The following is a 56,953-nucleotide window of genomic DNA, read 5'->3' on the forward strand; positions in this document are numbered from 1 at the left end:
CACCGGGGTTGCCCGTGGGGTCGTCCGTGTGCGCGCCCGGCACCGGGGTTGCCCGTGGGGTCGTCCGTGTGCGCGCCCGGCACCGGGGTTGCCCGTGGGGTCGTCCGTGTGCGCGCCCGGCACCGGGGTTGCCCGGGGTCGTCCGTATGCGCGCCCTGCGCCGGGGTGCCGCTGCGCCCACCCGTGCCGCCCTGCGGCACGACTGCCCGCAGCTCTGCCTGCAGCTATGCGGACGGCTACGCGGACGGCTGGCTGCCCGCAGCTGTGTCGGCAGCTCGGCCCGCAGCTACGCCAACAGTTACGCGGACGGCTGGCTGCCCGCAGCTGTGTCGGCAGCTCTGCCAAGCAGCTACGCCGACAGTTACGCGGACGGCTGACTGTCCGAAGCTACGCGGACGCCGCGTACGTCACCGGATCGCTCCCCGGCACCGCCTCCGCCAGCCCCAGCTTGACCAGCCGCCGTACATGCGCCTCCGCCTCCGACACCGCGATGTTCCGCGAGCGGTAAGGGATCTGGTCCCACGGCCGGTTCCACTCCATCCGTTCCGCGAGCTGCCACGGGGTGAGCGGGGCGGCGGTGAGGAGCTCGCGCAGGCCGCGCAGTCGCTCCTCGTGGTGGTGGAGGAGTGCGTCGACGCGGGTGGCCGCGTCCGTGAAGGCGTACTGGTGGGCGGGGAGCACCTCGGCGGGGCCGAGGCGTCCGATCCGCTCGAGCGAGTCCAGGTAGTCGCCGAGGGGGTCCGTCACGGTCAGGTCGTCCGGGTCCTCGTACAGGCCGATGTGCGGGGTGATGCCGGGCAGTAGATGGTCCCCGGAGAACAACCGCCCGAAGCCCGGCCGACCTCCCGTCACGCCCGCCGCGGCCGCCGGGTGTTCCTCTTCCAGGTGCAGGCAGACATGGCCGGGGGTGTGGCCCGGGGTCCAGATGGCGCGCAGGCGGCGGCCGGGCAGGTCGAGGAGTTCGCCGGGGACGATGCCGCGGTCGGGCAGGGCGGCGGTCAGTCCGGGCGGGGTGCGGGTCCGGCCCGACGCGCGGGCGGCGCGCAGCGGGGCGAGATGGTCCTCGGGGGCCCCGGCCGCGGCGAGCTTGTCGGTGAGGTAGGCGACCCAGCGGCCCGGCTCCTGCGCGCGCGTGCGCCGTACGACATGGGTGTCCGCCGGATGCATCGCGATCCAGGCGCCCGAGGCCTCCCGGACCCGCCCGGACAGGCCGTGGTGGTCGGGGTGGTGGTGGGTGACGACCACGCCGTGCAGGTCGCCGACGTCGGCCCCGCACGCCTCGAGCCCGGCGACGAGGGTGTCCCAGGAGTCCGGGTCGTCCCAGCCGGTGTCGATCAGGACCGGGCCGCGGTCGGTGTCGAGGACGTGGACGAGCGTGTGGCCCAGGGGGTTGTCGGGGATCGGCACCTTGATGCTCCACACACCGCCGCCGTGCTCGGTCACCCGCGTCGCCCGCGTCATCCGCCAACCCCCACTCTCCGGCCACCCGGCCATTGCTCACTATAACTAGAACTGGTATCAGTTCTGAAACAGTGTCAGAAACGGTATGGAGCACCAGAGCTGAGCCCCGCAGGAGGCAGCCGGTCATGACCAACGGACTTGTGGAACACCAACAGCTGTTCATCGGCGGGGAGTGGACCGATCCTTCCCCAAGCTCTCGACTCCGCTCGAGCAGGGGAGGCCCCACCGGCAAAGACGTGATCGAGGTCATCTCGCCGCACAGCGAAGAGGTCATCGGCCGGGTGCCGCACGCCGCGCCCGCCGATGTGGATCGCGCGGTGGCGGCCGCGCGCAAGGCGTTCGACGAGGGCCCGTGGCCGCGGATGTCCCTGGAGGAGCGGATCGAGGTCGTCACGCGGATCAAGGACGCCTTCGCCGCGCGGCACGAGGAGTTCGCCCGCGTCATCAGCTCCCAGAACGGCACCCCGTACACCTCGGGCGTGATGGTGCAGGCGCTCGCCGCGATGATGGTCTGGGACGCGGCCCTGACGACCGCGCGGAACTTCACGTACGAGGAGCGGCGCGACGGAGTCCTCGGCAAGCTGCTCGTGCGGCGCGAGCCGGTCGGGGTGGTGGCGGCCGTGGTGCCGTGGAACGTTCCGCAGTTCACCGCCGCGGCCAAGCTCGCGCCCGCGCTGCTCGCCGGGTGCCCGGCGATCCTGAAGGTGTCGCCGGAGACGCCGCTCGACGGCTATCTGCTCGCCGAGGTCGCGGCGGAGGCGGGCCTGCCGGAGGGGGTCCTCTCCGTCATCCCGGCGGGGCGCGAGGTGAGCGAGTACCTGGTCTCGCACCCGGGCGTGGACAAGGTGTCGTTCACCGGCTCGGTGGCGGCGGGCAAGCGCGTGATGGAGGTCTGCTCGCGCCATCTCACCCGGGTCACCCTGGAGTTGGGCGGCAAGTCGGCCGCGGTGATCCTGCCGGACGCCGACGCGGCCACGGCGGTCGCCGGGATCGCCCCCTTCGCCTGGATGATCAACGGCCAGGCGTGCGTGGCGCAGACCCGCATCCTCGTACCGCGCTCGCGTTACGACGAGTTCGCGGAGGCTTTCGCGGCGGCGGCCGACGGCCTGAAGATCGGCGACCCGCTCGACCCGAGCACGGAGCTGGGCCCGCTGGTCGCCCAGCGCCAGCAGCAGCGCTCGCTCGACTACATCCGGATCGGCCAGGAGGAGGGCGCCAAGATTCTTGCGGGCGGCGGCCGTCCGGCGGGGCAGGACAAGGGCTGGTACGTCGAGCCGACGCTCTTCGGCGAGGTGGACAACGGCATGCGGATCGCCCGCGAAGAGATCTTCGGCCCGGTCATCTGTCTGCTTCCGTACGGTGACGAGGCCGAGGCGGTGCGGATCGCCAACGACTCCGAGTACGGCCTCTCGGGCAGCGTGTGGACGGCGGACGTCGAGCGGGGCATCGAGGTCGCGCGTCAGGTCAGGACCGGGACGTACAGCGTGAACACCTTCAGCCTCGACATGCTCGGGCCGTTCGGCGGCTACAAGAACTCCGGCCTGGGCCGGGAGTTCGGGCCCGAGGGGTACGGCGAGTACTTCGAGCACAAGATGATCCATCTGCCCGCCGGGTACGAGGGGGCGGCCTGATGGGAGACCGCTGGCGGGTCGAGGTCGACCGGGGCGTCTGCATCGGCTCCGGCATGTGCGTGAACACGGCCCCGGAAGGCTTCCGCCTGGACACCGCCCGCCAGTCCCACGCGACGGCCGCGGAACAGGACGCCCACGAGGACGTACTCGCCGCGGCGGAGGGGTGCCCGGTGGAGGCGATCACGATCACGGTCCTTGGCAGCGGGGAGCCGGTGTTCCCTCCGGAGGAGTGACCGTTTCCGGCGCTCAGCCGCCCCCGCCCCCCCCCGCTGCGCGCCCTGTTCGCCCGACTACTTGCCCTGTTCGCCCGACGTCACGTCGATCAACCGGCACACGGTCTCGATGTCGATCTTCACCTGCGCGATGGAAGCCCGTCCCGACAGCCACGTGATGAGCGCCGAGTGCCATGTGTGCTCAATGACCCGCACCGCGGAAAGCTGCTCGGGCGTCGGCTTCTCCAGGCCGGTCGCTTCCAGAATGATCGCCGTCGTGAGCCGCGACACCGTATCCACTTCGGGGCTCACCGAACGGTCCGCGAAGGTCAGCGCCCGCACCATCGCGTCCGCGAGGTGCGGCTCGCGCTGTAGCGCGCGGAAGGCCCGCATCAGGGTCTCCGCGACGCGCTCGGCGGCGGTGTCCCCGGCGGGCGGGCGCTTGCGGAGCGTGCTGTGCATGTGCTGGAGCTGGTCCTGCATGGTCGCGACCAGAAGGTGCACCTTGGACGGGAAGTAGCGGTACAGCGTGCCGAGCGCCACCTGCGACGACTCGGCGACCTCGCGCATCTGCACCGCGTCGAACCCGCCCCGGCTGGCCAGTTGGGCGCTGGCGTGCAGGATGCGGCGCCGACGGGCTTCCTGACGTTCCGTCAGGGGAGGGGATGCCTCAGGGGATACCGCGCCGGATTCCTTCACTTCCGTCACTTCCACTGTCATATGTCCCGTTCCATGGTGCTGGTTGGCTCAGCATGGCAGGGGCGTGGCCGTGGCGCGAATCACCTGATCCGGCCCTTCCGGTTCCGTTACCTGCCGGTAGATTCGAACCCCCTTGAGCGATCTTCGAGTTCGATCAAGCCCGAGCTCTGCGGTCGATCAGGGGCCGATCAAGCCGGAGACTTCTGAAACTTGTTCTAGGTTAGCGTCCCAGCGTAATCTCGCGGGAACCAAGGGAGAAGGGGGCCGTGAGTGACCGCTGAGGCCATCGGAGCGGGCCCCGCGCTCGCCGTACCGGGCGGCGGCGACCGCGCGCTGCGGATCGCGATGCTGACGTACAAGGGGAACCCGTTCTGCGGCGGCCAGGGCGTGTACATACGCCACCTGTCGCGTGAGCTGGCCCGCCTCGGCCACCACGTCGAGGTGATAGGCGCCCAGCCCTACCCCGTACTCGACGAGGGCGTACGCCTCACCGAGCTGCCCAGCCTCGACCTGTACCGCAGCCCCGACCCGTTCCGCACCCCGAAGCGCGACGAATTCCGTGACTGGGTCGACGCCCTCGAGTTCGCCACGATGCGGACCGGCGGCTTCCCCGAACCGCTCACGTTCTCGCTCCGTGCCCGGCGCCATCTGGCCGCGCGGCGCGGCGAGTTCGACGTCGTACACGACAACCAGACCCTCGGCTACGGCCTGCTCGGCGGCCCGGACGCGCTCGGCGCCCCGCTGGTCACCACGATCCACCACCCCATCACCGTCGACCGGCAGTTGGAGCTCGACGCCGCGGCGGACTGGAAGGGGCGGGCCTCGGTGCGCCGCTGGTACGCGTTCACGCGGATGCAGAAGCGGGTGGCGCGCCGCCTGCCGTCCGTACTCACGGTCTCCGGCACCTCGCGCCAGGAGATCGTCGACCACCTGGGCGTGGCCGACGACCGTATCCACGTCGTCCACATCGGCGCCGACACCGACCTGTTCTCGCCGGACCCGGCGGTGCCGGAGGTGCCGGGCCGGATCGTGACGACCTCCAGCGCCGACGTACCGCTCAAGGGCCTGATCCACCTCGTCGAGGCGCTCGCCAAGGTGCGCGCCGAGCAGCCCGACGCGCACCTCGTCGTCGTCGGCAAGCGCGCCGAGGACGGGCCGGTCGCGGCGGCCATCGAGCGGTACGGCCTGGAGGGCGCCGTCGAGTTCGTGAAGGGCATCTCCGACGCGGAGCTGGTCGACCTGGTGCGCAGCGCCCAAGTCTCCTGCGTCCCTTCCCTGTACGAGGGATTCTCGCTGCCCGCCGCGGAAGCGATGGCTACGGCGACGCCCCTGGTCGCCACGACCGGCGGCGCGATCCCGGAGGTCGCGGGCAAGGACGGGGAGACGTGCCTGGCGGTGCCGCCGGGGGACGCGGGCGCGCTGAGCGCTGCGCTGTGCCGGGTCCTGGGCGACAGTGAGCTCCGGCTGCGGCTCGGCGCCGCGGGCCGGGAGAGGGTGCTGTCCCGCTTCACCTGGGCGCGGGCGGCGGAGGGCACGGCGGAGCGGTACCGGGCGGCGATCGAGGCCTCTCGGCGCGTTGGGGCCATGCGATGAAAATTCAGCCCGTCCGGCGTTTGAGGACGAGCGCGTCCAGCGCGACAAACGGGGGTCTGGGGGCGGAGCCTCCAGTTACGGGAAGGGGCGGGGTAGGGGAAAGACCTCCGACGGCCCGCACCAGACGCACCACCCACCGAACCACCCGTCAACACCCCCACCCGAAAAGGCAGGCCCCGTGCTGACCGTCGACTTCACCCGCTTCCCGCTCGCCGCAGGCGACCGCGTCCTGGACCTGGGCTGCGGCGCCGGACGCCACGCCTTCGAGTGCTACCGGCGCGGAGCACAGGTCGTCGCGCTCGATCAGAACGCCGAGGAAATCCGCGAAGTCGCCAAGTGGTTCGCCGCCATGAAGGAGGCGGGCGAGGCCCCGGAGGGCGCCACCGCGACGGCCATGGAGGGCGACGCCCTCAACCTCCCCTTCCCCGACGAGTCGTTCGACGTCGTCATCATCTCCGAGGTGATGGAGCACATCCCGGACGACAAGGGCGTACTCGCCGAGATGGTCCGGGTCCTGAAGCCCGGCGGCCGCATCGCGGTGACGGTGCCGCGCTACGGCCCGGAGAAGGTCTGCTGGGCGTTGTCGGACGCGTACCACGAGGTCGAGGGTGGCCACATCCGTATCTACAAGGCCGACGAACTCCTCGGCAGGATGCGGGAAGCAGGGCTCAAGCCGTACGGCACGCACCACGCGCACGCGCTGCACTCCCCGTACTGGTGGCTCAAGTGCGCCTTCGGTGTGGACCGCGACGGCGAGAACGCTCCGCTCCCCGTCCGCGCGTACCACAAGCTCCTGGTCTGGGACATCATGAAGAAGCCGCTGGCCACGCGGGTCGCGGAGCAGGCACTCAACCCGCTGATCGGCAAGAGCTTCGTGGCGTACGCGACCAAGCCGCACCTGCCCGGCCGCCTTGTCGACGACGCGGCGGACGCTTCGTGACGACGCCCCGTACGGAGCACCTGGTCCTGCCCGGTGTACTGACCGCCGCCCAGGCCGCGCAGACGGTCCGCGCCCTGCTCGGCGCGCAGCGCGCGGACGGCGCCATACCGTGGTTCCGCGGGCACCACCTCGACCCGTGGGACCACACCGAGGCGGCCATGGCCCTCGACGCGGCCGGGGAACACGCGGCCGCCGCCCGCGCCTACGACTGGCTCGCCGAGCACCAGAACCCCGACGGCTCCTGGTACGCGGCCTACGCCGACGGTGACCCGGACCGGCCCACCGACCGGGGCGCCGAGTCCAACTTCTGCGCCTATCTCGCGGTCGGCGTCTGGCACCACTACCTCACCACCGGCGACGACGCGTTCCTCGACCGCATGTGGCCCGCCGTGTACGCCGCGGTCGAGTGGGTGCTCGCCCTCCAGCAGCCCGGCGGCGAGATCGGCTGGAAGCGCGAGCCGGACGGCACCCCGGTCACCGACGCCCTGCTCACCGGCTCCTGCTCGATCCACCAGGCGCTGCGCTGCGCCCTCGCGATCGCCGCGGAACGTGAAGAGCCGCAGCCGGACTGGGAGTTGGCGACCGGCGCCCTCGGCCACGCGATCCGCCACCACCCCGAGCGCTTCCTCGACAAGAGCCGCTACTCGATGGACTGGTACTACCCGATCCTGGGCGGCGCGCTCACCGGCCCGGAGGCCAAGTCCCGCATAGAGGAGAGCTGGGACCGCTTCGTGGTCCCCGACCTGGGCGTACGCTGCGTGGTCCCCAACCCGTGGGTGACGGGCGGCGAGTCCGCCGAACTGGCCCTGGCCCTCTGGGTGATGGGCGAATCCGACCGCGCGCTCGACATCCTCCAGTCCATCGGCCACCTCCGCGACCCGGAGACCGGCCTGTACTGGACGGGCTACGTCTTCGAGGACGAGGTCATCTGGCCCGTGGAACAGACCACGTGGACAGCGGGCGCGGTACTCCTCGCGGTGGCGGCCCTGGGCGGCGACGAGGCGACGTGCGGGGTGTTCGACCCGGAGCGGCTGCCGCGGGGGCTCGCGCCGGAGTGCTGCTGAGCGTCCGGGCGGGCCTGTCGGCGTACGGCCCTGTCTACCGCCCCGCGTTGAGCTCCGCGAGCACCCGCAACGTAGCCTCATCCGGCGCGAGCACGAGCAGATCGGTCACCGGCCCCTTACGCCACAACTCAAGCCGCTCCGCGATCCGTTCCCGCGGCCCGACCAGCGAGATCTCATCGGCGAACGCATCGGGCACGGCGAGCACGGCCTCCTCGCGCCGCCCCTCCGCGAACAGCTCCTGAATCCGCCGGGCCTCCGCCTCGAACCCCATCCGGGCCATGAGGTCGGCGTGGAAGTTCCGGGCGGCGTGCCCCATGCCGCCGATGTAGAAGCCGAGCATGGCCTTTACGGGCAGCAGCCCTTCGGAGACGTCGTCGCACACTGTGGCTCGGGCCATGGGAGCGATACGGAACCCCTCCCGGAGCCCATCGAGGGAGGCTTCATACACATCGCTCCGAAGGGGCGACCAGTAGAGCGGCAGCCAGCCGTCCGCGATCCGTGTGGTCTGCGCGATGTTCTTGGGTCCTTCGGCACCGAGGAAGACGGGCAGGTCGGCGCGGAGCGGATGGGTGATGGACTTGAGCGGCTTGCCGAGCCCGGTCCCGTCCTCGCCGTCGTAGGGGTGCGGATGAAACCGCCCGTCGAGCTGTACGGGCGCCTCGCGGGCAAGCACCTGCCGTACGACATCGACGTACTCCCGCGTCGCGGTGAGCGGACTGCGCGGGAACGGCCGCCCGTACCACCCCTCCACGACCTGCGGCCCGGAAAGACCGAGCCCGAGCATCATGCGGCCCCCGGAGAGGTGATCGAGGGTGAGGGCGTGCATGGCGGTGGCGGTCGGGGTCCGGGCGGCCATCTGGGCAACGGCCGTCCCTAGTTTGATGGTTGACGTATGCGCGGCAATCCAGGTCAGAGCGGTGAAGGCGTCGGACCCCCAGGCCTCGGCGGTCCATACGGAGTCATAGCCGAGCCGCTCGGCCTCCTGGGCCAGGCGTACGTGGTCGGGGTTGGGGCCGCGCCCCCAGTAGCCGAGTGCGAGCCCGAGCCGCATGACAGCCCTCCGGTTTTCTGACGCTGCGTCAGTTAGTCGTGGTGGGCCGACTGTACGATCCGGGGCCGGACATGGCAACGGCCCCCGTTCCGGAGTACGGAAGCGGGGGCCGCGAAGCCTGGAGGACTTGAGGGTCAGCCGCGCTGAATCCCGGTCGTGTCCTGCAGCACGCCACGACGGCCGTCCTGCGTCTGGGCGACGAGACCCGGGCCGCGCTGCTCGACCGCGAGGTACCAAGTACCCGGCGCCAGCTCGGCGATCGGCGTCGGCGAACCGTCCTCGCCGTACAGCGGACGCTGCACCGGCACGGCGAACCAGAACGGGGAGAAGTCCCCCGCCGGGGCGCCACCCTGGGTCTGCTGCGGCTGCTGGCTCTGCTGCTGCCCGGGCACCGGCTGACCGCCCTGGGTCTGCTGCGCACCGTACGGCTGCTGCTGTCCCTGCTGGGCGCCGTAGGGCTGCTGGCCCTGCTGGGCACCCGGGTAGCCGTAGCCGCCCTGCGGCTGCTGGCCGCCGTACATCTGCTGCTGGGGGCGGGGGGCGCCCATGAGGGGGGCCTGGAGGGCGGGGACCAGCGGGGAGGCCACGGCACCGGCGGCGAGGACCAGGGCGGCGATGAAGCCGACGATGAGGCCGGCCCCGTTGCTCGTGCTGTCGTCGATCATCCACCACAGGAGCGTCCAGAAGGTGACGACCGAAATCGCGACACCGGCCTGGCCGAGGTCGAGACCGGCGACCTTGCGGGGCTGCGGCAGAGCGCGGTTGACCACGATCAGGGCGCCGCCGACAACGCCGGAGATGTACGTGCCGAGGCCGAGGCCGAGCAGGTCCCAGGCGTTCGTGCTGTAGGCCGAGTCGCCGCCGTTCAGGCTGAGGAAGGAGGCGATGAACAGCAACACCGCTGCTCCGATCACCACTGCGTCGCCTCGAGTGAGAGAGCGGAAGTTCACTTCAGGTCCTTCGTAGTCGTCAGGGATCTGGCGTCACTGTCGCCGGTGTGTGCGGTGTTCAGCGCGGGGGTGGCCCCCAATGGTACGGGCGACGATATCGCCCAACGGGCCGGGGTGTCTGGTCGGTATAAAGACCGTGACCTCTGTCCACGAGCCCTCCCCCAGGAGTCCCGGTGTCCCACACGCCCAAGCCCGAGATACTCACCGCTTTCGAGGCGGCGAAGGGCTTCATGCCCGTTGACGAGGGCCTCGCCCTGTACGCGGCCGCGGCGGAGGCGGCCGAGGCGCTCGGACTGCCGCTCCTGGAGGTCGGAACGTACTGCGGCCGCTCCACGATCCTGCTCGCGGACGCGGCCCGCGCGGCCGGGGTGACGGCGGTCACGGTCGATCACCACCGGGGCAGCGAGGAGCAGCAGCCCGGCTGGGACTACCACGATCCGGAGGTGGTGGACCCGGAGGGCGGTCAGATGGACACCCTCCCCACCTTCCGGCGGACGCTGCACAAGGCGGGTCTGGAGGAGCACGTGATCGCCGTGGTCGGGCGGTCGCCGCAGGTGGCGAAGGTGTGGGGCGGGAAGGTCGGCCTCGTCTTCATCGACGGCGGTCATACGGACGAGCACGCCACCGCCGACTACGAGGGCTGGGCGCCGCACCTCGCGGAGGGCGGCCTGCTCGTCATCCACGACGTTTTCCCGGATCCGGTCGACGAGTGGACGGGCCAGGCTCCGTACCGCATCTATCTGCGGGCGCTGGCCTCCGGCGCCTTCGAGGAGACCTCGGCGACGGGCTCGCTGCGGGTGTTGCGGCGTACGGCCGAAGGCGTCTGAGCGGTGTCAGTACCTCTGGCCTAGGCTCGGCTGCGTGTCGTACGAGGATCCGCACCACCGCCCCACGTCGCCGGAACCCGCCCCCGGCCGCCCGCGCCGCCGAGGCGGGGCCTTGGTGGCGGCTGCCGCGCTTGTGCCCGTGGGCCTGGTGGGCTGGCTGCTGTGGCAGGGCACGGCGGGGCAAGGGGAGCCGGTCAAGCGGGACACGGACGCGAAGCCGACGGTGACGGCCCCGGACGAACCAGCGGATGAACCGTCGGACGGACAGTTGAACGGACAGCCGGACGGACACCCCGACAGACAACCTGACGGCCCGACCGACCGGCCCCTCGCGGGCAAAACCGTCGTCATCGACCCCGGCCACAACCCCACCAACCGCGACCACACCACCGAGATCGCCCGCCAGGTCGACATCGGCACCGGCCGCAAGGAGTGCGACACGACCGGCACAGCCACGAACTCCGGCTACACCGAAGCCGAGTTCACCCTGGACCTGGCCCACCGTCTCCGTACGTACCTGGAAGAAGCGGGCGCAAAGGTCAAACTCACCCAGGATGGCGACCGTCCGTACGGCCCCTGTATTGACGAGCGGGCCGAGATCGGTAACAAGGCCAAGGCCGACGCCGTCGTCTCCCTCCACGCCGACGGCTCGGGCGAGGGCCACCGCGGCTTCCACGTGATCCTGCCCGGCAAGGTGAAGGCAGGCGCCGCGGACACGGCCCCGATCCTGGCCCCCTCCCGCACCCTCGGCGAACGCATCGCCGCCAGCTTCACCCGCGCCACCGGCAGCCCCCCGTCCAACTACATCGGCGACGGCAAGGGCCTGGACACCCGCAAGGACCTCGGCGGCCTCAACCTCTCCAAGGTCCCGAAGGTCTTCCTCGAATGCGGCAACATGCGCGACAAGAAGGACGAGGCCCGGCTGACGAGCAAGGACTGGCGCCAGAAGGCGGCTCGGGGGATCGCGGAGGGGATGACCGGGTTCCTGAAGAGCTGAACGGGCCGCCGCCGCAGCCGCCTACTTCGGGATGCGATAACGCAGGTGTGTCACGGACCCCGCGATGGGTTCTCCCTCCGGGATCAGCTCCGCCCGCTCCCCGGCGAACAGTGGCGTGCCCTCTCCCAGCAGCAGGGGGACGAGGTGGATGTGCAGTTCATCGAGCAGGCCCACGCTGAGCAGCTGCCGGGCCACGTGTGCACCGAGCACCAGGACGTTCTTGTCGCCCGCGGCATCCTTGGCACGCCGCACCGCGGGCTCCAGTCCATCGAAGGCGAACGTGCCGCCGTTGTCGCCGAGGAGGTCTTCCCTGGTCCGGTGGGTGACCACGAAGCTCGGGACGCCGGGCCATGGCGTACCGCCCCAGGGGCCGAGGCCAAGGTCGAAGGTACGTCGTCCGATAACGGTGGCCCCCACCGACTCGTCCACCTCCCGGCGGACGCCGATGTCGACCCCACCGTACGGACCCTCCCCGGCCATCCACTCGTGCAGCCGCTCGCCGCCGTCCCCCATGGGCTCCTCGTCCCTGACGTTCGGTCCGGCCGTGAACCCGTCCAGGGACACCGACACATCCAGAACCACCTTGCTCATCTCCGAGCCTCCTCAGCTCCATCTCGCGCCGGTCTCGCGCCGTTCCGCGCCGGTCTCGCGTCCGCCTCGCGCCGCCATCCGGCGTGCACGCTCGTCATGTTCGGCATGTTCGTCGTAGAACGTTCTAGCCCTCGGCCCCCGAGCTTGTCCGGAGGCATGGGCGGGGATTGGGAGGAACTGCAGGCCGACGGCCTCGGAGGACAATGACTTCGCCGAAGGCGTGGGCCTTGCGACGGGGACGTACCACGAGGAGCACCATCTGGACCGGGTGTGCCGGAAGGATGGAGGTTCGAATTGGCCCCAGCTTTCCATCACGGATCGACGCGGCTCCGCCGGCTCCGCCACCGTCGGGGTTGCCCCAGCTCTTGAGGAAGGTGCGGAGGATGTTGCGGATGTGGTGGGCGGAGAGTTCACCCACCGTGAGGTTCAGGCGGTAGCAAGCCGCAATTTCCGTCCCATCGGCGGGAGTTGGGTCGTTCATGCGGTCAGATGAGGTGTCGGCGGTTACGCTCGGCTACTAGTTGGACACAATGTCGTGTCGTGTGAACTTGGGGGTGGACCCTTCGTCATGGTCAACATCCGCGAACTCGATCCCAGTGCTTCCCCACTCGACTACTACGGCGCCGAGTTGCGGCGTTTCCGTGAGGCCGCCCGGCTCAAGCAAGGGGAGCTGGGGGACATCGTCTACTGCGCCGGATCCCTCATCAGGCAGATCGAGACTGCTCGTAAGGTGCCCACCCGGGACCTGTCCGAGCGGCTCGATGCCGCTCTCGGTACTGATGGGCAGTTCTCTCGGCTCGTTGGGCTTGTGCTGCGGAGCCAGTTGCCGAGTTGGTTTCAGGCTTACGCCGAGTTGGAGGCCCGGGCCACCTTCATCTCCACCTATCAGGCCCAGTTGGTCTACGGGCTGCTGCAGACCGAGGCGTACGCGCGGGCCGTGCTGGGCGGCTCGCGGGCCGAAGGGGACCTCGACACCAAGGTGGCCGCCCGGCTCGAACGGCAGCGGATTCTTGAGCGTGAGCAGCCGCCCCTGACCTGGGTTGTGCTCGGTGAGGCCGTGCTCCATCAGGAGATCGGCGGCCCGGGCGTCATGCGGGACCAACTGGCCCGACTGCTGGAGGCGCAGGAGCGCGACTGGGTGAAGATCCAGGTCCTGCCGTACGAGGTGGGGGAGCACCCGGGGCTGATGGGTACCTTCAACCTTCTGCGGTTCGACGGCGATCCCGACCTCGTCTACACAGAGGACTTCGTTCAGGGGCACATGACCGCCAATACGGCCACCGTCCGTGAAGGGACGCTCCGATACGGTCATTTGCGAGCCGCCGCGCTCTCCACCGGGGATTCGGCGGCGCTGATCGCCCGCGTCATGGAGGAGCGTTATGGACCGCAAGCTGGAGCTGGCCGGAGCGACCTGGCGTAAGTCTTCGTACAGCGGTGACACCGGCGGCGACTGCGTAGAGGTCGCCGAGCTCAACCCCTGTGTCGCCGTCCGGGACTCCAAGAACCCCGGCGCCGGGCGCCTCACCGTCCGCACCGCCGCCTTCGCCGCCTTCGTCGCGGCCGCCGGGCGGGGGGCGTTCCGGCAGGGCTGAGGCAGATCGCCGTAACGGCGCACCAACGGCGACGTACGAACGACCAAGTACGAACGGCGACGTACGAACGACCAAGTACGAACGGCGACGTACGAACGCCGGTCTCCGGGGCCAGAGTGTGGTCCCGGAGACCGGCGTCGTCGCGTCAGGGCGTGCCGCGCGGCCTCAGCCGATGTGCAGGCTGCCGCCGGTCGCGCCGGCGTTCAGCGTGAGGTGCGGGGCGGCGGCGAGGGCGGAGTTGGCCACGCCGGTCACCGTCGACACGGCGCCGGTGAGCGCGCTGGCGTCAGCGGCGGGCAGGCCGTCCACGGAGGCGTGGACGCCGATGCCGCCCGCGATGTTGTCGAGGTCGGTGTCGGCGATCTCGCTGGTCTCAATGCGGGGAGCGTTGCTCATGGGGTGAGCGTCCTTCTTCTCTAGCGAGCGGATGGCGGTGTGCAGCGCGGGGCGCACTGCAACGGGAGTCACTTACGTCACTCCCGTGGTGTACGGATCAAAACATGTTGACGGGAGGTCTGGGGGATCCCACACCTCACCCTCACGCTGTGTTCACACCGGACATGAAGTCGTTAAGATCTGACCTTCCGTCAGATTGAAACGTGTTCTAGTGTGCCCTCCCATGGGGATCGGAGTCACGCAGGAACAGCAGCAGTTGGCCGATGCCGTGCGCGGCTGGATCGGGCGCGCCGTACCGCCCGAGGAGGTACGGAAGCTGCTCGACGCCCCGCCCGGCGGCATCGTCGGCGGGCGGCCCGCGTACTGGGACGGGCTCGCCGGGCAAGGGCTGCTCGGGCTGCATCTGCCCGAGGGGTACGGGGGTGGGGGCGGGGGGCTCGTCGATCTCGCCGTGGTTCTTGAGGAGGCCGGGCGGGCCGCGCTTCCCGGGCCGCTGCTCGCCAGTTCCCATGCCTCCGTTGTGCTTGGACGGGACGGCGGGCAGGGTGAGTTGGTGCGTGCGCTCGCCTCCGCAGAGCGTGTCGGGGCCGTGGCCCTCGGGGTCGGGACCGTTACCGCCGTCGCAGACCCGCCCCCGGATGCGGACGGGTACGTGCTCGACGGGGTGTGCCCTCCCGTGCTGTCCGGCGGCGAGGCCGATCTCCTCGTCATCGGGGCCGAGGTCGCGGATACCGCGGGCGGCGAGGTCTGGGTTGCCGTTGATGCCCGCGCCGACTCGCTCTCCGTACGACCGCATGAGAGTGCCGATCCGACGCGGCCCACTGCCGACGTGCGACTGGAGGGTGTTCGCGTACCGCGTGCTCGGGTGCTCGATGGCATCGATGGCGCGTACGTGCGTGATCTCGCTGCCGTCCTGTACGCCGCCGAGGCCTGCGGAGGCGCCGCCTGGGCGCTGCACACGGCGGCCGAATACGCCAAGGTGCGCGAGCAGTTCGGGCGGCCGATCGGGCAGTTCCAGGCCGTCAAGCATCTGTGTGCCGACATGCTCGTGCGGGTCGAGCGGGCGTGTGCGGTGGTGTGGGATGCCGCTCGGGCTGCCGACGGGGCGGAAACGGCCGCTGTTCGTGGGCTCGTTGGCGCCCTCGGCGCCTCCCTCGCGCTCGATGCCGCGTACTCCTGCGCCAAGGACTGCATTCAGATCCTCGGTGGGATCGGATTCACCTGGGAGCACGATGCGCATCTCTACCTACGGCGGGCCGTTGTCGCCCGGCAGTTGCTCGGGGCTGGGGACGCGCACCGGCTGCGGGCCGTACGGCTTGCCGAGGAGGGGGCGCGGCGTGAGCTGCGGATCGAGTTGCCGGACGGCGCCGACACCGACGCGTACCGGAGTGCGGCTCGTGCGGCCCTTGCCTCGGCCCGGGGGCTCGATCCCGTCGCCGCCCGCCGGGCCCTCGCGCCCACCGGGTACGCCGCTCCGCATCTGCCCGAGCCGTACGGACTCGGAGCCGGGGCCGTCCAACAGCTCGTCATCCAGGAGGAGTTGAAGGCGGCCGGTCTCAAGGTCAGTGACCTTGGGATCGCCACCTGGGTCGTGCCCTCGCTCATCGCGTACGGGAGTGAGGCGCAGCGGGAGCGGTATCTGCGGCCCACGCTGCGCGGGGAACTCGCCTGGTGCCAGCTGTTCAGCGAGCCCGGCGCCGGGTCCGACCTCGCGGCCCTGCGCACCCGGGCCGAGCGTATGGCCGACGGGCGCTGGCGGATCAACGGGCAGAAGGTGTGGACGAGTTCGGCCGCTGGCGCGGACTTCGGGATTCTGCTCGCCCGTACCGATCCTGACGCGCCGAAGCACGAGGGGCTGACGTATTTCCTTGTCGACATGAAGAGTCCCGGGATCGACGTACGGCCGCTGAAGGAGATCACCGGGGACTCGCTCTTCAACGAGGTGTACTTCGACGACGTCGTGCTGCCCGGTGACGCCGCCGTCGGGGACGTCGACGACGGGTGGCGGGTCGCACGGCACACGCTCGGCAATGAACGCGTCCATATGGCCGATCAGTTGACCTTTGATACCGGTCTTGAGGCATTGATCGCGCGGGCGCGGGCCGGTGGGCTCGACGGTGCGTATCGGGCGCGGATCGGGGCCTTGGTCGCGGAGGCGCATGCGCTGGCGTGCATGGGGCTGCGTACCACCATGCGCCAGGTCGCCGGGGCCGAGCTGGGCGCCGGGGCGTCGATCCGGAAGCTCGTGCAGACGCCGTATCAGCAGAAGGTCGCCGAGCTCGCCCTTGAGCTGCTCGGGCCCGCCGGGGCCGTGCGGGAAGGGGCCGGGGAGCGGGCGCTGCACGGGTTTCTGATGTCGCGGTGTCTGACCATCGCGGGCGGTACCACCCAGGTTCAGCTCAATGTCGTGGCGGAGCGGCTGCTCGGGCTGCCGAGGGATCCCGAGCCGCGGCCGATCATCTGAGCACTTACGGAGGTCGCTATGAGGACGTACATCGTCGGTGTCGGGATGACGAGGTTCGAGAAGCCCGAGACCCGTGACTGGCAGTACTGGGACATGGCCAGGGAGGCCGGTACCAACGCCCTTGCCGATGCCGGGATTTCGTACGACCAAGTGGAGCAGGTGCCCGTCGGGTACTGCTTCCAGGCGTCGACCGCCGGGCAGCGGGCCGCGTACGAGCTGGGCCTGAGCGGCGTACCGATCTACAACGTCAACAACAACTGCGCCACCGCGGCCACGGCGCTGATGATGGCGCGGCAGTTCGTGGCCGGGGGCCTGAATGACTGTGTGCTCGCGCTCGGGTTCGAGAAGATGGCGCGGGGTGCTCTGGGGGGTGGGGCCGATGGTGGGTCGGCCCGCGGCGAAGCCGCTGATGGATTCGGCAGGACCTCGCCCGTCGCCCGGCATTACGGGATCATGGCCGCCCGGCACGGCTTCGAGATGACCCCGCCGACCGCGCAGATCTTCGGGGACGCGGCGCGTGAGCACATGGAGCGGTACGGGACCACGGAGGCGCAGCTCGCGGCCGTGGGCGCCAAGAATCACCGGCACTCGGCGCACAATCCGTACGCGCAGTTCCAGGACGTCTACTCGGTCGATGAGGTCCTTGCCGCCAAGACCATTCATCGGCCGCTGACCAAGTTGCAGTGCTCGCCGACCTCGGACGGGGCCGCGGCGGCGGTGGTGGTGTCCGAGCGGTTCGTGGAGCGGCACGGGCTCGGTGAGCGGGCCGTGGAGATCGTCGCGCAGGCCATGACGACCGACACCGAGGAGTCCTTCGCCTCCGGGTCGTGCATCGACGTGGTCGGCAAGCCGATGTCGCGGGTGGCAGCGGAACGGGTGTGGGCGGAGTCCGGGCTCGGCATCGAGGACGTGGACGTCATCGAGCTGCACGACTGCTTCTCCATCAACGAACTCCTTACGTACGAGGCGCTCGGGATGTGCCCGGACGGCGAGTCCGGGAAGCTCGTCGAGTCGGGGGCCACGACGTACGGCGGGCGCTGGGTCGTGAATCCGTCGGGCGGGCTGATTTCCAAGGGGCATCCGCTGGGCGCCACCGGGCTTGCGCAGGCCGCCGAGCTGACCTGGCAGTTGCGCGGGGAGGCGGCGGCGGAGCGGCAGGTTCCGGGCGCCGAGGTGGGACTTGCGCACAACATCGGGCTGGGTGGGGCTGCCGTGGTGACACTGCTGCGCCGCTGATAGTGACGAGGACGTCCTCCGGTTACGAGTCCTCCAGTGACGAGTACGTCCTCCAGATGTACGACTTGGGCCTAGGACTCACGGTGTACGGCCGTATCCGGCGAAACCCCGATGACCGCTGTCAGTGCTACCTGCCACTATTGCCGTCATGGCCAAAACCCCCTCCGGTGCTTACCCAGCCGCCTCTGTCCCGTCGAAGAAGAAGGCCGTGCCCGTGTGGGCGGTGCTGCTCACCGCCTGCCTCGGCCAATTCCTGGTCGTGCTCGACGTATCCGTCGTGAACACCGCGCTGCCCTCGATGCGGGCCGACCTCGGCATGAGTGCGGTCGGGTTGCAGTGGGTGGTGAACGCGTACTCGATCGCGTTCGCCGGGTTCATGCTGCTCGGTGGGCGGGCCGGGGATCTCTTCGGCCGGAAGCGGATGTTCCTGGTCGGGCTCGGGCTCTTCACGCTCGCCTCGCTGGCGGGCGGACTCGCCCAGGCGGACTGGCAGTTGGTCTTGGCGCGGGCCGTGCAGGGCCTGGGCGCCGCGGTGCTCGCGCCGTCGACGCTCACGCTGCTGACCTCGGCGGTGCCCGAGGGCGCGGCCCGGGTGCGGGCGATAGGCACCTGGTCGGCCGTGGGCGCGGGCGGCGGCGCGGCCGGCGGCCTGGTCGGCGGCGTCCTGACCGATCTGCTGTCCTGGCGCTGGGTGCTGCTCATCAACGTCCCGATCGGCGCGCTCGTGGTGCTCGCCGGTGTCGCCTGGCTCAGCGAGAGCCGTGGGGCCGAGGGGCGGCGCATCGACCTGCCGGGCGCGGTGCTCGTCACGGCGGGGCTCGCCACGGTGGCGTACGGCATTGTGCAGACGGAGATCGCGGGCTGGGCCGCACCCGCGACGCTGATACCGCTCGCCGCCGGGCTCGGGCTGCTGCTCGCCTTCCTCGCGGTGGAGGCGTACACGAAGGTGCCGCTGATGCCGCTCAAGCTGTTCCGGGTGCGCTCGGTGTCGGCGGCCAACGCCTCGATGTTCATCACCGGCGGCGCCATGTTCGCCATGTGGTTCTTCATGACGCTGTACGCGCAGAACGTGCTGGGTTACACGCCGTTGGAGGCCGGACTCGCGCTGATTCCGTCGTCCCTGACCATCGTCTTCGGCTCCAAGATCGCGCCGCGCCTGATGCCGGTGCTCGGCGCCAAGAACGTCTCGATGATCGGCATAGTCATCGCCGCGGCGGGCTTCGGCTGGCAGTCGACCATGACCGCGGACGGCGCCTACGTCACCTCGATCATGCTGCCCGGCATCGTGATGATGCTCGGCGCGGGCCTGGCCGCCACACCGCTCGCCTCCCTCGCCACGTCGGGGGCGGCGCCGGAGGACGCGGGTCTGGTCTCGGGCCTGATCAACACCTCGCGGGTGATGGGCGGCGCGCTCGGGCTCGCGGTCCTGTCGACGGTGGCGGCGTCCGTGACCGGGGGCGCCCAGGACGCGGAGGCACTGACGGCGGGGTACGCGGCGGCGTTCCGGGCGAGTGGGTTCCTCCTGCTCGCGGCGGTTGTGGTGATGCTGCTCTGGGTGCCGGGTACGGGGAAGGGCGCGCAGGTGCGGGCGCGGGCGCGGGGTGCGGCCGGGCGGGAGACGGAAGGCTCGGGTGAGTCGGGTGAGTCGGGGGACGGGGCGCCCGCTGCGAAGCCGGTGACGGCGGCCAAACCGTAGTCGGCAGCTCGCATCTGACATTGCGTCAGGAGTCTTCACAACCAACAGGGCCTGCGTTATACATGGGGCCACTGGCCTAGAACGCGTTCTAGAACCCGGGCGCGTTCCGGTACGGACGGCCGGTCTCCTACGACCTCGGTGCGGCCGACGGTGCGGACGGCCGCGCCGAGGTCTCCCAGTGAAGATCCCAGCGCACAGTGAAGATCCCAGCGCACAGCGAGGAGCAGCGTCCAGATGCCCATTGATGCCGCGAAGGCCACCGCCGCCGAACCCCGCAGCACCGATATCGCCTGGGACCACAAGGACATCCAGCTCTACCACTTGGGCCTGGGCGCGGGCGTCCCCGCGACCGACCCCGACGAGCTGCGCTACACCCTCGAGTCCAAGCTGCACGTCCTGCCCAGCTTCGCCACCGTCGCGGGCGGCGGCATGGCCGTGGCCGGGGGACTCTCGGCGCCCGGTATCGACGTCAACCTCGCGCATGTCCTGCACGGCGGCCAGAAGGTCACGGTGCACCGGCCGATCCCCGTGCGGGGCAAGGCCGTTCAGACCTCGACGATCCCGGCCGTGTACGACAAGGGCAAGGCGGCCGTGATCGTGATGCGGTCCGACGTGGCGGACGACGACGGGCCGCTGTGGACCTGCGACACCCAGATCTTCGTACGCGGTGAGGGTGGCTTCGGCGGGGAGCGTGGACCGTCGGCCCGTACCGAACTCCCGTCGCGGGAGCCGGGCCGTACGGTCGAGCGCCCCGTCCGCGAGGACCTCGCCCTGCTCTACCGGCTCAGCGGCGACTGGAACCCGCTGCACGCCGACCCCGAGTTCGCCAAGCTCGCCGGGTTCGACCGGCCGATCCTGCACGGCCTGTGCACCTACGGCATCACGCTCAAGGCCGTCGTCGACACGGTCCTTGGCGGCGATGTCTCCCGGATCCGCTCGTACACCACGCGCTTTGCCGGGGTGGTGTTCCCCGGTGAGACGTTGCGTATCCGCATGTGGGAGTCGTCCGCGGACGGCCGGGTTCAGGTTTCGGTGACGGCGGCCGATCGCGAGGACGCGCCGGTGCTCGCGGACACGGTCGTCGAGCACGCCTGACTCCCCTTCTTCGCCGAGCCCTTACGTACGTACGAGAGGAGCCGCACCGTCATGCGCGCAGCCGTACTGCACGAGATAGGCCAGGAAAAGCTCGACGTGCTCGACGACGTCGAACCGGTGGGGTTCGGCCCCGGCAGGGTGCGGATCCGGGTGCGGGCCACCGGCCTGTGCCACTCGGACCTCTCCGCGATGAGCGGGGTCCTGCCGCAGCCGGGGCCGTTCGTGCCCGGGCATGAGGGCGCGGGCGAGGTGGTGGACGTCGGCGACGGGGTCACGAGCGTCAAGCCGGGTGACCGGGTGCTGATGTGCTGGCTGCCCGCGTGTGGCGACTGTCCCGCCTGCAAGCGCGGTCAGACCCATCTCTGCCTGGCCGGGTTCATGAACGCGGGGGTGCCCAACTTCAAGCGGCCCTCCGGTGATCTCTTCGGTTTCGCGGGCACCGGTACGTTCGCCGAGGAGGTTGTGGTCGACGCCCGATGCGCGGTGCCGATCCCGGACGACGTGCCCTTCGAGATCGCCGCGCTGATCGGCTGCGGCGTGACGACCGGGCTCGGTGCGGCGGTCAACACCGCGGATGTGGCGGCCGGTTCGGCGGTCGCCGTGATCGGCTGCGGTGGGGTGGGGATCTCCGCGATCCAGGGGGCGCGGCTCAAGGGCGCGGCGCAGATCGTCGCCGTCGACCCGGTGGCGTCCCGGCGCGAGGCCGCGCTGACCTTCGGCGCCACGGAGGCGGTCGCGCCGGACGCGCTCGACGACGCGAAGCAGCGGATCACCGGGGGCGAGGGCTTCGACTACGTCTTCGAGGTGGTCGGCAAGTCGGCCACCGCGCGCACCGCGTACGAGGCGACCCGGCGCGGCGGCACGCTCTGTGTGGTCGGCGCGGGCGCCCTCGACGACTTCCTGCAGATCAATATGTTCGAGCTGTTCTTCGACGAGAAGCGGATTCTGCCGTCGATGTACGGCGGCGGGGACGTGCTGACGTCGTACGAACGGGCCATCGCCCTGTGGCGGGCGGGCCGGATCGACCTCGCGGGCCTGATCACGCACCGGGTGCGGCTCGGGGAGATCAATGAGGCGCTCGATCAGATGCGGTCGGGGGTCGCGCTGCGTACCTGCATTGAGATCTGAGCCGAGAGCCCACTTTCGCAGAAGGGACATTGATGTCACAGCCACTTGCGGGCCGCTCCGCGATCGTCACCGGCGCGGGGCGGGGCCTCGGCCGGGCCGAGGCCCTGGAGCTGGCCCGGCTCGGCGCGAGCGTCGTCGTCAATGACTTCGGGCAGCCGGGGCGGGACGGCTCGGGTGCTGCCTCGGCGGCGCCGGCCGAGGAGGTCGCGGCCGAGATCCGGGCGGCGGGCGGGCAGGCCGCCGCGCACGTCGGGGATGTCGCCGACCACGAACAGGCCCGTGCGCTGGTGCAGTTGGCGATCGAGACGTACGGAAAGCTCGACATCCTGGTCAACAACGCGGGCATTCTGCGGGACCGGATGGTCTTCTCCATGAGCGAGGAGGAGTGGGACTCGGTGATCCGGGTCCACCTCAAGGGGCACTTCAATACGACGCACTTCGCGTCGGTGCACTGGCGGGCCCGCTCCAAGGAGGCGGGCGGGCCGGTGTACGGCCGGATCGTGAACACCTCGTCGGAGGCGTTCCTGGGTGGCTCGGCGGGCCAGCCCAACTACGCGGCCGCGAAGGGCGGAATCGTCGGCCTGACCACGTCTTCGGCACTCGCCCTCGGCAAGTACGGCGTGACGGCGAACGCGATCTGCCCGCGGGCGCGGACCCGGATGACGGAGGACGTGTTCGCGGGGTTCGCCGAGCCGACGGGCGGGGAGCTCGATCCGCTGGCGCCGGAGCATGTGGCGCCGCTGGTGGGCTACTTGGCCGGGCCCGCCGCGGGGAAGGTCAACGGGCAACTGCTCGTGGTGCACGGCGGGATGGTGGCGGTCATGGAGCGGCCACGGGTGGCGGCGAAGTTCGATACGGCCAAGGAGCTGTTCTCGTACGAGGAGCTCGATGAGGTGCTCTCGCCGTACTACGAGGGGCGGCCCTCGAACGAGACGTTCGCGGCGGCGGAGGTGCTCGGGCTGAAGCGGGGCTGAGGCCGGGGGCCCTTGCCCCCAGGCCCCCGCTCCTTAAACGCCGGAGGGGCTGTTTTCAGGCCGCCTGAGCCCTCGTCGACTCCGAGTCGTCCGCAGGACGCCGGTGCCGACCCCGAGGCGTCGCCGCCTCGTTGTCGCGTGCGGCTGCCGGACCCCGGTGCTTGCCCGAGCCCGTGCCTGAACCGGTGGGCTCCGGCGTGTCCGGCTCGGTCGGTACGTTGCTGTTCTCAGCCATGGGAAACGTCACCCTGTAAGAAGATCGTAAAGGACGGCCGGGTGAGTCTAACTGGCCGTCTTCCGCCCGGTGAGAGGTGCCTGCTGGAGTGGTACGGGGCGCGGTGCCGCCGCCAGGGCAGGGCCCTTCACGGGCTCCGTTTCCGAGGGCTTCACGGGGTCCGGGGCCGGAATCCGCGCCACGCCGCACGGCACCGCCGCGGTGGCGTACGGGAGGTGGAGAACACCGTCCCGGGACCAGCGTCCGGCTCCGGCCAACCAGCCTTCGGGCGCTGCGAGATGGCGTACGCGGCGTTCGGCGGGGCGCCATAGGCCGAGCCAGGTTCCAGCCGCGCCGTCGATCCGGAACGCCACCGCGCAGCCCTCCGGGAGCAGCGGCTGACCCGGCTGTACGGCGAACGGCGTCACGGCGCAGTCCGGGAGCCGCAGGCTCTCCGGGAACCGGACGGGGAGCGTCGAGCCGAGCACGCCCCAGCCGAGCCGGTCGTGTCCCGGTGCGTCGGAGCGGACCAGGATCAGGCCGCTGTCGGGGTCGGCAAGCAGGAGCCGGTCGTTGCTGTCGGGGGTGATCTGGAGGAGTGGGCTGATCTCGCCGCCTCGTTCCAGGTCTACGGCGACCGTCTTGGTGACGGTTCTGGTGACGGCCTTCGTGGTGACGGCTTTTGTGGTGTCAGTCTTTGTGGTGACGGCCTTGGCGGTGACGGGCTTGGTGGTCGGCTCGCTCCGGGCGGACGACGGGACTTCCGACGCAGGCACCAGTTCCTGGTCCAGCGCGAGCATGCGGCCCGTCCGGTCCAGCCAGACGCCGCCGGAGCAGCGGCCGGGGAGCTGGGCGACCAGCTCGGGTCCGAAACTGCCGCCCGCGACCAGCCACAGGGACGTGCTGTCTCGCCCGACCGCGAGGGCGTACGCGCATACGCCGTCCGGTGCCGGGGCGATCAGGTGCATGCGGGCGTCGGACTCCGGGCAGTCCAGGGCGCCGAGTTGGAGTTCGCCGGTGCCGGGTCCGGTGGGGTAGAGCAGCGAGAACATGCGTCGCCCGGCCGCTTCACGGTGGATCAGGACCCGGCCGTCGGCGAGCGGGAGCAGCTCGGTGCCGGGCTCCTCCGGCTGGTCGAGCGGGAGCGGTACGGCGTACGGCTCGGGGCCGTCCAGGGTCCAGCGCTCCGGGCACCACGCCTCGCCGGAGTCGTCGGCGAGGGCGAGGCGGGCGCCGTATCCGCCGTCGGCGCTGAGGGTGAGCGCGGGGCGCAGCGCGGGATCGGCGGCGGAGGCCGAGCCGGAATCCGTATCACCGTCGAATCCGGAGTCCGTGCCACCGCCGAATCCGGAATCCGTACGACGGTCGAATCCCGAGTCCGCGTCACCGGCGCACCCGGGGCCCGTACCCCCGTCGACTTCGGATCCGGAGTCCGCACCCCTGTCGACCTCGGAGTCCGTACCGCCGCTCACGGTGGCATGGTCGCTTTCGCTTTCGCTGCTGGGGGCCATGGGCCCCGGAGCCGTCATTGTCATACCGAAAGTCACCTCCGGCCAACGAAGCTAGTTTTCGCACGAGTTGGCGTGGCACCGGCTGCCGTTCACTTCACACATAAGGGTGGCCAGGCCCCGATTCGCCTGAGATGCGTGGGGTGACTGTGCTGAGCGGGATTGCTGCGGACTGTTGGCGGAGTGGCTGGATCCGCTTATGGTTAGGCTCGCCTAAGTTCGAAGAGGGAGACTCCCATGTCCATACGCCGTCGCGGCACCGCCGCCGTCGCGCTTGCCGTCGCCGCCGCGCTCTCGCTCGCGGCCTGCTCCAGCGGAGAGGCGGGTTCCGGCTCGTCCACCGGCACAACCGGTGGGACCGGTAAGAGCGACAAGGGCGGCAAGTCCGTCGCCCAGGGCGGCGAGGACTTCGCCAAGGCCGCCGAGGACACGGCGAAGATGGGCACGGACGCCAAGTCCGGCGAGTTCCCGCGCACCATCGAGCACGCCATGGGCAAGACGGAACTCAAGGCCGAGCCCAAGAGAGTCGTGGTCCTGGATGTCGGCGAGCTGGACAACGTCGTATCCCTCGGCGTCAAGCCGGTCGGTTACGCCCCCACCGAGGGCGACGACGGCATTCCCGAGTACCTGAAGAAGGACGCGGGCAGCCCCAAGGACGTCGGCACGATCAACGCCCTCAACATGGAGGCGATCGCGGCCCTCAAGCCCGACCTGATCCTCGGCAGCGAGCTGCGCGCCGCCAAGCTGTACCCGCAGCTCTCCAAGATCGCGCCGACCGTGTTCTCCATCCGCCCGGGCTTCACCTGGAAGGAGAACTACCTCCTCAACGCCGCCGCGCTCGACAAGGAGTCCGAGGCCAAGAGCAAGCTCGCCGCGTACGAGAAGAAGGCGAAGCAGCTCGGCGAGGACCTGGCCGAGAAGGACGGCAAGAAGCCCAGCGTCACGATGCTGCGCTACATGCCGGGCATGATCCGGCTGTACGCGAAGGCCTCGTTCATCGGCACGATCCTCGAGGACGTCGGCGTCGAGCGGCCCAAGAACCAGCAGATCAACGACCTGGCCGCGGAGATCAGCCCGGAGAAGATCGACGAGGCCGACGCCGACTGGATCTTCACCGGCGTCTACGGCGACGCGAAGGAGACCGACCGCGCCAAGGCCGAGGGCAACCCGCTGTGGCAGAAGCTCGGCGCGGTCAAGGCAGGCCAGGCCAAGAACGTCCCGGACGAGACCTGGTACCTGGGCCTCGGTGTGACGGCGGCGGACAGCGTCCTGGACGACCTCCGCGGATACCTGGCCGAATAAGCCGAATAATGAGCCTGTCCGGCGATTGAGGACGAGCGCTTCAGCGCGATGCAGCGGGGTCTGGGGGCGCAGCCCCCAGAAGCGGCCACCACGGACGACGACCAGTGAACGGACAACGGAAGGCCAGGTAGCCTGATCCCGTGCCCCGTCTGTCAGAAGTAACCGCCGCCCTTGACGCCCTCTGGCCCCCGGAGCGGGCCGAGGAGTGGGACGCCGTAGGGACGGTCTGCGGAGACCCGGACGCCGAGGTCACCCGCGTCCTCTTCGCCGTCGACCCGGTCCAGGAGATCGTCGACGAGGCGATCCGGCTCGGCGCCGATCTCTTGGTCACGCACCACCCGCTGTTTCTGCGCGGTACGACGACGGTCGCGGCCGGGCACTTCAAGGGCCGGGTCGTGCACGACCTGATCAAGAACGACATCGCGCTGCACGTCGCGCACACCAACGCCGACACCGCCGACCCCGGTGTCTCGGACGCCCTCGCGGGCGCGCTCGACCTGCGCGTCGTACGCCCGCTCGTGCCGGACCCCACGGACGCGGCGGGCCGCCGGGGCCTGGGCCGGATCTGCGAGCTCGACCACCCGCTGACGGTGCGCGAGTTCGCCGCGCACGCCGCCAAGCGGCTGCCCGCCACCGCGCAGGGCATCCGCGCCGCCGGTGACCCGGACGCCCTGGTCCGCACGGTCGCGGTCAGCGGCGGCTCCGGCGACAGCCTCTTCGGCGCCGTACGCGCCGCCGGAGTGGACGCCTTCCTCACCGCCGACCTGCGCCACCACCCGGCGTCCGAGGCGACACAGGCTGCGTCTTTTTCGTCTTCTTCCCATTCGTCTTCTTCCACGGGGCCGCTCGCGCTGCTCGACGCCGCCCACTGGGCCACCGAGTGGCCCTGGTGCGAGCAGGCCGCCGCCCAGCTCGACGAGATCGCCGACCGGCACGGCTGGGGCCTGCGCGTCCATGTCTCGGCCACGGTCACCGACCCCTGGACCGCCCACGCGGCGTCCGAAAGCCCGTCCTCCACTCCCACCGATTCATCTGGAGCCCCCAACTGAACGCCGCGCCCGCCGACCAGATCCGACTTCTCGACGTCCAGGCACTCGACGTACGCCTTCAGCAGCTGGCGCACAAGCGCAAGGCCCTGCCCGAGCACGCCGAGATCGAGTCGCTGACCAAGGACCTCACGCAGCTGCGCGACCTGCTCGTCGCCGCGCAGACCGAGGAGAGCGACTGCGCCCGCGAGCAGACCAAGGCCGAGCAGGACGTGGACCAGGTGCGCCAGCGCGCTGCCCGCGACCAGCAGCGCCTGGACTCCGGCGCGATCACGTCCCCCAAGGACCTGGAGAACCTCCAGCACGAGATCGCCTCGCTCGCCAAGCGCCAGGGCGACCTCGAGGACGTCGTCCTTGAGGTGATGGAGCGCCGCGAGTCCGCGCAGGAGCGGGTCGCCGAGCTGACCGAGCGGGTCTCCTCGGTCGAGGCGAAGGTCAACGACGCGACCGCGCGCCGCGACGCCGCCTTCGAGGAGATCGACGGCGAGCGGGCCGCGGTCACCAAGGAGCGCGAGGTCGTGGCCGGTTCCGTCCCGGCCGACCTCCTGAAGCTCTACGACAAGCTGCGCGAGAAGGAGGGCGGCATCGGCGCCGCCCGCCTCTACCAGCGCCGCTGCGAGGGCTGCCGCCTCGAGCTGAACATCACCGAGCTGAACGACGTGCGGGCCGCCGCCCCGGACGCCGTCGTACGGTGCGAGAACTGCAACCGCATCCTGGTGCGTACGGCGGAGTCCGGCCTGTAATGCCGGAGGCGGGCACGGCACGGCAGTTCATCGTCGAGGCCGACGGCGGCTCCCGGGGCAACCCGGGGCCCGCGGGCTACGGCGCGGTCGTCCTCGACGGCGCGAGCGGCGAAGTGCTCGCCGAGCGGGCCGAGTACATCGGCGTCGCGACCAACAACGTCGCCGAGTACAAGGGCCTGTTGGCCGGACTGAAGGCCGCGCGCGACCTTGACCCGGAGGCCTCGGTCGCCGTCCGGATGGACTCCAAGCTGGTCGTCGAGCAGATGACCGGCCGCTGGAAGATCAAGCACCCGGACATGAAGCCCCTTGCGGCGGAGGCCGGTTCGGTCTTCCCCGCCGCGCGCGTGACGTACGAATGGATCCCGCGCGAGCGCAACAAGCACGCCGACCGGCTCGCCAACGAGGCGATGGACGCGGGGCGGCGCGGGGAGCAGTGGGCGCCGGAGCTGTCGACGGCCGAGCTCGATACGCGGGCGGCGCGGAGCGTTGCGGCGGCGCCCGAACAGCTCGAGCCCTCCGGGCCGCCCGGTGACGCGACGGCCGGTGCGGCCAAGGCGCGGGCGGCGCTTGCGGGTTCGGGCGGTTCGACTGCGGGTGCGGGTGCGGGTGCGGGTGCGGGTGCGGGTGATGGTGCGGCCGCGGGTGCTGGTGCTGGTGCGGCGGTGGGTACGGCTGCGGCTGCGGCCACCGAGCCGCCGCCCGTCGGCTGGTCCATGGCCCCGGACCTCGGCACCCCCGCCACCTTCGTCCTGCTGCGGCACGGCGAGACGGCCCTGACCCCCGAGAAGCGGTTCTCCGGCAGCGGCGGCGGCGATCCCGAACTCTCCGCCGGGGGCCGCGCCCAGGCCGAACGCGTGGCCGCCGCGCTCGCGGCCCGCGGCACCGTCCAGGACATCGTCAGCTCGCCGCTGCGCCGCTGCCGTGAGACCGCCGCGGCCGTCGCCGCCCGGCTCGGCCTCGACGTCCACATCGAACAGGACCTGCGCGAAACGGACTTCGGCGCCTGGGAGGGCCTGACCTTCGCCGAGGTACGCGAGCGCTACCCCGAGGACCTGACGGCCTGGCTGTCCTCGACCAGAGCGGCGCCGACCGGCGGCGGTGAGTCGTTCGCGCACGTGACCCGCCGCGTGTCGGCCGCGCGCGACCGGCTCGCCAAGCAGTACGCGGGCCGCACGGTCCTGCTCGTCACGCACGTCACGCCGATCAAGACGCTGGTACGTCTTGCGCTCGGCGCCCCACCGGAGTCGCTGTTCCGCATGGAACTGTCGGCGGCGTCGCTTTCGGCGATCGCGTATTTCGCGGACGGGAACGCGTCACTGCGCCTGCTCAACGACACGGGGCACTTGCGTTAGGGCCGGGCCTTACGTATCACGGAGGCGCACTGTCGTACGGGGCTCAGTAGATCGCGCTGAACGCGCTCGTCCTCAAACGCCGGACGGGCCAATTCGGCGCAGCCCTGCCGCCTCCTCGGCGAGCGTCGCCACCCGCCGCCAATCTTTCGACGCAACCGCGTCCGCGGGCAACATCCAACTGCCGCCCACGCAGCCGACGTTCTTCAGGGCGAGATACGCGGGCGCCGTCGTGGGCCCGATGCCGCCGGTCGGGCAGAAGCGGGCCTGCGGCAGTGGTCCGGCGAGGGACTTCAGGTAGGCCGTGCCGCCTGCCGCCTCGGCCGGGAAGAACTTCATCTCGGTGACGCCGCGTTCGAGCAGGGCGACCACCTCGGACGTGGTGGAGACGCCCGGAAGGAACGGCACGCCGGACCCTCGCATGGCCTCCAGGAGCCGGTCCGTCCAGCCCGGGCTGACCAGGAAGCGGGATCCGGCGGCCACCGCGTCCGCCACGTTCTGCGGCGAGATCACGGTGCCCGCGCCGACGACCGCGTCCGGCACCTCGGCGGCGATGGCCCGGATCGCGTCCAGGGCGGCCGGGGTACGCAGCGTCACCTCGATCGCGGGCAACCCTCCGGCGACCAGGGCACGGGCGAGCGGCACCGCGTCGGCCGCGTCCTCGACGACCACGACGGGGACGACGGGGGCGAGGTCCAGGACGGAAGAGGAAGTCATGGACTCATCCTGCCCGGCATGCTGCAACATGCGCAAAGCTCGTTGCGCATGTTGCAATGCGATGCAAGGAGAGACCTTGCTGCCGGCTCAGTGGATCTCCGTCACGACCACATCCAGCTGCCACGCCTTCCCCGCCTTGGCCGGAGCCTCCGCCTCCACGACGTACCCGAGATCCCGCACCACCGTCACCAGCGCGGCCGGGTCGGCGGGCGCGGCGCCGGAGACCAGCAGGTCCCGCACGATCCGCCCCTTGGTCGCCTTGTTGAAGTGACTGACGACGGACCGCTTCTCCACCCCGTCGACCATCTGTGAGTGCAGCACCCGCACCGTCGCCGTACGCCCCGCCACCTCGCCCTTCGGCCGCCAGGCGGTCGCGTACGCGGAGGAGCGCAGGTCGAGCACCAGCCCGTCGCCCGCGGCCTGCGGAAGGACGTCCGCCATGGGGCCGCGCCAGTAGGCGTTCAGGGCGCCGAGCCCCGGCAGCTTCACGCCCATCGAGCAGCGGTACGAGGGGATGCGGTCGCCGATCCGTACCGCGCCCCACAGGCCCGAGAAGACCAGGAGCGTCTCTTCGGCCCGTCGCCGGGCGGCCGGTTCGAGGGTGCCGAGGCCGAGCGCGTCGTACAGGACGCCGGTGTAGATCTCCCCGGCGGGCCGCGCGCCCGCGGTGCGCAGCTCGGCGTTCTTGGCCACCTCGCCGCGCAGGCCCTCGCTGAGCCCGAGCACCTCGCGGGCCTTGAGCTCGTCCCCGGCGCAGAGTTCCACCAGCTCGTCCAGGACCGCGGCGCGCGCCTCGGCGAGGCCCGGCAGCGACAGGGACTCCGGCTTCAGCGGAGCACCGCTACCGGAAGCGGCCTTTCCTTCGGACGGCGGCAGCAGCACGAGCACGGCGGTTCTCCTTCTGGGCAGAGCGGGGGAGGGGGTGCGGCCCCGGTGCAGGGTAACCGCTCGGGCCCCACGGCCACGGCCCCCGTGGTCCGTCCAACAGGCCGCCCCACGCCCCACGTCCTACGCTCGATCCATGCCCCGCCGCCACCTGCACACCACCGGCGCAGCCGAGGCGCCGCTGCGCACCGCCCTGCGCGCGCTGCGGGCCGAACTGCGGGTGCCCGAGGACTTCCCGCCGGAGGTGCTCGCCGAGGCGGAGCTGGTCGCGCAGCGCCCGCGGAAGGCGGTGACGGACCGGGCGTACGACGCGACGGACATCCCCTTCTTCACCATCGATCCCCCCACGTCGACCGACCTCGACCAGGCCATGTTCCTGTCCCGCCGCCCCGGTGACAGCGGCTACCAGGTCCAGTACGCCATCGCCGACGTCGCCGCCTTCGTCGAGCCCGGCGGCGCCCTCGACCGCGAGACGCACGCGCGCGTGACGACGCTCTACTTCCCGGACGAGAGGGTTCCGCTGCACCCGCCGGTGCTCTCCGAGGGCGCCGCCAGCCTGCTGCCCGACCGGACCCGCCCGGCCCTGCTCTGGACGCTCGACCTCGACGCGGAGGGCCGTACCGTCGCCACCGACGTACGCCGCGCCTTCATCCGCAGCCGCGCCAAGCTGGACTACGCGAGCGTGCAGAAGGCGATCGACTCCGGCACCGCCGAGGAGCCCCTTGACCTGCTCAAGGAGATCGGCGCGCTGCGCGAGGCCCGGGAGGTCGAGCGCGGCGGCATCTCGCTCAGCGTTCCGGAGCAGGAGATCGTCGAGGTCCCCGAAGCCTCCGAGCAGGGAGCCACCGAGCGCGGCACCTCGTACGCCCTCGAATACCGCGCCCCGCTGCCCGCCGAGGGCTGGAACGCCCAGATCTCGCTGCTCACCGGCATGGCCGCGGCCGACCTGATGCTCACCTACGGCACCGGCATCCTGCGCACCCTGCCCACCGCCCCGGACGGCGCGGTCGGCCGCCTCCGGCGCGCCGCGACGGCCCTGCACGTCGACTGGCCGCACCACGTCCCGTACGCCGAGCTGGTCCGTTCCCTCGACCCGCGCCGCCCGCGGCACGCCGCGTTCCTCGAGGAGTGCACGACCCTGCTGCGCGGCGCGGGCTACAGCGTGTTCCGGGACGGAAAGGTGCCCGAACCGCGGGTGCACGCCGCGGTCGCCGCCCCGTACACGCACTGCACCGCCCCGCTGCGCCGCCTCGCCGACCGCTACGCCGGGGAGCTGTGCCTGGCCGCGGCCGCGGGCGAGGAGCCGCCCGAGTGGGTGCTCCGGGCCCTCGACGAGCTGCCCGCGCGGATGGCGGACGGCAGTCGGCGCGGCAACACCGTCGAGCGCGAGTGCGTCGACATCGTCGAGGCGGCGCTCCTCAAGGACCGGGTCGGCGAGACCTTCGACGCGATCGTCATCGACGTACGGGAGGACGAACCGGCCGTCGGCACCGTGCACGTGGCGGACCCGGCGGTGGTCGCCCGGGTCGAGGGCGGCCCGGGCGAGCTCCCCTTGGGCGAGCGCCTGCGGGTCCGGCTCACGCAGGCCGACCCGGGCGTGGCGAAGGTCCTTTTCGCCCCGGCGTAGCGGCGGGGTCCGGGACGGGCGTCAGGGCGGTCACGAGCGCGCGCGGGTCGTCGGCGTTGAACCGCAGCACGCGCGCGTGCGCCTGCTTTCCCAGCGGTCGTACGAAGGTCACGGGCTCGGTCAGCTCTACACACACGGTCGTCTGACCGCCCACGACGACATCGAGCGCACCGTCACCGTCCAGGGCTTCCGCGTCCACGTACAGGTGCTTGCCGTGCGCCGGATAACGCCGCTCCACGCGCGCCTGCCGGATGAGCTCAGCCGGTATGCGTACGTCCAGCAGCGCACCGTACCGGACCCTCAACGAGCCGTCCGCACCCGCCACATGGGGCCGGGTCACACAGGCCGCTTGGATGCCGAGCAACTGCACGACGGTGTACACATCGAGCACCAGGACCACCAGATGGACGACCGGCCAGGGGATGAGCACGGCGAGTGCCACGGTCTCGACGACGGCCACGAAGAGCAGCCCGAAGAGCATCGCCGTCTGCGGCCCGGTGTACGCGGCCGCCCGGTCACCGTCACGGACCCCGTGCCGACGCCGCAGCGCCCAGAGCCCGAGGCTGTGGAGGGCGAGGAGTTCGTGCCGGGTGAGCCGCCGTAGTTGCACGGGCACGAGCGTGTGCACGGCTGCGCGGAGGGCCGCCCGGCGCCCGAGCCCACGGCGCCGCTCGGCGACGTACAGCCGAAGCAGCACGGCGGCCTGGAGGGCGAACACCACCCCCATGAGCAGCTCGGCGGCGCCCGCGACGAGGGCCGGCACCCGCACGCTCCCGAGGAGAAGAACGAACACGAGAAGCTCACCAGGAACGGCGCCCCACATCACCCACCGAGCAACCCGTACGACGCCGACCGCACGCGTCACGACGAACCCCCGCCCTGGCTATGGCCCTGGCCCTGGCCCTGGCCTCGGTCTCGTACCCGCTCTCCGAGCAGCCCCAGCATCTGCCGCACGGCCTCGGCCTGAGCCGGGGCGAAGTCGGCGAGCAGGGCAGCCCCGAAGCCCTCACTGAGCACGAACGTGCCCGTGCCCGTGCCCGTGCCCGCGCCCGCGTCCCCGCGGTCCGCGCCCGCACGCTCGCCCCCCTGCTCACCGAGCAGCTCGAGAAACCCCTCGGGCAACCAGGTGGCGAGGTCCGCGGCGAGAGGCCCGACCCGGGGATCACCGGGCTCGGCATCGGCGAGCTCGTCGAGCCGCGCGTACAACGCGTTGACGCGGGCCACCGCCTCGGGGTCGTCCGCCAGCGGCCGGAGTGCGGCGAAGAGCCGTTCCCGCTGCCCGGGCCCGGCCAGCGAGTCGAGCAGCGTCAGATGCTCCCGGTCCCGGGCGGCCGAGGGGGAGTGGCCGGGCCCGGCGGCCGAGCCGAAGGCGCCGAGCAGTTCGGCGAGCCCCGGCGAGACGGGCCCCTCGGCGGGCAGTTGCCCGGCCCGCGCCCGTTCGAGCAGCTGGTGCAGCCGCTCCCGCCGCATCCGCAGCTCGTCCTCCTGCCTGGCAAGATCCCCGTCCAACTCCTCAAGGACTTCGACGAGTTCGCGCCCCTGGTCATCGGCGAGCACATCGCGCACCTCGGGCAGGCCGAGCCCCAGCTCGGTCAGCCGCCGGATGCGCGCAAGGATCACGGCGTGGCGCAGCCCGTACTCGCGATATCCGTTGGGGCGTCGTCCGGGTTCGGGCAGCAGCCCGAGCTGGTGGTAGTGCCGCACGGTCCTGGGGGTGACCCCGGCCAGGGCGGCAAGCTCTCCGATCCGCATGGCCCCAGTACAAACGTTGCCGCTGCGGCAAGGTCAAGGCGCGCCGGACCCGCCTTCGCTCCAGGTAGCATGGGGTCCACGGCGGACGAGCCGGCCGGGCGGCCGCGGTGCGGGCTTCACCACCCCACCGAGGAACGTCCGGGCTCCACAGGGCAGGGTGGTGGCTAACGGCCACCCGGGGTGACCCGCGGGACAGTGCCACAGAAAGCAGACCGCCGAGAGCTCCGGCTCTCGGTAAGGGTGAAACGGTGGTGTAAGAGACCACCAGCGTCTGGGGTGACCCAGACGGCTAGGTAAACCCCACCTGGAGCAAGGTCAAGAGGAGCCTTCGGGCTCTGCGCGGATGATCGAGGGCGGCCCGCCCGAGTCCGCGGGTAGACCGCACGAGGCCCGCAGCAATGCGAGCCCTAGATGGATGGCCGCCTCCCCGGCCGCCGCAAGGCGCCCGGGAGACAGAACCCGGCGTACAGGCCGACTCGTCCGCCCCATCACCCCGACCGGCCTTCGCCGGTTTCGTATGCGACGCGACTCACGCGACTGCGGCCATACCGGGACAGAAGCCCCAGCACCGGCCCGCCGATACCGGTGCCTGTGAATTCTCTGTGGAGGTGCCGTAAGAGATGTAACGGAAATGCAGAAATGTCGTTGCTTTGCCTCGAGTTGCAGAAAGCAAATAGGGGCGAGGGCGGTTCCGGCCGGTCCAGGCCGATACCACCCTCACCCCCGGTGCCGCGCGCAGGCAAGCTCAACCGCGGCAGTCGCTGGCTTACTTGCCGAGCTCGGTGTCGAGGTTCTCGAAGGAGTCCGCGGCCTTCTCCAGGTACTGGGCCAGGCCGTCGAGACCCTCGTTGGTCTTCGACATACCCTGCTTGAACTCCTCGAAGTCCTGGCCGAACTTCTTCGAGGCCGACCGGGTGACGAAGCCGTTCTCGAGCAGGCCGTCGATGTAGGACTTCAGGTCCTGGAGCTTCTCCTCGATGCGCTCCTTCTCGCGGTTCATCTTCTTCGCGGCGGCCCGCATGTCCTCATATGTGACATTAAGGTCCTTGTTGGCCATGACGTCCCCTTCCCTCCGTTGATGACCGCGAGGTTCCCCCTCCCGGCCGGGCATACGTGTGGCGCGCACCCGGGTTCGGCACACGCCGCAAGCAGCCTAGTCGCTAACCCTCACAGGTGCACATGAGCGGAGTCCGGCCTGCCATGAACTCCCCTCAAATCGGGACGTTGTTGAGACATAACGTCGGTGCGCGGCCGAGTTGCCGGGACGATATTCTCTCCCTCGTAGAGAGGCATTTCGAGGAGGAGCTAAGTGCGTTTGAAGCTGACCGTAGTTGACCCCTATACAAACGCCAGCAAAGACCTCGTCCTCGATGCCGACCCGGAGACCCGTATCGACGCCGTCGCCCGGGAGTTGGCGGCCCGGGTGCGGGGTGGCGTCGCGCCCGCCGGGCAGCCGGGGCCGGTGCTCTATGTCGACAACTACCAAGTGGACCCCAACCACACCGTCACCACCTCCCCGCTGCGCGACGGCGCGGTGGTGAGCCTGGACGATCCGTCCGGCTCACTGCCCGGCGAGCAGTCCGGTGTCATCGAGGTCCGGGTGGCCAGCGGGCCCGACGCCGGTGCCGTGTACCGGCTCGGCATCGGCCGGTACGACATAGGCTCGGGCCAGGGCTGCCAACTGATCATCAACGACCCGGAGTTGCCCCAGCGCGCGCTGACGCTCTACGTGGTCGCCGCGAACGACCTCCGCCTGTCCGTCGTGCACGGCAGCATGCAGGGCGGCGGACCGGGTGCGGCGCCCGGGGGCAAGCAGTCCGAGCTCGAGGTGCGCGTCGACGGCAAGCCGCTCGAAGGGCAGCAGCTGCGCGTCGGCTCCCAGCTCACCATCGGCAACACCGTGCTCGACGTGGCCCATTACACGCCCCCGGACGCGGCCCTGAAGTGGTCCGACGACGGCTCCGGGCTCGACTACAACCGCCCGCCGCGGCTGCGCCCGCCGGAGCGCACCACCAGGTTCCGGCTGCCGGCGCCCCCGAAGGAGTACGAGGCCCGGCCGCTGCCCTGGCTGATGGCACTGTCCCCGCTCGCCATGGCCGTCACCATGGCGTTGGTGATGGGGCGCATGACGTACCTGCTGATCGCGGTCTTCAGCCCGGTGATCATGCTCGCCAACTACTTCTGGGACAAGAAGCACGGTCGCAAGTCCCACGCCAAGCAGGTCCAGGAGTACGAGGAGCACAAGGCCCGGATCGAGCGCGACGCGCAGGAGGCGCTGGTCCTGGAGCGCGGCGACCGCAACCTCGACCACCCGGACCCCGGCACCATCTGGGCCAACGCCACCGGCCCCCGCACCCGGCTGTGGGAGCGCCGCCGCAGCGACGCCGACCACCTGCTCCTTCGGGTGGGCACCGGCCGACTGCCCTCCGCCGTCGTCCTCGACGACCCCGAGCAGGACGACCACCGCCGCCAGGTCACCTGGGACATCGCCGACACCCCCGTCACCCTGCACCTGGGCCAGCTCGGCGTGATCGGCTTCGCGGGTCCCGACGACACCGCGCGCAGCCTGGCGCGGTGGTCGGTGACGCAGGCGGCCGCCCTGCACAGCCCGCTCGACGTGCAGTTCTACGTACTCACCGAGGCGCACGCGCAGGCCGGTTGGGACTGGGTCCGCTGGCTGCCGCACGCCCGCCCGACGGCGCAGGACGCCAACGTCCTCATCGGGAACGACGCCGAGACCGTGGGCGCCCGTATCGGTGAACTCACCCAGATCCTCGAGGCCAGACAGAAGGCCGCCCAGGAGAACCGCGGCCAGGCGGGCTTCTCCGACCCCGACATCGTCGTCGTCTGGGACGGCTCGCGCCGACTGCGCTCGATGCCCGGCGTCGTACGGCTGCTCCAGGAAGGCCCGGCCGTATCGATGTACGCGATATGCCTGGACGAGGAGGAGCGCTTCCTGCCGGGTGAGTGCAAGGGCATCGTGATCGCGGAGCCGCGCAACTCCCGGCACGCCGCGCACGAGAAGCAGGCCGGCGGCGGCGCGACCGACGCGATGGAGGTGCTGCGCCAGGCCGCCGAGGAAGAGCGGCGGCGGAAGGCGGAGGCCGAGTCCGGCGGGAAGCGCCGCAAGAAGAAGGGGAAGAAGAAGGCCCAGCCCGCCTCGTCGGCGATGACCAACACCGCCGCCGTGATGCTCGCTTTCGACAACCAGGGCGGCGCCCCCGCGCCCGCGGCCCCGGCGGCCGCGGAGCAGATCGACCCCTCCGTGCTGCGCCTTCGCGTGCAGGAGGCGGGCAAGTCCAAGGTCCTGGGCGTACGGCCCGACTTCGTCTCACCGGCCTGGTGCGCCCGGGTGGCCCGGGCACTCGCCCCGCTGCGCGACATCAGCGGCGAGGCGACGGACAGCGCGCTGCCGGACGCCAGCCGGCTCCTCGACGTCATCGGGATGGAGCCGCCGACGGCCGGTGCGGTGGTCGGCCGCTGGCAGACCGGCGGGCAGTCCACGCTCGCGCTGGTCGGTGAGTCGTACGACGGGCCGTTCGGCATCGACATCCGCAAGGACGGGCCGCACGGCCTCATCGCGGGTACGACGGGTTCCGGCAAGTCCGAGCTGCTCCAGACGATCGTCGCCGCGCTCGCGGTGGCGAACACGCCGGAGAACATGACCTTCGTGCTCGTCGACTACAAGGGCGGCAGCGCGTTCAAGGACTGCGTCCACCTGCCGCACACCGTCGGCATGGTCACCGACCTCGACGCCCACCTCGTCGAGCGCGCCCTCGAGTCGCTCGGCGCCGAGCTGCACCGCCGCGAGCACATCCTGGCCCAGGTCGGGGCGAAGGACATCGAGGACTACCAGGACCTGGTGCGCCGTAACCCGGGGATGGCGCCGCTGCCCCGACTGCTGCTCGTCATCGACGAGTTCGCGTCCATGGTCCGCGACATGCCGGACTTCGTCACCGGTCTCGTCAACATCGCCCAGCGCGGTCGTTCCCTCGGCATCCACCTGATGCTGGCCACCCAGCGACCGTCCGGCGTGGTCTCGCCGGAGATCCGGGCCAACACCAACCTCCGTATCGCCCTGCGGGTCACCGACGGCGGCGAGTCGACGGACGTCATCGACTCGCCCGAGGCCGGCAACATCTCCAAGAACAACCCCGGCCGCGCCTACGTGCGCACCGGCGCCGCCTCCCTCATCCCCTTCCAGTCCGGCCGCGTCGGCGGCCGCCGCCCCGGCACCGTGGACCCGGCGACCTTCGCCCCGTGGACCGGGGAGTTGGACTGGGCCGACCTGGGCCGCCAGGCGCTGGCGAAGCCCGCGGCGGCGAAGAGCGAGGAAGAGGAGATCACCGACCTGAAGGTCCTGGTCGACGCCATCCGGGAGGCCAACGCGCACCTGCAGATCCCACAGCAGCACAGCCCGTGGCTGCCGGCCCTCGCGGAGACCGTGCTGCCGGAGGACCTGCCGCCGGTGCAGGGACAGGGCGCGCTGCCCCCGGCGCCGTACGGCATCGAGGACCTGCCGTCGAGCCAGTCCCGCCGCGCGGCGGCGATCGACTTCGCCACCTTCGGTCACCTGCTCGTCGCGGGTGCGCCGCGCAGCGGCCGCTCCCAGGTGCTTCGTACGATCGCGGGCTCCCTGGCCCGCACCCTTTCCTGCGCCGACGTCCACCTGTACGGCATCGACTGCGGCAACGGCGCGCTGAACGCGCTGACCAAGCTGCCGCACTGCGGCGCGGTCGTGGGCCGTAACCAGAGCGAGCGGGCCGTCCGCCTGGTCCGCCGCCTTTCGGCGGAGGCGAGCAGGCGGCAGGAGCGGCTCGCGGAGCACGGCTTCGCGGACATCGGCGAGCAGCGCGCCGGGACGCCCCCGGAGCAGCGGCTGCCGCACATCGTGCTGCTGCTCGACCGCTGGGAGGGCTGGGTCACCTCGCTGGGCGAGCTGGAACACGGCGAGCTGACCGACGAGTTGCTGACCCTGATGCGCGAGGGCGCGAGCGTCGGCATCCACTTGGTGATCACGGGTGACCGGCAGCTCCTCACCGGCCGGATCTCCTCGCTGACGGAGGACAAGCTCGCCCTGCGCCTCGCGGACCGCAGCGACTTCTCGATGATCGGCCTCAACAGCCGCAAGGTGCCGGACGAGATCGCACCGGGCCGCGCCTTCCGCAACGAGGCCGGTACGGAGATCCAGTTCGCGCTGCTGAGCGACGACGCCACCGGCCAGGGCCAGAACGCGGCCCTCGTGGCGATCGGCGAAGGGGCGGCCCACCGCGACGCGGCGGTGCCGCGGGCCATGCGGCCGTTCCGGGTGGACTCGCTGCCCAGCCGCATCACCTTCGACCAGGCGTGGCAGCACATCGACCCGGCGGCGTCCGCCTCGCCGCTGTGGGGCCTGGTCGGCGTCGGCGGCGACGACCTGACGGCCTTCGGACCGGACCTGGCCCAGGGCTTGCCGGGCTTCGTGATCGCGGGCCCGGCCAAGTCCGGCCGCTCGACGGTCCTGATGAACCTGGCGCGTACGTTCGTGGGCCGCGGCGCCCGCCTCGTCGTCTGCGCCCCGCGGACCTCTCCGCTGCGCGAACTGAGCGGTTTTCAGGGTGTCCTTGCGGTCTTCACGGGCAGCGACATCGAGGAGGACGAGCTGAAGGAGGCCGTGGCGACGGCATCCCCGCAGCAGCCGATCGTCATCCTGATCGACGACGGCGAGGCGCTCGAGGACTGCGACGCGGAGGACGAGTTCAAGAGGCTGATGTCGACGGGCGCCGAGCGCGGTATCGGCATCGTCATCGCCGGCGACGAGGACGACGTCTGCTCGGGCTTCAGTGGCTGGCAGGTCGACATCAAGAAGGCCAAGCGCGGCCTGCTCCTCTCCCCGCAGGACACGTCGAGCGGCGACCTGATCGGCATCCGCCTGACCCGCAGCTCGGTGGGCGGCCCGGTCACCCCGGGCAAGGGGCTGCTGCATCTGGGGAATGGGGAGCCGTTCACGGTGACTGTGCCGGCGGGATAAGGACGCTCGATCGAGCTTTACGCCTGCCGGCCCCGGAGTGTGTGGGCCGGCAGGCGTACTTTCCAATGAAACTCCACGGGGGCAATACATGAGCAACCTGATCGTTTCCTACGACGAGCTGTACGCGATCAAGAAGAACTTCGGCACCCTCCAAAGGGAATTCGAGTCCTGTGCGTCCAACCAGGATTCGATGGCGGAAGCGTACGGGAATGGGTCCATCAAATCCGCGATGGAAGAGTTCGCCGACAGCTGGGACGAGTACCGCAAAGATCTCATGAAGCAGATGGGTGACGTGGAGAAGCGGGTAAAAGCAGCTATCAAGGCATTCAAGGAAGCCGACGGCGAAAAGGAATAGGCTCTCGTGGCTAAGCGTCCGACGGATTGGACTCCGCTCGCTCCCAACGACCCGACTCCGGGTGACCCTGACGACATCAGGGCTGAGGCTCGCCGACTCGATGAGGTCGGGAGGACCATCAGGGAGCAGTCGAGGAGACTCCGTGAAGTAGGGAAGGGCGAAAACCTCAAGGGGAAGTACGCCGACAAGCTCAAGGAAGGCGCGGACGACCTCGCGGGAAAGCTCGCCAAGGCCGAGGGTAGATACGACAAGGTAGGCAGCCTGCTCCGGCAATGGGCAAATGAACTGGAGTATGCCCAGACCGAGACGAGCAAGGCTCGCACCCAAGCCATGGCGGACGAGAAGGACGAGGAGGCGCTGAAGGAAGCCCGGACTCGGATGAACGAGGCCGTGGCCCACTTTTCGACCGAAGGCTACAGAATCGCCGGGCAAATCCGGGATGCTCTCGACGACGCGGTCGAGGACAGCGCGTGGGACGACATTTCCGGCTTCGTCGAGGACCACGCCGACATCCTCAAGAAGCTCGGCGACCTGCTGAGCCAGCTGACCACGCTCCTGGGCACGCTGGCGATCCTCACGCTCCCCTTCCCGCCTCTCGCGGCGATCTTCGGCACGGCGGCCCTCATCACGGGCGCGGCCACACTGGCGGCGCACGGCCTCGCCAAGGCCGGTGGCGCGGACGTGAGTTGGGCGACCATTGGGCTGGATGCGGTGGGGCTACTGCCGGGGATTGGGTTGTTCGGCAAGGGGGCCAAGGTGATCGCTTCGTCCCGGAAGGGAGCCGACGCCATGGCCAAAGCCCTCGGCGCGGGCTTCAAGGCGGAGAAGTTGAAGGACGGCTCAACCAAGCTGCTTGCCTTCGGGAAGGCCTCGAAGCAGGTCGAAGGCGGTTTGGGCATGGCTGGTCTGGTGAAGATAGGCGGCAAGTCCGACGACATGTACCAGCTCGTACACAAGGGCGGCCTCATGTCCCGCATGGGCGGCGTCGCCCAAGCCGGATATATGGAGGGTCAGTTCCTCGGTTCCAAGGGGCTCAACATGATCCCGGGGGTCAACATCAACCCCCTGGGCGCGGGAATCGCCATCGACGCCGGAGTAAAGGTCGGTCTCAAGGCCGTGGGAGAGGCCATGTCTCCAGGCGATACGTTCCAGCAGTCGGCCGCGGCTCGCTGAGCGTCCCACCGCACTCAATGAATTCAGGCTTCGAGCCCCATTCAGGAAGGCGCATACGCATATGAGTATCTGGCAGCCCGAACCGGGTGAGACCCTGCTTGCCCGAAAGCCGGTCCAGTTCGCCACGGGCGCCGCGATGACCGTCAGGGGCATGCGTTGGTTCCGTGACACCGAACGCCGTGACATCCAGAGCGAACTGGCGGGCTGGCCCGAAGGCCCGCACTACACCGCCCGCACCCGTGGGAACGCGGCCGGCCGCAGCACCCTCAAAGGCGCGCTCGTAGGGCTGGGCGTGGTCGTGGCCGGGATCTTGACCTCGCAGGGAGGAAGCCCTGGCGGTAGCGGTTATCGAGATCCTGCCGACCCGGATGCCGGCGCGGACAAATCCCAGGACCGACCCGACGAGGTCGAGGATTTCCCCGTGATGTGGGCGGCGCCCGGTGCCGTTGCCCGCACCCTGCCCTGGCAGTTGGATCCCGGCCGTGCGGACCGGAAGCAGTACACCACCCACGCCATCGTCACCGACCGCCGCTTCGTGATCGTGGGACTGCCCGTCCACGACGACACAACGACCATTGAAGACCAGGTGCTCTGGGAGATTCCGCGCTCCGCGATTGCGGCGGTCGAGCGCCGGAACTTCAAGGACGGGTCGGATATCAAGGTCGTCTTCACGGACGGCTCTTGGTGTCGCCTCGAAGTCCGCGCGCGAGCTGAGTTGACCGAATACCTCGTCGGACCTCTCGCCCTGCTCCCGATGGAATCGCTCCCGGCGGCGCATCAGAGCACCGCCCGGGCCTTTTTGGCGGAACAGTCGCCGGACTCCGGACCTCCGGTCATCACGCGGAACCCATGTGGGTGCTACCGAATTGCAGTGGCGGACCCGACACCTACCTCCCGCTCCGGTGCCAGGGGCAATTTCACGATCATGGATGTCGAGGGTACGGAACTCGAGGGCAAGGCGTATCTCGCCCACGCGCGGCACCGCTACTCCACCACGGCCAAGGACGGCTCCGCCTCATGACGGACCTCTCCGCCGTCGGCCTACCCGTGCCGGTTCCGGCCAACGCATCCGAACCCCCGCCCATCTGGTTCGCCACCACCGACGGCTTCTACCAACTGCCGATCGCCAACACCCCCGAGGAACGTGCCGAGCGGGCCCAGCTGTTCGTGCGCGCGCTCTACTCGCGTGGCGACGAAAGCATCTGGGAGCCCGCCGCGGAGTACTACGCCGCGCTGGCCGAGGCCATGGCGAGGGGTGGGGCCTCGTACGCTGCTATGGGTCTCTTCTCCACGGCAGATGCGGACGGTGCGCTGGAGGGCACGGCGGCGGAGGACGGGCACGAACCCTCCCTCGGCGTCGCCCAATGCGCCCTCACTCTGGCCATCGTTCCTACGGAGCGGCATCCGGACGATCCGAGTAAGGCCGCCGGGAAGATTCTCGAAGCCCTCTCCCGCGACGAGCTCAACGACGTCCGTCCGCTCGATCTGCTGTGCGGCCCCGCGGTCTCCTGTATCTCGATGACCGAGTACCGGCTCAATCCGGAGATCACGGCGACCGGCGAGGAGGCCAAGCTCCTCACCGGGCAGATACAGGTCCATATCCCGTTCCCCACGGGCCCGTTCACCGCGGTGTTCACGCTCGACACCGCGTCCTTGGACTATTGGGCCGAGTTCTGCGAAGTCATGATGTCGATCCTCCGGGCGGTGTCCTTCGAGGTGCCGGTGATCGAGTTCGTGGACGGGGACGATTCCCCCGGCGCGGATGCGAAGCCGTCATGACGATCGTCAGCTGGAGCACAGCATGAGCATTGCGTATGCACTCGACTTCGCCGAAGAACCGACGGACGCCTGGATAGCCGTCCCCATCCTGGAGGGGAGAGGCGCCGACCGGCTGCGGCGGAAGTGGGCGAAGAAATACGCCGAGTTGCACTGTGCTCTCGTTGGCGATTGTCCCCGTGACAAGGCGCACAAGGTGCAGGTGAAAGAGCTGGCGCGGATGCTCGAAGGACTCTCCGAACAGTTTCCGCAGAAGATCCCCATGCAGCATCTGTTCGCGTATCTCCCGGATCTGCGCCGGGGCATCGTGCCGTTCTTCTTCTACGCGGCCCGCTGGGAAGGGGAGTTGGAAGAGGCCCTGGACACCCTGGTGCAGCGCGGTGAGCCCGGAGCCGTGCAGGCTCCCCAGATCGTGGACTTCACCACCGACAACCTCGGCAAGGGGCGGCGCTCCGTCCGCCACTTCGTGCACAAGGGCAGCCAAGTGCCCTGCGTGTCGGTCAACTACGGGTGGCGCGTCGACTCTCTTGGCATCGACCTGTCCATGCGCACCGTCAGCGACGACGTCGGCTGGGTGACCGCGAACATCGACGCGTTCGACGCATTCGCTCGCAGTTTGAAGGTGGTGCACCCGGACAATGCACCCCACCGGTGACACCGCCTGGCAGCAACCGGGTACCCGTCGTGCCTTGCGGGCTGGCCTCGCGCTGCATCTCCTTGGTGTCCCTGTCGGGCTTGCGGCAAGCGTCGCCGTGTTCTTCTTCCTCTTGCCCAGCCCGATATGGTTGATCTGGTTTCTGGGCTTGATGCACGTCATCGCCGGAATCTACGGAGTCTGCGTCCTTCAAGTCCCCCGAGTCAGGCGGATGTTCTGGCTGCGCCGGATCCTGCGCACCTATCCGTGGCAGGTCTATGAGAGGGGCCTTCCGCACTCGACCGGCCAGCGCCATTCCGCCCATCGTGGAATGTCCTGGTTCAAGGTTCCGGATCCGGACAACCCGGATTCCTGGGTTTCGGTCTACCTGGACCGAAGTCGGCGCACCCGCTGGTGGCTTGAGCGGATGTCCCCGCAGGCCGGGAGGGAGGCCAAGGCGGAGATCCGGACGCTGTGGTTCGCCGGGGATCCGCGTTTCCGCGCCATCATCGCGGTACCGGGCAAGCGCGGACCGCAGCGCATGCTGGAGGTCCCACGCGCGGCAGCACGGGGCGCCAGCATTGAGCAGCCTGGCCCGGCCTCTGCCGAAGCGCTGAGACGGGCCGTCAAGGCAGGTGCGCCCCTGTCGGAACTCGCCCGCCCGGCCGAGACGTCGGACCGTACCCCGTTGGTGCGAGCTCCCGCACCGCCACCGGGCCCGGCCATGTCCTATCCGGCCACGCGTCGCTCGATGCGGCTGCTGTTGATACGAGGTGCAGCCGTTCTGGTCGTCGCGCCGATTCCCTTCCTCTGGCTCCTCACGCTAGGGCCCTACAGCTTCGCCGGGGGCAAGGGCCTTGGCATGCTGTTGCTCGTCACCGTGATCCCGGCCTTCCAGCGTTTGCGGACCCGCTTCAAGCTGCGTAGGAACGTGCGGGGCGACGGTCAGCCTTGGCGCACGCTCGATGTCGAGATACGGCACCGTGGGCGTGCTCTCGTGCTGGTCACCGGCAGCGAGGCCCTGCGCACGCAGCTCGCTCTGCGCCGACCACCGGCTGGGCGGGCGCAGGTCTGGTTCGCGGGCCATATCCATGGCGACGGCGTGGTGTCGCTGCGTGCCGACGGTGCCGTCGTCCCCGTGCGCTGCGTGGAGAAAGGACGCGCCGACGCGGCACCCGCGAAGCCGAAAGCCGCGGCAAGCGGGGGGCGGCCGCGTACCCGTCGATGGGGGCGCGTCGGCTGACCGCGCGAGGAACAGGGCTGGCGTCAGTTCTCACCGCGGCACCAGCGCAGGGCCATGGCACCGGTGGATGCGGTCGTTGCCTCTGCTGGACGGCGCCCTGCCCACCCCAGCGAGGTGAGCAAGGGCGGGCCCAGCCTGGAAGTTGATGCATCTGGCGCGGCCGTTGATGCACGCGGCTACGGTGTCGAGACATGACTGGAAACCAGGAGTGGGCTCCTGTCCCGGAGAAGGTGCCCCGCGGGTCGATGGGTTTGTGCCATCTGACGGTGTTTCATCCGCCGTTCGGTATCGATGCCCGCACCCTGCCCGCCCATGACCCGGAGCTGGCCCGCGAGTTCGTCGAGTCGTTCGAAGACGTGGAAGAGGTGCTTGAAGACCTCGGGCCCCGGTCCGTCCTTGACCCGCTGCCTTCTGAAACGCGCGCGGATCTGGACGTCGTCCATGCCGCCGCGTGGGGAAGCATGCTGGGGATCGCGAATCCGGCGTTCGCGAGCGACGGCAACGACACACCGCTGCTGAGCGACGCCGAGCGGCTGCGCGAGCGGTTCCCGGACGCGCGGATCGTGGGAAGGGTCAACTTCTACGGCGGCGCGGAGCACACCGAGGATCTGGTGCTGATGCCGGACGGCGCGATGTTCCACGCCTCCGGCTGGCCGGAGGATGAACCCTTCGTCGTCACCGGCGACCCCCAGGCCGTGATCGCCTCGCTGGGGTTGCCTGGCTGGATGCTCGACAACGTCGGCGTGGATCTGCGGGAGAAGGCCAACGAGGTGGCGTGGGCCTCCCTGGCCGGGCTCGCTCTGGGGGCGTCGGATCCGTGGGGGTGGGAGGAGATGCAGGCGACGGCGTTCCGTGTGCGGCACTCTGAGTCCGCCGTGCGGTCGCTGGAGTATCTGTACTTCATTTGAGGGTGACGGGGGTTGGCTCTCCCCGGATACGCCCTCCGGATACGCCCTCCGGATACCCCACGGTTACCCCCGAACTTCCGCCTGAAATATGGCTAGTTGGCAAGTCGGCAGTGTCCAATTCCCTCCTTACGCGGCGAGTTGAGGTCCATGGTGAGCGGGCGACGCGTACACGTCACGAGGGCTGCGCGCCGCCCACCACCTAGGCCCTCCCCTCACCCACCCCGACCCTGACACATCGCGGGCGGCCCTAAGCCGACCCCGGTTTGGGGCTCGCCGACGGTTTGGGGCCCGCCCCGGTGAAGAAGTGTTGTTGCCCCGGCGGGGTTCCCGTGGTCTCATGATCGTTTTGTTGTCGAGATCATGACGAGGGGGAGCCGTGGTATCGGCCCCAAGATTGTCCCGGCGGCTGCTGGCAGTGGCCCTGTCCATCGCGACGCTGGCGGGAGTTGCGGCCTGTGGGCCTCAGGAAGGCGGCACGGCCGGTACCGACGGCAAAGGTGCCACGGGCCGGGAGCCGCGCGGCGGCACGAAGGCCATTGAGGCCGCCGGTGCGGTGCCGCGGGCGCAGGACGGCGGGTCGATCAAGTTCGAGTTCGAGCAGGGCTGTCAGAAGGTCAAGGCGGCCCTCGAACGGTTCCTGGACAAGGGCCTGGACAGCATCGGGTGCTGGGAGAGCGTCAAGTCTCCCGAGCCCGTGGGGCAGAAGGCCGAGGAGATCTCCACCCGGGCCGGCGAGCAGTGCCAGGCCCAGCCCGGCAGGTGGTGGTACACCCGCAAACAGGGCTGCGGCAAGGTGACGCTGACGTACACCGTGATCGATCTGCGTACCAAGAGGCCCACGGGGCGGGCGGTGTTCACGGCGGAGCAGGAGTTCAAGCTCAGCTCCGCCACGGGGCGGATACGCACCAAGAACAGCCTGCGTCTCGACGCGGCCACCGGCACGGCCAAGGGACTCCGGGCCGCCTGGACCACGTCCTGCACCGGTGGCGCTTGCGGGAGCAGCTCCGCGTGGGCGGGGAAGCGGCCGATACGGGTGCGTCAGGAACTGCGGGGATCGACCGCGCACACGTGGAAGGCCGGCACGGCGGTGCAGAGTTTCGGCACGAAGACCACGGTCGCCGTCGTCGGGACGGGCCAGGTCCTGATCGCCCCGGCCTGGTTCAGGCCGTCGATGAAGATCCGTTGCGACAAGACCTTCAACTCGGACAGGTCGCCGGACGGCAAGAGCCGCGGCTGTGTGTTCCCTTCGCAGGCGCCGGTCCTGAAACTGCGGCTGAGCCACGAGGGGCACGCGAACGTCGCTTGGTCGATGAACAACCTCAAGGGCCACTGGGGTTGGTACGGGCGCGGGAAGCCGCTGCACCGGGAGGCCAGTGAGTCGGTGCGGAAGAAGAACCGCGGCAAGATCTGTGACAGCACCTTTAAGCCGGATCCGCAGGTTCCGGATGATTCCTGTGACGAGTTCCCGTTCGCCGCGACCAAGGAGAGCGGCGGCCGGGTCGGGCTGCGCGGCAAGGACTGCGCGGAGATCCGGCCCGAGAAGAAGAACGGGAAGTGGCTCATCCATTACGTCAACAACGTGACCCCGTCGAGCCGTTGCACCATCGGGCACGTACCCAACAAACCCAATGGCTCGGTGGGCGGCTCGCTCTCCCTCTTCCACCGGAACCAGCGCGTCCTCGACGGCGAGAAGTACTGGATCAGCGTGCGCTGAGTAACGCGCGACCGGGCGTCCCGCCGGTGCGGCCCGCCATGGCGTCGGCGGTCGCACCGGCTATCGGCGGCCGCACCGGCCACCAGGCATCGGCCCGCTAGCCACCGGCCGCCAGCCACCGGCCATCAGGCGTCGTAGTCGATTGCCGGCAGTTCGGCGAGGAGTCCGGCGTGCACGTCGGCAGCGGTCAGCGTGACGCCGGTGTACTCGTGGAGCAGCGCCAGGGCCGTGTACTGCGGCAGCTCGCCGTGGACTCCGTCACCGAGGAATCCGACCCTGCGCATCGGCTCCAAGAGCCGGTCGGGGTCCTCGCCCCGCTGTTCGTGCCGCCACTCGGGGTGGCTGGCGTCGAACGTCGTGATCAGCGTGCCATCCACCCAGTGCTCGACATATCCGAGCGCGTTCCCGTTGTGCCAGCAGGCGATGAGCCGGGTTTCCCGGGAGGCGGCGACACGGGCCTCTTCGTTGAACGCCCAGAGGCTCTGCGGCTCGAGAGCCCAGGCCCAGTTGCCGACGACCCCGGCGTGAACGGCGCCGTAGTCGTCGTAGTGCTCCGCCGCCTCCTCCAGGAACTCCTCGATGTCGTCGGTGTCCTCCGGCTGCCGGACGCTGTCCGGAGGACAGCCAAGGCGGGAAAGCAGCTCTCGGGCCGACAGGCCCTCCACCAGCGTCAGGCTGTGGCAATCATGGAACTTGGCGATCCACGCCAGCGGATTGCTGCCCGGCACGTTTCCCCCACATGGTTCGGCTAGTCGGACGGAAGCAACATCACGAACCCTACGCGCGGCGCATCCGGCCGTCATACGGGGGACAGCAGCGGGCCACGCTCCACCAGCGGTGGTTCCGTGTTGAGCGCACCGCAGATGCCGTCGTGGCGATGGACGACACATGGTTCGAGCGGTAACGGTCCGACAGCAAGGTCCAGTTGAGTGTTGGACCACTCCAGTCGAACGGGACGTATCTGCTCGACTTCCCTCAGGAAGAGGAAGAGCCGCAGCGTCAGACACCGGCGGATGCCGGTCACGTATCCTGGGCCCGGCTGCGCAATGACGGGTCGTCACACCCCGGTGGGGGGCGCGACGGCCCTTTCTTGCGCCCGGGCGACGAGGAGGGGGGCCTCTTGACCAGGGCCGTTGGGCTGGAGCACAAGCTCGCCCAGAGTCTTTACGTGATCGCTGTCCAGGACGCCGGGTGGACACCGGCGACCGTGTGCCGACGGCTGGGGTGGAACAGTGAGGAGTACGCGGCGGCCGTGCAGGCGTTGTCCGAACTCGGCCTCCTTGTGCGGACCACCGCGACCCCGAGCGGCTGGGCCTGTGTGTCGTCCGAGTCCGCGCTCGACCACCTGCTGGCCGCCGACGCCCGCCGGGTCAGCGAGCTCATCGAGCAGAGCACCCGCACCCGCGAGGCCATGAAGCGGATGCTGACCGACTTCCACCCCATCCACGCCCAGCGTCTCTCCGGCACCCAGGCCCAGCTCGTCGAGGGCACGGCCAATATCGCGGCCGCCCTGGAGGACGCCGCCCAGCAGGCTCACGAGGAAGTCGTCTCGCTGCACCCGGGGCGCGGGGTGCCGCGGCTCATGGTCGAGGACGGTCTGGCGCGCGACCGGCACGCGCTGCGGCGCGGCGTCGCGATGCGCACCGTCCACCTCGCCTCGTCCGCCGCGCTGCCCCATATGGTCACGTATCTACGCGAGTTGCGCAGGGCGGGCGCCCAGGTGCGCACGGCTGTGACGCTGCCGCACCGGCTGATCGTCATCGATCAGCACCTCGCGATCGCGCCTGCGACGGGCGCGGACGGGCAGCCGGCGGCCGTCGTCGTCTACGACCCGTCCCTGGTCGAGGTGTTCCGCAGCCAGTTCGAGTACGCGTGGGGGCAGGCCACCGATCTGGCGGCGGGGCCCGGCACCGAGCGGGACGGGGCCCCGGAGGGCCAGCCCGACCGGCGGCAGCGGGCCGTCCTTCGGCTACTCGCCCAGGGGCTGACCGACGAGGCGGTCGGGCGTCGCCTCGGCGTCTCGGACCGCACGGTCCGCCGGATGGTCGGCGACCTGACGTCCGCGCTCGGCGCCACCAGCAGGTTCCAGGTCGCGGTCCTCGCCGAGCGGGCGGGCTGGCTCGCCCCCACGGCGGCCGACCTGGAGCAGGACGTGCGCGACGACGCCGGCGAGCAGTCCCCAGAAGGGTGAGCCGATACCGGCGACCGTCACCCCGGACGCCGTCGCGAGGAAGGTGATGACGGCGGCCTCGCGGTGACGCTCGTCGGCGACCGTACGGGCCAGGCTGCCGGAGAGCGCACCGAGCAGTGCCACCCCCGCCAGGGTCGCCACGAGCGCCTTCGGCAACCCGGTGAACAGCGCGACGAGCGTCGAACCGAAGCAGCCCACGACCAGATAGCCGACGCCGCAACTCACCCCGGCCACCCACCGCTTGGCCGGGTCCCGGTGCGCCTCAGGGCCGGTGCAGATCGCGGCCGTGATGGCCGCCGGGTTGATCGCGTGCGAGCCGAACGGCGCGAGCAGCGCCGACACCGCGCCGGTGGTCCCGCACACCACGCGCTCGTCCGGCCGGTAGCCGTCGGCCCGCAGCACGGCCATGCCCGGCGCGTACTGCCCGGCGAGCGTGGCGACGAGCAGCGGGACGCCGATGCCGATGAGCGCCCCCACCGAGAAGTGCGGCGCGGTGAGATGCGGTACGGCGAGGCCGGGGCCGGAGGCGTCGAGTCGCAGGCCGCCGCTCGCCCCGGCGACCGCGATGCCGACGGCGAGCGCGCACACCACCGCGTACGTCGGCCACAGCCGCTTGGCGAGCAGATAGCCGCACAGCATGGCGCCGGCGAGCAGCGGGGCCGAGCGCAGCGAGGTGAAGATCGCGGTGCCAAACGAGAAGAGGGTCCCGGCGAGCATCGCCGAGACCACCCCCTCGGGTATCCGGGCGAGGAGCCGGGTGAAGAGTCCCGTCGCGGTGAGCGCCGTGGCCGCGACGCCCGCCACCAGGAAGGCGCCGACGGCCTCGGCGTAGTCGTGCTGGGGCAGGGCGGTGACCAGGATGGCCGCGCCCGGCGTGGAGAACGCCGTGATCACCGGCGTACGGCTCCACCAGCTGAGCCCGACACAGGTCAGACCCGCGCCGATGGAGATCGCCCACACCCACGACGCGCTCTGCGCCGCGCTCAGGTGGGCGGCATCGGCGGCGGCCAGGACGAGGGCGAGCGGTCCCGCGTACGAGACCGCCATCGCCACGACCCCCGCGGTGACCGCGGTGACGGAGGCGGTTCGCCCGGCTCGTCCGGACATCGATCGGCCGGATCGCCCTGATCGCACGGATTAGCCCCAGATGAAAGAGAACGAAGAGACAACAGCAGGCATGGCGACACCTCCCCCGATGACGTTGTCGCGCGCCGCCGCACATGCTGCCGCACCTGACGGGGCGATGGGCCACCGGGGCCCGTCCGCTTCAGGCCGCGGCCTGGGCCGGACAGGCCCGGGGCATGACCGGAGCGGGTCATGGACGTTTCCGGACGGTCAACTTGCCTGGTCATGGCGTTTGTTGGAGTCGCAGGATCTCCGGCATGACGACGTATGCGGAACCCCGTGCGGACCTCGCCGCGCTCACCCTCGACCAGGCCGACACCGCCCGGCTCCAGGAGCTGACCCACGCAGCGGCGCAGCTGCCGGGCCCTCTGGAACAGACCCTGCAGTCCGGGGACTTCGGCGCGCTCGCCGAGCGCCTGCCGGCCCGGCTGCGCGACGCCATCACGTTCTTCCGTGACACCCCGCCGGACCACGGCCTGCTCGTGGTGCGGGGGCTGCCCGTCGGCGACATCCCGGCGACCCCCGAGGCGTACGGCTCGAACGTGCTCGGCGAGACCCACCCTTCCAGCCTGCTCGTCGCCCTGGTCGCCCATCCGCTGGGCGGGCTCATCGGCTACGAGGACGAGAAGGCCGGGGCGCTCGTGCACGACGTGTACCCGGTCTCCTCTGATGCGGCGAAGCCCCTCAACTCCGGCTCCACGCTCTTCGACTTCCACACCGAGAACGTCCACCACCCGGTGCGGCCCTCGCACCTGGGCCTGCTGTGCCTGCGCCCCGACCACGACCGGCAGGCTGCCACCATGGTCGCCTCGGTCCGCGAGGCCGAGCCGCTGCTCTCCGCCGCCGACCGCGAACTGCTGCGCACCGACCGCTACCGCAGCCGCTTCCCGCTCTCCTTCACGCGGGGCCTGGGCGAGGACGAGCGGCCGGTGACCGAGCCGCACCCGGTCCTGACGGACGGCCCGACCGGCGCCCCCGGTACAAGGGTTCGCTTCAACATGCACAACACCTTCGGCACGGACGGCGCGGCGCAGGAGGCCCTGGAGCGGCTCAACGCGGCCATGCACACGGTGCACCGGGCGGTGCGCGCCGACCGGGGCGAGATGCTCCTCGTCGACAACCGGATCGTGGTGCACGGCCGCAGCGACTTCACGCCGCGCTACGACGGCAACGACCGCTGGCTGCGCCGCTTCTACCCGTACCCGGGCGAGCTGCGCGCCGATGTCCTGGTACGGGCCGGGGGCCGGGTGCTCAGCAAGGACAGCTACGCCCGTGCATGACCTGACCCTCACCGCGGCGGTGCTGCTCTGCGTCGCCGCCGCGCTCGCGGGCTGGGTGGACGCCGTGGTCGGCGGCGGCGGGCTGCTCCAGGTGCCCGCCCTCCTGATCGCCTTCCCGCACCTGGCGCCCGCGTACGCGCTCGGCACCAACAAGGCCGTCGGCGTCGTCGGCACCTCGGCGGCGGCGGTGACGTTCGCCCGGAAGGCCCGTGTGGACGTGCGGCTCGCGGTCCGGCTCGGCTCGGTCGCGGCCCTGGCGGCGGTGGGCGGGGCGTTCTTCGCGGCCGGCGTGAACAGCGCGGTCCTTCGACCCGTGATCATGGTGCTGCTGCTCGCCGTCGCCGCGTTCGTGGTCCTGAAGCCGCAGTTCGGGCAGAAGCCTGGCGGTGCGGTGACGCGGCAGCGGGTCATCACGGCCGTCGTGGTGGTCGGCGCGGGCATCGGCTTCTACGACGGCCTGCTCGGCCCGGGCACCGGCACCTTCCTGGTGATCGGCCTGGTGGCCCTGCTCTCGATGGACATGGTCACGGCGTCGGCGACCGCGAAGGTCGTCAACGTCGGGACGAACCTGGGCGCGCTCGCGATGTTCACGTACCAGGGAACGGTGCTGTGGGTGCTCGCGCCCTTCATGGCGCTGTTCAATCTGGCGGGCGCCACGGTGGGCGCGCGCATGGCGCTCAAGCGCGGCAGCGGTTTCGTACGGGGCGTGATGCTCGTCGTCGTGACCGTGCTGGTCGGCAAGCTTGCACTCGACCAATGGGGGACGTGAGATGGGGGACGTGGGATGAGTATCGGAATCCTGGGCGGGATGGGCCCGTTGGCCACCGTCGACTTCTACCGGAAGGTGATCGAGGCGACCCCGGCCGGGGTCGACCAGGACCATCTGCCGGTGGTGGTGTGGGCCGACCCGACGGTCCCGGACCGCTCGGCGGCCCTGACCGGCCGCGGCCCCGACCCGACGCCGTGGCTGGTCCGCGGCGCGCACCGCCTGGAGGCAATGGGAGCGCGGGCCATCGCCACGCCCTGCAACACCGCGCACGCGTTCCTCGACGAGGTACGGAGCAGCGTGCGCGTCCCGATGCTCGACATGATCGCGGAGACGGTCTCCGAGATCCGCTCCTGCCACCCGGACGTGGCGTCGGTGGGGCTCCTGGCCACCACCGGCACGGTCCGCGCCGGGCTCTACCAACGGGCCCTGGAGGCCGAGGGGCTGCGGGTCGTGGCGCCCGGCGAACTGACCCAGGGCGAGGCCGTGACGGGCGCCATCCGCCGGGTCAAGGCGGGCGGGCCCGACGCGGCCGCGGCCTGCCTGATCGAGCGGGCCTCCGAGGAGCTGGCCTCCCGGGGCGCGGGCCTGCTCGTGGCCGGCTGCACCGAACTGCCGCTGCTCCTGGGCGAACTGAGCGCAGACCTCCCGGTCGTCGACCCCACGGCAGTCCTGGCCCGAGCCACGGTACGAGCGACCCTGGCCCTGACTGCGGCCTGACGAGGGCCGCCTTCAGGGCCGCCCCACCTGGCGGCCCGCCGCAAAGACATGGCGGACGCGGCGCAGGTCGCTCAACTCCCGCAGCGGGTTGCCGTCGACGACGATGAGGTCGGCGCGCATGCCGGGGGTCAGGGTGCCCGTGTCCGGGAGATCAAGGGCGCGGGCGGCGTTGACGGTCGCCATGGTGAGGATTTCGTGGTTCTCGAAGCCCAGCGAGGCGAAGAATTCGAGCATGCCGACGTAGTCGCCGAAATGGGCCCCTGGTACGCCCGCGTCCGTGCCCGCGATGAACCGGACACCTGCCTTTCGCATTTCCTGAATGACCTCGATCATTGCCTGCGCCCGCTCCGGGCCCATTTGATCGAGGAACAACTGCCAGTCTCCGGAGACGCAGCGGCAGACGGCTACGTCGTTCTCGACCATACGGTCGGTGATCGCCGGGTCGTAGACGATGCCCTCCGCGGTGCGCCAGGAGCAGTGCTCGATGGTGCGGACGCCTGCGTCCACGCACTGGGCGATCGTGTCCGTGCCGTGCGCGTGCGCGGCGACGCCCAGGCCGTGGCGTGCCGACTCCCGGACGATCAGGTGTAGTTGGTCCGGGGTGAACTGTGGTTCCCACATGCGGGGGCCGCCCGAGGTGAGTGCGCCGCCCGAGGCCATCACCTTGATCAGGTCGGCTCCGGCTGCCGCGTTGTGCGCGATCTGTGCTCGGATCTCGTCGTCCGTGGTCACTTCGCCGCCCAGAAAGCCGCAATGGCCGCCGCGTGCGGTCAGCGGCGTGGTCGCGGCGATGATGCGAGGGCCGGGGACGTTTCCGGTGTTGATCGAGGCGCGCAAGGCCAGCGTCAGGCCGTCGCGGTCGCCCAGGTCTCGTACGGTTGTCACCCCTGCGGCAAGGAGTTCCTTGGCTCGGGCTGTCATCGCCGTGGACAACTCGGCCGGGTCCGCCTCGGCCACCGTACGGATCAAGTTCGGGCCCGCGTCGAAGGCCAGGTGGACATGGCAGTCCACCAGACCGGGCATCACCGTCGCTCCGGGGCAGCGCAATCGTGGCACCTGCGCATCGACCGATGCGTCCAACTCGGCGGCAGCGCCGACCGCGACGATCGTTCCGGAGTCGATCAATACTGCGCCGTCTGTGGTCAGCCCTTCCGTCGGGCCAGCCGGGCCAGCCGGACCAGCCGGACCTGCGATCACTCTGTCCGCAGTGATCAGTACCTTGCTCACGGGGTCCTTTCGCGCAGGGCCTGGGATATGGCGATGAGTTCGCGGGCGTCGGCGTCCAGGTCGCCGCTGACGGGTGCCGCGACGCGGACCGCTGAGGACAGTTCGGCGTGCTCGGTGTCCGGGGATTCGGGCGTGGGCGCCAGGGACAGTGCCTCAGTGATGTATCCGGCGAGTTGGTCGGGCGGTACGTGGGCCAGGTCGTCGGCGTCCGACGCGACCCGCGTCAGGTACGGGCTCAGGCGGAGCAAGCCGTCGCGGCATTCGATGAGACGCCGGTAGAACTGGAGCTCGTGCGCGCGGCGTTGGTAGAGGCGGCGCAGGCGCCGCCACCGTGAGCCGGCCGGTGCCCGGTCCAGGACGAGCTCCGGGTAGGCGGTGGTCAGGGCCGTCCACAGGGGAGTGAGCTCGTGGTACATGCGGCGGTGGTGGGCCATCGACCGTAGTCGGGCGATGAGTTGCACGGAGGCCGAGTAGCAGATTCCGGTGAGGACTATCCCCATGCTCCAGTTGGACAAGGACCAATTGACCGTGTTGAACGCCTCGTTCGACCCGGGTTCTCCGATGCGCAGCACCACCAGGATCGTTCGATTGACGGAAGTCACCATCAGGCCCAGGAGTCCAAGGGCCGTTATCCGCAAGCCGATTCCTAGATGCCGGGCCGCCTTGCGGGCGTAGTGCAGGGTCCAGCGCGCGGAGGTCAGATAGGCGTACACGAAATAGGCGTTGCCGATGACGTAGAACGCGGCGATGGCCGGTTCCGCCATGTACGGGGTGCTCAATGAATGGGCGCGCATCGCCGCTGGTGTGGCCACCATGGAGATGGTCAATGCCGAAAGGACTGCGGCAAGCAGGCCCGTGTGGATGCGGAGGTTTCGGTGGTATGTCCCGTCCGTGCCGCGAATCGCGCAGGCGAAGAAGAGATTGAGGGCGCACAGGCCGGACATGTAGATCCCGTTGAATGCCAACTTGCCCACGCCCACGGCCGAGGCCGAATCCACCGCGCCATTGATCTCGGGGAAGCTCAGTATTTCGCCGGTCAGTAGCAGGAGCAGGCACGAGACCAGGAGGCGCAGTGCGCGGTCGTGCGGGGCGCGCGCCAGGTCGACGCCCTTCCACAGCACTCCGATGCTCAGCAGGATGATGAGAGGAACCTGGAACATTACATCCACCCCCAGCGCGGGTGCAGTGCGGAACGGAGCGGACCAAGGTCGGGATCCTCGGGATCCTCCGAGTCATGGGGAATGACGTGGTCCAGTACCGCCGCCCACTCCAGGATGATCGTCGCCACCAGTTCGGCCTCGTGTTCGCGTTCTTCCTCGTAAGCGGTGCGTCGTAGCGCCTTGTTGATGACGTCGTACGGGATATCCGGCAGCAGGGTCTGCCAGACCACGGGGTCGGACTCGTCGCTCGTATCGTCGGCGATGATATGGCCGACTTCGTGCAGGATGATGTGGTCCTGATGCGCCGGACTCGTCTCCTCCTGGTAGAAGATGTAATCCGCCGTATTCGTGGCGATCCACAGCCCGAAGGGACCCGGTACCGGCAGGGAATGCGGGACCAGGCGAATCGGGCGACCTCGGTAGTCGCCGAGAAGTCGGCACAGTTCGCGTACTTGGAGCGGAGGGCTCACCCCGAGGTCTCGAAGGATGCGCTTGCAGCGCTTCCGTAGTTTTCGCTCGTTCAAAGCCGAGTCTCCGCAGCGAAAGATGTGAAGTGGGGGGCCGTGGCTGCCCAGTTGATGATTGTCAATGGCCGCATCGTGTGCAAGGGGTGAAGGATCCTCCACGGCGATGTTGACTCAAATGGGATGTCGACCTGCCCCGGCTTAGCTGTCTGACCTGCCCTTGCTTGGCGATTGATCGTTATTGTTCGAGTTCGGTCAGCTCTCTTGTGGCTGGTGATCGCCCATGGGAAAGTTACCCGCGGTTTGCGATGCCGCCGCTGCCTGCCACAGGCCAGTTGGCGGTCCGAATACCCCTGAGCACGGCCTGACCACCCGTACTCAGGAGCCACTCGGCGATCCCGAGTGGCAGCTCCTTGCACGGCCCGAATTGCCCGGAACCCGGACAAGAAAGGTCTGGTTGACACCAG

Annotated in this window: 49 protein-coding genes, 1 other RNA gene and 1 pseudogene; 34 read left to right on the forward strand and 17 right to left on the reverse strand. The window is 70.3% G+C overall.

The genetic code is table 11. The annotated features are described in order from the left end of the window. Positions 1-387: 387 nt before the first annotated feature. On the reverse strand, positions 388-1,461 hold the full coding sequence (locus tag ACWD10_RS33235) for an MBL fold metallo-hydrolase (protein WP_451097386.1): 1,074 nt from the start codon (positions 1,459-1,461) through the stop codon (positions 388-390). Positions 1,462-1,586: 125 nt separating this feature from the next. Here ACWD10_RS33235 and ACWD10_RS33240 point away from each other — a divergent pair, with 125 nt between their 5' ends. After that, positions 1,587-3,092, forward strand: a complete 1,506-nt coding sequence (locus tag ACWD10_RS33240; protein WP_451097387.1) for an aldehyde dehydrogenase — start codon at positions 1,587-1,589, stop codon at positions 3,090-3,092. Further along, positions 3,092-3,325 carry a ferredoxin gene (locus ACWD10_RS33245; RefSeq protein ID WP_451097388.1) on the forward strand — a complete coding sequence of 78 codons (234 nt, stop codon included), beginning with the start codon at positions 3,092-3,094 and terminating at the stop codon, positions 3,323-3,325. Before ACWD10_RS33240 ends, ACWD10_RS33245 begins: the two co-directional genes overlap by 1 nt. A 57-nt stretch (positions 3,326-3,382) precedes the next feature. Here the strand turns inward: ACWD10_RS33245 and ACWD10_RS33250 are convergent, their stop codons facing one another. After that, positions 3,383-4,024: a TetR family transcriptional regulator gene (locus ACWD10_RS33250; RefSeq protein WP_451097389.1), complete on the reverse strand. Its 642-nt coding sequence runs from the start codon at positions 4,022-4,024 to the stop codon at positions 3,383-3,385. Between the two features lie 249 nt (positions 4,025-4,273). Between ACWD10_RS33250 and ACWD10_RS33255 the strand changes: the two genes are divergently transcribed. From ACWD10_RS33255 to ACWD10_RS33265, 3 genes are all read left to right on the forward strand, one after another. Further along, entirely contained in the window at positions 4,274-5,596 is a 1,323-nt protein-coding gene (locus ACWD10_RS33255; protein ID WP_451097390.1) for a glycosyltransferase family 4 protein, read from the forward strand. Between the two features lie 178 nt (positions 5,597-5,774). Further along, on the forward strand, positions 5,775-6,536 hold the full coding sequence (locus ACWD10_RS33260) for a methyltransferase domain-containing protein (protein WP_451097391.1): 762 nt from the start codon (positions 5,775-5,777) through the stop codon (positions 6,534-6,536). After that, complete coding sequence (locus tag ACWD10_RS33265; protein WP_451097392.1) at positions 6,533-7,600, forward strand: prenyltransferase; 1,068 nt, start codon at positions 6,533-6,535, stop codon at positions 7,598-7,600. The genes ACWD10_RS33260 and ACWD10_RS33265 overlap by 4 nt, the downstream gene beginning before the upstream one ends. 34 nt (positions 7,601-7,634) lie before the next feature. On the opposite strand, the gene ACWD10_RS33270 is transcribed toward ACWD10_RS33265, so the two are convergent. Then, on the reverse strand, positions 7,635-8,651 hold the full coding sequence (locus ACWD10_RS33270; RefSeq protein WP_451097393.1) for an LLM class F420-dependent oxidoreductase: 1,017 nt from the start codon (positions 8,649-8,651) through the stop codon (positions 7,635-7,637). A gap of 134 nt (positions 8,652-8,785) precedes the next feature. After that, the gene (locus ACWD10_RS33275) at positions 8,786-9,601 is read right to left on the reverse strand and encodes a hypothetical protein (RefSeq protein ID WP_451097394.1); all 816 of its coding nucleotides are present in this window, start codon (positions 9,599-9,601) and stop codon (positions 8,786-8,788) included. 230 nt (positions 9,602-9,831) lie between these two features. Here ACWD10_RS33275 and ACWD10_RS33280 point away from each other — a divergent pair, with 230 nt between their 5' ends. Both ACWD10_RS33280 and ACWD10_RS33285 read left to right on the forward strand, forming a co-directional pair. After that, positions 9,832-10,428: a class I SAM-dependent methyltransferase gene (locus ACWD10_RS33280; RefSeq protein WP_451097439.1), complete on the forward strand. Its 597-nt coding sequence runs from the start codon at positions 9,832-9,834 to the stop codon at positions 10,426-10,428. Between the two features lie 34 nt (positions 10,429-10,462). Beyond that, on the forward strand, positions 10,463-11,425 hold the full coding sequence (locus ACWD10_RS33285; RefSeq protein ID WP_451097395.1) for an N-acetylmuramoyl-L-alanine amidase: 963 nt from the start codon (positions 10,463-10,465) through the stop codon (positions 11,423-11,425). A 21-nt stretch (positions 11,426-11,446) separates the two neighbouring features. Here the strand turns inward: ACWD10_RS33285 and ACWD10_RS33290 are convergent, their stop codons facing one another. Next, the gene (locus ACWD10_RS33290) at positions 11,447-12,016 is read right to left on the reverse strand and encodes a dihydrofolate reductase family protein (protein WP_451097396.1); all 570 of its coding nucleotides are present in this window, start codon (positions 12,014-12,016) and stop codon (positions 11,447-11,449) included. 568 nt (positions 12,017-12,584) lie between these two features. Between ACWD10_RS33290 and ACWD10_RS33295 the strand changes: the two genes are divergently transcribed. Beyond that, positions 12,585-13,436 (forward strand): helix-turn-helix domain-containing protein, encoded by an 852-nt coding sequence (locus ACWD10_RS33295; protein WP_451097397.1) that lies wholly within the window; start codon positions 12,585-12,587, stop codon positions 13,434-13,436. Further along, positions 13,396-13,608, forward strand: a complete 213-nt coding sequence (locus tag ACWD10_RS33300; protein ID WP_451097398.1) for a DUF397 domain-containing protein — start codon at positions 13,396-13,398, stop codon at positions 13,606-13,608. Before ACWD10_RS33295 ends, ACWD10_RS33300 begins: the two co-directional genes overlap by 41 nt. Before the next feature lie 165 nt (positions 13,609-13,773). Here ACWD10_RS33300 and ACWD10_RS33305 read toward each other — a convergent pair whose 3' ends face one another. Continuing rightward, the gene (locus ACWD10_RS33305; protein WP_451097399.1) at positions 13,774-14,004 is read right to left on the reverse strand and encodes a type A2 lantipeptide; all 231 of its coding nucleotides are present in this window, start codon (positions 14,002-14,004) and stop codon (positions 13,774-13,776) included. A gap of 223 nt (positions 14,005-14,227) precedes the next feature. On the opposite strand from ACWD10_RS33305, the gene ACWD10_RS33310 reads away from it, so the two are divergent. The 6 genes from ACWD10_RS33310 (at position 14,228) to ACWD10_RS33335 (ending at position 22,597) form a co-directional block, all read left to right on the forward strand. Further along, positions 14,228-16,468, forward strand: coding sequence for an acyl-CoA dehydrogenase (locus ACWD10_RS33310; RefSeq protein ID WP_451097400.1), 2,241 nt, complete (start codon positions 14,228-14,230; stop codon positions 16,466-16,468). 18 nt (positions 16,469-16,486) lie between these two features. Then, positions 16,487-17,704, forward strand: a complete 1,218-nt coding sequence (locus ACWD10_RS33315; protein WP_451097401.1) for a lipid-transfer protein — start codon at positions 16,487-16,489, stop codon at positions 17,702-17,704. A gap of 148 nt (positions 17,705-17,852) precedes the next feature. Next, positions 17,853-19,400, forward strand: a complete 1,548-nt coding sequence (locus ACWD10_RS33320; RefSeq protein ID WP_451097402.1) for an MFS transporter — start codon at positions 17,853-17,855, stop codon at positions 19,398-19,400. A 234-nt stretch (positions 19,401-19,634) separates the two neighbouring features. Next, entirely contained in the window at positions 19,635-20,495 is an 861-nt protein-coding gene (locus ACWD10_RS33325; protein ID WP_451097403.1) for a MaoC/PaaZ C-terminal domain-containing protein, read from the forward strand. Between the two features lie 51 nt (positions 20,496-20,546). Continuing rightward, positions 20,547-21,623, forward strand: a complete 1,077-nt coding sequence (locus ACWD10_RS33330; protein ID WP_451097404.1) for a Zn-dependent alcohol dehydrogenase — start codon at positions 20,547-20,549, stop codon at positions 21,621-21,623. A 32-nt stretch (positions 21,624-21,655) separates the two neighbouring features. Then, a complete protein-coding gene (locus ACWD10_RS33335; protein ID WP_451097405.1) occupies positions 21,656-22,597 on the forward strand; it encodes a 3-oxoacyl-ACP reductase in 942 nt (313 codons plus the stop codon). A gap of 282 nt (positions 22,598-22,879) precedes the next feature. Here ACWD10_RS33335 and ACWD10_RS33340 read toward each other — a convergent pair whose 3' ends face one another. Continuing rightward, a complete protein-coding gene (locus ACWD10_RS33340; RefSeq protein ID WP_451097440.1) occupies positions 22,880-24,340 on the reverse strand; it encodes a hypothetical protein in 1,461 nt (486 codons plus the stop codon). A 216-nt stretch (positions 24,341-24,556) separates the two neighbouring features. On the opposite strand from ACWD10_RS33340, the gene ACWD10_RS33345 reads away from it, so the two are divergent. The 4 genes from ACWD10_RS33345 to ACWD10_RS33360 all read left to right on the forward strand — a co-directional run bounded on the left by ACWD10_RS33345 (position 24,557) and on the right by ACWD10_RS33360 (position 28,762). Next, positions 24,557-25,621, forward strand: coding sequence for an ABC transporter substrate-binding protein (locus ACWD10_RS33345; RefSeq protein WP_451097406.1), 1,065 nt, complete (start codon positions 24,557-24,559; stop codon positions 25,619-25,621). Between the two features lie 140 nt (positions 25,622-25,761). Next, positions 25,762-26,670: a Nif3-like dinuclear metal center hexameric protein gene (locus ACWD10_RS33350; RefSeq protein ID WP_451097407.1), complete on the forward strand. Its 909-nt coding sequence runs from the start codon at positions 25,762-25,764 to the stop codon at positions 26,668-26,670. Then, positions 26,667-27,410: a zinc ribbon domain-containing protein gene (locus ACWD10_RS33355; RefSeq protein WP_451097441.1), complete on the forward strand. Its 744-nt coding sequence runs from the start codon at positions 26,667-26,669 to the stop codon at positions 27,408-27,410. The genes ACWD10_RS33350 and ACWD10_RS33355 overlap by 4 nt, the downstream gene beginning before the upstream one ends. After that, the gene (locus ACWD10_RS33360) at positions 27,410-28,762 is read left to right on the forward strand and encodes a bifunctional RNase H/acid phosphatase (RefSeq protein WP_451097408.1); all 1,353 of its coding nucleotides are present in this window, start codon (positions 27,410-27,412) and stop codon (positions 28,760-28,762) included. Before ACWD10_RS33355 ends, ACWD10_RS33360 begins: the two co-directional genes overlap by 1 nt. A 72-nt stretch (positions 28,763-28,834) precedes the next feature. Here the strand turns inward: ACWD10_RS33360 and eda are convergent, their stop codons facing one another. Both eda and yaaA read right to left on the reverse strand, forming a co-directional pair. Then, entirely contained in the window at positions 28,835-29,476 is a 642-nt protein-coding gene (gene eda, locus ACWD10_RS33365) for a bifunctional 4-hydroxy-2-oxoglutarate aldolase/2-dehydro-3-deoxy-phosphogluconate aldolase (protein WP_451097409.1), read from the reverse strand. Positions 29,477-29,563: 87 nt separating this feature from the next. Next, positions 29,564-30,364: a peroxide stress protein YaaA gene (gene yaaA / locus ACWD10_RS33370; protein ID WP_451097410.1), complete on the reverse strand. Its 801-nt coding sequence runs from the start codon at positions 30,362-30,364 to the stop codon at positions 29,564-29,566. A 133-nt stretch (positions 30,365-30,497) separates the two neighbouring features. On the opposite strand from yaaA, the gene ACWD10_RS33375 reads away from it, so the two are divergent. Then, the gene (locus tag ACWD10_RS33375; RefSeq protein WP_451097411.1) at positions 30,498-31,988 is read left to right on the forward strand and encodes an RNB domain-containing ribonuclease; all 1,491 of its coding nucleotides are present in this window, start codon (positions 30,498-30,500) and stop codon (positions 31,986-31,988) included. Here the strand turns inward: ACWD10_RS33375 and ACWD10_RS33380 are convergent. Together ACWD10_RS33380 and ACWD10_RS33385 are read right to left on the reverse strand one after the other, a co-directional pair. Beyond that, positions 31,939-32,781, reverse strand: coding sequence for a hypothetical protein (locus ACWD10_RS33380; protein ID WP_451097412.1), 843 nt, complete (start codon positions 32,779-32,781; stop codon positions 31,939-31,941). The genes ACWD10_RS33375 and ACWD10_RS33380 overlap by 50 nt on opposite strands. 68 nt (positions 32,782-32,849) lie before the next feature. Continuing rightward, positions 32,850-33,740, reverse strand: coding sequence for a MerR family transcriptional regulator (locus tag ACWD10_RS33385; protein WP_451097413.1), 891 nt, complete (start codon positions 33,738-33,740; stop codon positions 32,850-32,852). 86 nt (positions 33,741-33,826) lie between these two features. Between ACWD10_RS33385 and rnpB the strand changes: the two genes are divergently transcribed. Continuing rightward, positions 33,827-34,223: RNase P RNA component class A (gene rnpB / locus ACWD10_RS33390), an RNA gene on the forward strand. A 283-nt stretch (positions 34,224-34,506) separates the two neighbouring features. Here the strand turns inward: rnpB and ACWD10_RS33395 are convergent. Next, entirely contained in the window at positions 34,507-34,797 is a 291-nt protein-coding gene (locus tag ACWD10_RS33395) for a WXG100 family type VII secretion target (protein ID WP_451097414.1), read from the reverse strand. A gap of 252 nt (positions 34,798-35,049) precedes the next feature. On the opposite strand from ACWD10_RS33395, the gene ACWD10_RS33400 reads away from it, so the two are divergent. From ACWD10_RS33400 to ACWD10_RS33440, 9 genes are all read left to right on the forward strand, one after another. Continuing rightward, on the forward strand, positions 35,050-39,750 hold the full coding sequence (locus ACWD10_RS33400) for an FtsK/SpoIIIE domain-containing protein (RefSeq protein ID WP_451097415.1): 4,701 nt from the start codon (positions 35,050-35,052) through the stop codon (positions 39,748-39,750). 88 nt (positions 39,751-39,838) lie between these two features. Then, positions 39,839-40,105 (forward strand): DUF6507 family protein, encoded by a 267-nt coding sequence (locus ACWD10_RS33405; protein ID WP_451097416.1) that lies wholly within the window; start codon positions 39,839-39,841, stop codon positions 40,103-40,105. A 6-nt stretch (positions 40,106-40,111) separates the two neighbouring features. Next, positions 40,112-41,278, forward strand: coding sequence for an enoyl-CoA hydratase/isomerase family protein (locus tag ACWD10_RS33410; protein ID WP_451097417.1), 1,167 nt, complete (start codon positions 40,112-40,114; stop codon positions 41,276-41,278). A gap of 61 nt (positions 41,279-41,339) precedes the next feature. Then, entirely contained in the window at positions 41,340-42,299 is a 960-nt protein-coding gene (locus ACWD10_RS33415) for a hypothetical protein (protein WP_451097418.1), read from the forward strand. After that, positions 42,296-43,057, forward strand: a complete 762-nt coding sequence (locus ACWD10_RS33420) for a hypothetical protein (RefSeq protein ID WP_451097419.1) — start codon at positions 42,296-42,298, stop codon at positions 43,055-43,057. The genes ACWD10_RS33415 and ACWD10_RS33420 overlap by 4 nt, the downstream gene beginning before the upstream one ends. A gap of 22 nt (positions 43,058-43,079) precedes the next feature. Further along, positions 43,080-43,709: a hypothetical protein gene (locus tag ACWD10_RS33425; protein ID WP_451097420.1), complete on the forward strand. Its 630-nt coding sequence runs from the start codon at positions 43,080-43,082 to the stop codon at positions 43,707-43,709. Then, on the forward strand, positions 43,693-44,931 hold the full coding sequence (locus ACWD10_RS33430) for a hypothetical protein (protein ID WP_451097421.1): 1,239 nt from the start codon (positions 43,693-43,695) through the stop codon (positions 44,929-44,931). Before ACWD10_RS33425 ends, ACWD10_RS33430 begins: the two co-directional genes overlap by 17 nt. A 191-nt stretch (positions 44,932-45,122) precedes the next feature. Beyond that, a complete protein-coding gene (locus ACWD10_RS33435) occupies positions 45,123-45,839 on the forward strand; it encodes a DUF6333 family protein (RefSeq protein WP_451097422.1) in 717 nt (238 codons plus the stop codon). A gap of 415 nt (positions 45,840-46,254) precedes the next feature. After that, positions 46,255-47,553, forward strand: coding sequence for a NucA/NucB deoxyribonuclease domain-containing protein (locus ACWD10_RS33440; RefSeq protein WP_451097423.1), 1,299 nt, complete (start codon positions 46,255-46,257; stop codon positions 47,551-47,553). 125 nt (positions 47,554-47,678) lie between these two features. Here ACWD10_RS33440 and ACWD10_RS33445 read toward each other — a convergent pair whose 3' ends face one another. Next, positions 47,679-48,281, reverse strand: a complete 603-nt coding sequence (locus ACWD10_RS33445; protein WP_451097424.1) for a DUF6461 domain-containing protein — start codon at positions 48,279-48,281, stop codon at positions 47,679-47,681. A 950-nt stretch (positions 48,282-49,231) separates the two neighbouring features. Between ACWD10_RS33445 and ACWD10_RS33450 the strand changes: the two are divergent. Continuing rightward, positions 49,232-49,597: pseudogene (locus tag ACWD10_RS33450) on the forward strand (helix-turn-helix domain-containing protein); the annotation flags it as partial. Here the strand turns inward: ACWD10_RS33450 and ACWD10_RS33455 are convergent. After that, entirely contained in the window at positions 49,523-50,851 is a 1,329-nt protein-coding gene (locus ACWD10_RS33455; RefSeq protein ID WP_451097425.1) for a benzoate/H(+) symporter BenE family transporter, read from the reverse strand. The pseudogene ACWD10_RS33450 and the gene ACWD10_RS33455 sit on opposite strands and share 75 nt — an antisense overlap. Before the next feature lie 275 nt (positions 50,852-51,126). Here ACWD10_RS33455 and ACWD10_RS33460 point away from each other — a divergent pair, with 275 nt between their 5' ends. Genes ACWD10_RS33460 through ACWD10_RS33470 form a run of 3 tightly spaced genes read left to right on the forward strand, consistent with a single transcriptional unit; the run spans position 51,127 to position 53,635 of the window. Then, a complete protein-coding gene (locus tag ACWD10_RS33460) occupies positions 51,127-52,149 on the forward strand; it encodes a TauD/TfdA family dioxygenase (RefSeq protein ID WP_451097426.1) in 1,023 nt (340 codons plus the stop codon). Then, positions 52,142-52,918, forward strand: a complete 777-nt coding sequence (locus ACWD10_RS33465; protein ID WP_451097427.1) for a sulfite exporter TauE/SafE family protein — start codon at positions 52,142-52,144, stop codon at positions 52,916-52,918. Before ACWD10_RS33460 ends, ACWD10_RS33465 begins: the two co-directional genes overlap by 8 nt. A gap of 15 nt (positions 52,919-52,933) precedes the next feature. Next, a complete protein-coding gene (locus ACWD10_RS33470; protein ID WP_451097428.1) occupies positions 52,934-53,635 on the forward strand; it encodes an aspartate/glutamate racemase family protein in 702 nt (233 codons plus the stop codon). A 12-nt stretch (positions 53,636-53,647) separates the two neighbouring features. On the opposite strand, the gene ACWD10_RS33475 is transcribed toward ACWD10_RS33470, so the two are convergent. The 3 genes from ACWD10_RS33475 to ACWD10_RS33485 form a co-directional block, all read right to left on the reverse strand. After that, the gene (locus ACWD10_RS33475) at positions 53,648-54,760 is read right to left on the reverse strand and encodes an amidohydrolase family protein (protein ID WP_451097429.1); all 1,113 of its coding nucleotides are present in this window, start codon (positions 54,758-54,760) and stop codon (positions 53,648-53,650) included. Positions 54,761-54,858: 98 nt separating this feature from the next. Then, a complete protein-coding gene (locus ACWD10_RS33480) occupies positions 54,859-56,022 on the reverse strand; it encodes an MAB_1171c family putative transporter (protein WP_451097430.1) in 1,164 nt (387 codons plus the stop codon). After that, positions 56,022-56,546: a hypothetical protein gene (locus ACWD10_RS33485; protein ID WP_451097431.1), complete on the reverse strand. Its 525-nt coding sequence runs from the start codon at positions 56,544-56,546 to the stop codon at positions 56,022-56,024. Before ACWD10_RS33485 ends, ACWD10_RS33480 begins: the two co-directional genes overlap by 1 nt. Positions 56,547-56,953: the final 407 nt, after the last annotated feature.

It is taken from the genome of Streptomyces sp. NPDC002851, from assembly GCF_053591935.1.

Excerpts from the sequence above, each read along its gene's own strand:
- ACWD10_RS33435 (WP_451097422.1), top strand. The coding sequence starts at position 45,123 with ATGACTGGAAACCAGGAGTGGGCTCCTGTCCCGGAGAAGGTGCCCCGC.
- eda (WP_451097409.1), bottom strand. The coding sequence starts at position 29,476 with ATGACTTCCTCTTCCGTCCTGGACCTCGCCCCCGTCGTCCCCGTCGTG.
- ACWD10_RS33270 (WP_451097393.1), bottom strand. The coding sequence starts at position 8,651 with ATGCGGCTCGGGCTCGCACTCGGCTACTGGGGGCGCGGCCCCAACCCC.
- ACWD10_RS33240 (WP_451097387.1), top strand. The coding sequence starts at position 1,587 with ATGACCAACGGACTTGTGGAACACCAACAGCTGTTCATCGGCGGGGAG.
- ACWD10_RS33235 (WP_451097386.1), bottom strand. The coding sequence starts at position 1,461 with ATGACGCGGGCGACGCGGGTGACCGAGCACGGCGGCGGTGTGTGGAGC.
- ACWD10_RS33420 (WP_451097419.1), top strand. The coding sequence starts at position 42,296 with ATGACGGACCTCTCCGCCGTCGGCCTACCCGTGCCGGTTCCGGCCAAC.
- ACWD10_RS33300 (WP_451097398.1), top strand. The coding sequence starts at position 13,396 with ATGGACCGCAAGCTGGAGCTGGCCGGAGCGACCTGGCGTAAGTCTTCG.
- ACWD10_RS33455 (WP_451097425.1), bottom strand. The coding sequence starts at position 50,851 with ATGTCCGGACGAGCCGGGCGAACCGCCTCCGTCACCGCGGTCACCGCG.
- ACWD10_RS33480 (WP_451097430.1), bottom strand. The coding sequence starts at position 56,022 with ATGTTCCAGGTTCCTCTCATCATCCTGCTGAGCATCGGAGTGCTGTGG.
- ACWD10_RS33305 (WP_451097399.1), bottom strand. The coding sequence starts at position 14,004 with ATGAGCAACGCTCCCCGCATTGAGACCAGCGAGATCGCCGACACCGAC.
- ACWD10_RS33280 (WP_451097439.1), top strand. The coding sequence starts at position 9,832 with ATGCCCGTTGACGAGGGCCTCGCCCTGTACGCGGCCGCGGCGGAGGCG.
- ACWD10_RS33340 (WP_451097440.1), bottom strand. The coding sequence starts at position 24,340 with ATGACGGCTCCGGGGCCCATGGCCCCCAGCAGCGAAAGCGAAAGCGAC.
- ACWD10_RS33425 (WP_451097420.1), top strand. The coding sequence starts at position 43,080 with ATGAGCATTGCGTATGCACTCGACTTCGCCGAAGAACCGACGGACGCC.
- ACWD10_RS33315 (WP_451097401.1), top strand. The coding sequence starts at position 16,487 with ATGAGGACGTACATCGTCGGTGTCGGGATGACGAGGTTCGAGAAGCCC.
- ACWD10_RS33395 (WP_451097414.1), bottom strand. The coding sequence starts at position 34,797 with ATGGCCAACAAGGACCTTAATGTCACATATGAGGACATGCGGGCCGCC.
- ACWD10_RS33335 (WP_451097405.1), top strand. The coding sequence starts at position 21,656 with ATGTCACAGCCACTTGCGGGCCGCTCCGCGATCGTCACCGGCGCGGGG.
- ACWD10_RS33375 (WP_451097411.1), top strand. The coding sequence starts at position 30,498 with ATGCCCCGCCGCCACCTGCACACCACCGGCGCAGCCGAGGCGCCGCTG.
- ACWD10_RS33320 (WP_451097402.1), top strand. The coding sequence starts at position 17,853 with ATGGCCAAAACCCCCTCCGGTGCTTACCCAGCCGCCTCTGTCCCGTCG.
- ACWD10_RS33415 (WP_451097418.1), top strand. The coding sequence starts at position 41,340 with ATGAGTATCTGGCAGCCCGAACCGGGTGAGACCCTGCTTGCCCGAAAG.
- ACWD10_RS33295 (WP_451097397.1), top strand. The coding sequence starts at position 12,585 with ATGGTCAACATCCGCGAACTCGATCCCAGTGCTTCCCCACTCGACTAC.
- ACWD10_RS33290 (WP_451097396.1), bottom strand. The coding sequence starts at position 12,016 with ATGAGCAAGGTGGTTCTGGATGTGTCGGTGTCCCTGGACGGGTTCACG.
- ACWD10_RS33360 (WP_451097408.1), top strand. The coding sequence starts at position 27,410 with ATGCCGGAGGCGGGCACGGCACGGCAGTTCATCGTCGAGGCCGACGGC.
- ACWD10_RS33250 (WP_451097389.1), bottom strand. The coding sequence starts at position 4,024 with ATGACAGTGGAAGTGACGGAAGTGAAGGAATCCGGCGCGGTATCCCCT.
- ACWD10_RS33460 (WP_451097426.1), top strand. The coding sequence starts at position 51,127 with ATGACGACGTATGCGGAACCCCGTGCGGACCTCGCCGCGCTCACCCTC.
- ACWD10_RS33325 (WP_451097403.1), top strand. The coding sequence starts at position 19,635 with ATGCCCATTGATGCCGCGAAGGCCACCGCCGCCGAACCCCGCAGCACC.
- ACWD10_RS33330 (WP_451097404.1), top strand. The coding sequence starts at position 20,547 with ATGCGCGCAGCCGTACTGCACGAGATAGGCCAGGAAAAGCTCGACGTG.
- ACWD10_RS33470 (WP_451097428.1), top strand. The coding sequence starts at position 52,934 with ATGAGTATCGGAATCCTGGGCGGGATGGGCCCGTTGGCCACCGTCGAC.
- ACWD10_RS33310 (WP_451097400.1), top strand. The coding sequence starts at position 14,228 with ATGGGGATCGGAGTCACGCAGGAACAGCAGCAGTTGGCCGATGCCGTG.
- ACWD10_RS33405 (WP_451097416.1), top strand. The coding sequence starts at position 39,839 with ATGAGCAACCTGATCGTTTCCTACGACGAGCTGTACGCGATCAAGAAG.
- ACWD10_RS33430 (WP_451097421.1), top strand. The coding sequence starts at position 43,693 with ATGCACCCCACCGGTGACACCGCCTGGCAGCAACCGGGTACCCGTCGT.
- ACWD10_RS33385 (WP_451097413.1), bottom strand. The coding sequence starts at position 33,740 with ATGCGGATCGGAGAGCTTGCCGCCCTGGCCGGGGTCACCCCCAGGACC.
- ACWD10_RS33345 (WP_451097406.1), top strand. The coding sequence starts at position 24,557 with ATGTCCATACGCCGTCGCGGCACCGCCGCCGTCGCGCTTGCCGTCGCC.
- ACWD10_RS33245 (WP_451097388.1), top strand. The coding sequence starts at position 3,092 with ATGGGAGACCGCTGGCGGGTCGAGGTCGACCGGGGCGTCTGCATCGGC.